This window comes from Tistrella mobilis (assembly GCF_039634785.1).
Lineage (GTDB): Bacteria > Pseudomonadota > Alphaproteobacteria > Tistrellales > Tistrellaceae > Tistrella > Tistrella mobilis.
This window is the reverse complement of record NZ_JBBIAB010000002.1, coordinates 172,577-230,247: the sequence shown is the minus strand read 5'-3', so window position 1 is coordinate 230,247 and position 57,671 is coordinate 172,577. Positions and strand designations below refer to the sequence as shown.

The following is a 57,671-nucleotide window of genomic DNA, read 5'->3' as shown; positions in this document are numbered from 1 at the left end:
CTGCACACCCCTTCTACCGTCATCCCGGCGAAGGCCGGGATCCAGGTAGGCTTCCACGGGAATGGACAGGCGACCGGGCGTGCGGACCACCATGTCGGCCATCACCGCCGGACCAGGGCGTTCAGCGTTCTTTGTGGGGGGACGAACCTGGATCCCGGCCTTCGCCGGGATGACGGCATTTTCTTTCAGGAACAATGAGTTGGGCTTGATTGTGCATCAGACGACGGGGCGAGAGAAGCGAAGGCACCCCCGTTGCCGGGGGTGCGGTTTCAATCCACGCACCCGCAAGGGTGCGACGAGACCGCCCCACTTCGGGATGGCGCGACATATGTTTCAATCCACGCACCCGCAAGGGTGCGACACTGCTCGCCCAGCGACCCATCAGCCGCGGCCAGTTTCAATCCACGCACCCGCAAGGGTGCGACAACTTAGCGGGGCAGATCGCCGCGAGTTGAACGCGTTTCAATCCACGCACCCGCAAGGGTGCGACGCGCCTCCCAGACCCAGAATGGCGAGGCACACGAGTTTCAATCCACGCGCCCGCAAGGGTGCGACGGCACCCATAAACCAAGGGGAGCAAGATGCTCAGTTTCAATCCACGCACCCGCAAGGGTGCGACTATCCCACTACCGGCGCCCGTGCCTACACGATCTGGTTTCAATCCACGCACCCGCAAGGGTGCGACCGCCCGGCTCATCACGCAGCATGACGGCGTGGAGTTTCAATCCACGCACCCGCAAGGGTGCGACCGCGATGGCGCACCGACCTTTTCAAGCTGATCCAGTTTCAATCCACGCACCCGCAAGGGTGCGACCGCGACAAACCGGCCCTTCTGGTCGCCGCCGCGTTTCAATCCACGCACCCGCAAGGGTGCGACAGGTCTGCTTCCACCACCGGCTCATGTCGTCGTGGTTTCAATCCACGCACCCGCAAGGGTGCGACAGCAAGCGCCTCAGCGGCAAGACCGACCTGCTGGTTTCAATCCACGCACCCGCAAGGGTGCGACGTTGGCCTGCGCGGCGGCGGCAACTGGAACACGAGTTTCAATCCACGCACCCGCAAGGGTGCGACTTATCTTATCGTCGTGGTCGCCGGGCAAAGCAATGTTTCAATCCACGCACCCGCAAGGGTGCGACCGAATCCTTCACGGACTTCAAGCTCCACATCGTCGTTTCAATCCACGCACCCGCAAGGGTGCGACCGTGGCTATCGCTTACATGGGGCCTCGCGGGCTTGTTTCAATCCACGCACCCGCAAGGGTGCGACGGATTACGACCGACTTGGTGGGGCCGACGCCCTTGTTTCAATCCACGCACCCGCAAGGGTGCGACTGGGCGCGCCTACGCGCTCCTTGCCGAAGAGATGCTTGTTTCAATCCACGCACCCGCAAGGGTGCGACATCGACGGGCTGACGGCCCGGGTCGACGGCGCCGTTTCAATCCACGCACCCGCAAGGGTGCGACCCAGTTTGTCACGGATGACAGACTGTTCGACGCGGTTTCAATCCACGCACCCGCAAGGGTGCGACCCACCCCCTCTTAATACCCTGAATCGGACGCCGGAAAAAGGCGGTCCGCGCGAACCCCCGTTGGAGGCCATGCATTGGCATGAACATGCATAAAATGTACAATTCAACTGCCTGGAAAATGGGGATAATTTTGTCCGCGAACCTCCCGGGATTTTTACGGGAGCTTGGGGTTCGCGGATGAGACGGCGCAGGTTCTCAGGCGGTACGGGCGGCGGGAAGATCCTATAGAGACGCCCCGGCGTTTCTGTTCGAGGTCAGGCAATCTTCACGCGGAAAGAAAGGTGGATCCCCGCCTTCGCGGGGATGACGGTATAGATGCGGGGATGACGATATAAATTTCGCGGGGATGACGGTATGAATATCGTACAGAGGTTTGTCAGTGCAGACACCTGACACGAGTGCCGGCCGCACGCCAGGGCACGAGTATCAGACCATAACCTGACACGTTCGATGATGTGCGCAGCCGCCAAAAGGAAAACACCGCCCCGGTCCCCCAGGGCGGCGTCTGCCATCTCATCTCGGTCCCGAATTCACCCCCGTCATCCCTTCCACACCCCCCAGGCCAGCGGGATCGCCGCCGCCCAGGGTTTGTAGTCGTGCAGGGCCGGGTTCACGCCCTCGATGGTGGGGGAATAATAGAGGCCGATGATCGGCACCTCTTCCTTCATCTTCGCGTGCAGGCGGCGGAAGATGGCGGCGCGGGCGGTCTGGTCGGTCAATGTGCCGCTCTCGGCCAGCAGCTTGCGGGCTTCCGGGTCGCCCCATTGCGCCCATTTTGCCGTCGCCTTGTCGGCGATCAGGGCGGCATACATCAGCCCCGGGTCGAAGCGGGCGGAATAGCTGAACGACGACAGCTGAAAGCGGCCGTTGACGTAATTGTCCAGCTGGGCCGCCCAGTCCAGAACCTCCAGCTGCACGTTGAAGCCGGCGGCGGACAGCATCGCCTGGATCATCACCGCATTGTCGTACATGCCGACATAGCGCCGGTTGGTCTGCAGCCTGATCGGCTCACCCTTGTAACCCGCCTCTTTCGCCAGCGTCGCGGCCGCCGCCGGGTCGTATTTCGGCCAGTCGAGGAAATCGGCCGAAAAGGCGCGCATGCTCTCGGCCACGCCCGAGGGGTTGGGCTTGGCCAGGCCGTTGGTCCGCACCTCGGTGATCTGGGCGATGTCGATGGCCTGGGCCAGCGCGCGGCGCAGTTTGGGGTTGGAGAGCAGCGGATCCTCGGTCTGGATCAGCAGGGCCGACCAGCTGAGGCCGGGCGCCGCCATCACCTTCATGCCCGCCGCCTTCAGCTCGTCGATCTTGATGGTGTCGAGCTGGGGGATGATGTCGATCGCCCCGGTCTTGAGGGCGGCGGCCGCCGCATCGGCATCGGGGATGATCTGATAGCGCAGCGCATCCACATACACCTGCCGCGCCCCGGCATAGCCGCTGCCCGGTTCGGATGACGGAACATAGCCGTCATAGCGCTCCAGAACCATCTGGTCGCCATGCTTCCAGCTGCCGAATTTGAACGGGCCGGTGCCGATCGGCGTCCAGCTGCCATCGGCGCCGACGCTCTTCGGGCTCGCCACCAGCATGCCGCACTGGATATTGGCCAGCTGGGTGAGGAACAGGCCAGACGGTTCCGCCAGGCGGAAAACCACGGTCTTCGGGTCCGGGGCCTCCACCGCCTCCACCTTCAGCCCGCCGGCCTGGCCGTTGAAGAAGCGGGCGCAGAGCCAGCCCTCCTGGCCGGATTTGCGGTCCCAGTTCCATTTCACCGCCGCGGAGGTCAGCGGGTCGCCATTGTGGAAGGTGACGCCGTCGCGCAGCGTGAAGGTATAGCTGCGGCCATCCTCGGAAATCGTCCAGCCCTGGGCCAGCGCCGGGCCGACGGTCAGATCGGTGCGATAGCCGACCAGCCCTTCGAACAGGTTGTTCACCACCGCGTCGGAATTGGAGTCGCGGTTGATGCCCGGCTCCAGGCTGCGGGCATCGGCGTTCATCGACACCACCAGCGTGCCGCCGCGCTTCGGGCCGTCCGCAGCCCCCGCCGGCGCCGCGGCCAGCAGGGCGGCGAGCGCGGCCGACCCGGCGAGCGCACCGCCGCGAAGCCCCTTCAGGGCGAATGATCTCATGACCTTAGTTCCCTATCAGATCGGCTTTTTTGTCTGACGAGCATCTTGGGCCTCGTCGAGCGGGCCTCTGCTCTCATGGCCGATGCGACTCTTTGCCGGTCGCCTGCGGCCGTCTTCTGCTCCCGTATTCCCTGTCAGGATCCGGGTTCGCGCTCTCCCTGCGCGAACCGCTCCGACAGGAACCGCTTCACCACCGGCAGCAGGGGCTCCTGCCTGTGGGCCGTCCCGGGCACCAGGTCGTGGGTGACCGGGATGCCGCAGCTCTCGAAACTCGCCTTCAGGGCCGCCAGCCGCTCGATGCGGGTGGCACCGTGGCTCTCGAAGGCAGGCTGCCACCAGGGGTTGTCGCGCGTGATCGCGATCTCCCATGTGGCTGTATCTTCCGCGCCCACCACCATCTGCACGGCAACGCGGCGCATGGCCGCCAGGTCGATCGGCCTGCCGAAGACTGTGTCGATATCGCGCACCCCGGCCGGCCAGTCGGCCTGATCGTCCAGCAGGGTCACGATGCCGGGCGCGCCGATCGACACCGCCGCCAGCCGCTCGGGATGGGCATAGAGGAAGCGATGGGCGAAATGCCCGCCGCCCGAAAAGCCGAACAGGGCGAAGCGTTCGGCATCGATCCGGTAGAGCGCCTGCATCTCGCGGATCATCTGCAACAGGATCAGGTCGTAGGCGGGACCGGTGTCTCCGGGGCCGCGCAGCCGCTTATAGCTCGAAAGCTCCCGCGGGGCGGTGATGCCGGCCGGAAACAGCGGCGCCAGCACGATCAGCTGCTGCGCCTCCGCCAGATCGACGAAGGCATCGCGGCAGGCGGCGTTGTCGCGCATGGTGCCGTGCACCACCACCAGCAGGCGATAGCGCCGGTCGCCCGCCTCGTCATAGCTTTCCGGCACATAGGCGCAATACGAAAACCGCGGATCGGCGGCGCAGACCTGCACGGTGGTGCGGCCGAAATCGTAATAGCTCAGGATCTCGCCATGGCCGGGGGTGCTGCGCATGGGGAATGCCTCCGTCAAAAGCCGGGCCGGGGGTCCACGACCCCCAGCCGGGGCATGGCCGCCTCGATGTCACGGCCGGCCGCGAAGCACAGATCCTCGCGTTCGGGCGCCGCCACCAGCTGCACGCCGGTGGGCATGGTGACGTCATGGCCCTCGACGTTGAAACCGGCAAGCCCGGTCGGCACCGACAGCCCGGGCAGGCCCAGCACCGAAATCACCATCAACGGCCCCTGCGCCCGCATGATCCGCCGCGCCTCTTCCGGCGAGCGGATATCGGCCAGGCGGTGAAAGGCCGGCTCCAGCGACACCGGCATCACCAGCACCGGCCAGGTCTCGAAAAACCGCTGCCACAGCCGCAGCATGCCATGGCGCCGGGCGACCGCGGCCAGCGCATCGCCCTGGGTCAGCTCCCGCGGCCAGGCCCGCTGCCAATAGTCGACCGCGACGCGGATATTCTCGTCGCCCGCAGCCGCGATCGCGGGCGCCAGCAGGGTCATGATGTCGGGAATGCAGATCTCGGCCCACATGTCGTGGATCTCGTCGAGCGCGGGCGGCACCACCTCCTCCACCGCCCAGCCGGCAGCGGCGAGGGCCGTGGCCGCCCGGTCCACCGCGTCCCGCACGGCCGGATGACAATCCGGCCAGCCCGCGGTGGAGACCACGGCCGCCCGCCGCGGCCCAGCCGGATGATCCCCCACCATGGGTCTGGTGCGGGGATCGTCGACATGCGGCACGGCCATCGCCCGGAAGGCGGTTTCCGTGTCGCGCACGGTGCGGGCCAGCGGCCCCTGCACGGCCATCAGCTGGGCCGCGACCGAACCTCCCCCCTTGGCCGTGGCATTGAACGACGGCACCCGGCCATAAGAGGGGCGCAGGCCCACCAGCCCGTTGCACATCGCCGGAAACCGCACCGATCCGCCGATGTCGTTGCCATGGGCGATCGCCACCATCCCGGTCGCGACCGAGGCCGCCGCACCACCGGAAGAACCGCCTACCGTCAAATCACGATGCCAAGGGTTGTAGGTGGGGCCATGCAGCGTGTTGTCGGTGAACCAGCGCATCGAATAGACCGGCGCATTGGTCCGCCCCACCACGATCGCGCCGGCCCGCTTCAGGTTCGCAACCACCGGGTTGTCGGCGGGCGCAATCAGGTCGCGGTAGACCGCGGTGCCGTTGTCGGTGGGGTGGCCCTGCTGGTCGATGTTGATCTTGATCGTGACCGGCACGCCATGCAGCGGCCCCAGCGGCCGGCCCTCGGCCACCGCCCGGTCGGCCGCGGCCGCGGCCGCCAGCGCCTCGTCGTCCATCCGCCGGACGATGGCGTTGACGGCGGGGTTCACCGCATCGATCCGGGCCAGCGACGCCTCGACCAGACGGGTCGCCGTGACCCCGCCCTCGCGCACCAGCCGGGCCTGGGCCCCGGCGTCGAGCATGTGGAGCGGCGTCGAGGATGCTTGATCCGGTGCCGATCCTTCGGCAAAGCTGGCGGCAGTCCCGTCGGACATGATGTCTCCGGCCTTCTTCGAGAGGGGTGGGGGGCGCGGTCTGCCCGGCCCCGCTTTGTGTCCTCGTTTGTATTTTGAGATGCTATGAGACAAGAAAACGGAACGCAAGAGCCAGTTGTCGATTCAGAGGGGCCAAGCCGTCTGCAACGCGATCTGCTGCCGCGGGTGCTGGATTATCTGCGCAGCAACGGCCTCGCCCCCGGCGACCGGGTGACCGAGCTTGCCCTTGCCCAGCATCTTCAGGTCTCGCGCACGCCGGTCCGGGCGGTGATGGAGGAACTGGCCCGCCAGGGCGTGCTGGACCACCAGCCCCGGCGCGGCTACAGCCTGCGGGCGGTGCCACGGGCGCCGGCGATGGAAGCCCCGCATCCGCCGGGAGAGGTGGACCAGATCTGCATCCGCCTGGCCGGCGACCGCCAGCGCAACCGCCTGCCGGCCGAGGTGTCGGAAGCCGATCTGATGCGCCGCTACGGGGTCAGCCGGCCGCTGCTGCTCAGGGTTCTGGCCCAGCTGTCGGAAATCGGCATGGCCGAGCGCAAGCCCGGCCATGGCTGGGCCTTTCTGCCGGTGCTGGACGATGCCGCCCGGCGGGAAAGCTATGAATTCCGCCTGCTGATCGAACCCGCCAGCGTGATGGCGCAGAACTTCCATCTCGATCCCGCCTGGGTGGAAGACATGCGCCGCCGCCACCAGGCCTTCATGGCGGCCCCCTGGGGCGAGACCTCGTCGATCACGCTCTTTGAAATGAACGCCGCCTTCCATGAAGGCCTGGCCATGGCCTCGGGCAACCGCTTCATCCTGAACGCGCTGCGCCAGCAGAGCCGCATCCGCCGCTTTTCCAACTACGACTGGGTCTACGGGCTGGAGCGGGTCAAGGTCTCGTGCCGCGAACATCTGGAGATCCTGGACCGCCTGGAACTGGACCAGCGCGAAATCGCCGCCGCCCTGATCCGCCGCCACCTGGAACAGGCCGCCGGCCTGACCCGACCGACCCCGCTGGACTGACCGCACGGGCCCGACACCGTTCATCGCCGAACGACGGCATACGGCGCCCCTGTCCGGCCTCCCCTCGGCCGACCTTTGCACACCCTCTCTACCGTCATCCCCGCCTCTACCGTCATCCCCGCCTCTACCGTCGTCCCCGTCTCTACACTTACACTGTCATCCCCGCGAAGGCGGGGATCCACCTTGCTCTCCGGCCAAAGAACATCGAACGCCCAGGCACCGCCGGACCCGCCCCCGACCACCGCGAAGGTGGATCCCCGCCTCCGCGGGGATGACGGTGGTGGGGGCGGGGCGACCCCGGCGGGGCCGGCGCCTGACATGGGCGGGTGACGGCGGCGGGGTGGGGCCAGACATGGCAGGGACAGCCCCCGACATGAGCAGCGCTCAGCGGCACCATGGGTCCACCTGAACGCCACTCCACCCCGCACGCCGCAGCACACCCGGCGCCCCTGTCCGGCCTCCCCCTCGGCCGACCTCCGCACACCCTCTCTACCGTCATCCCCGTCTCCACCGTCATCCCCGTCTCCACCGTCATCCCCGTCTCTACCGTCATCCCCGCCTCTACACTGTCATCCCCGCGAAGGCGGGGATCCACCTTGCCCTCCGGCCAAAGAACATCGAACGCCCAGGCACCGCCGGACCCGCCCCCGACCACCGCGAAGGTGGATCCCCGCCTCCGCGGGGATGACGGTGGTGGGGGCGGGGCGAACCCGGCGAGGGCCGGCGCCTCACATGGGTGGGCGAAGGTGGTGGGGGTGGGGCGACCCCGGCGAGGGCCGGCGCCTGACATGGACGGGTGACGGTGGTGGGGGCAGGACGAACCCGGCAGGGCCGGCGCCTGACATGGGTGGGCGATGGTGGTGGGGGCAGGGCGAACCCGGCAGGGCCGGCGCCTCACATGGGCGGGTGATGGCGGCGTGGGCGGGGCGAACCCGGCAGGGCCGGCCCCTGACATGGACGGGCGATGGTGGTGAGGGCGGGGCGAACCCGGCGAGGGCCGGCGCCTGACATAGGCGGGCGATGGCGGCGGGGGCACGACCAACCCGGCAGAGCCGGCGCCCGACATGAACGGACGACGGCATACGGCCCCCCGTCCGCCCCCAACACCACCTCTTGCATTTTGTTTTTTGTAGCATCATAGTTCCGTCATCCCCACCGATGCGGAGTGATGCGGCATGACCGTCCAGTCCCCTGCCCTCGATCTGGCCGGCGCGCCCGATGCCCGGTTTGCGCCCAAAGACCTTGCCCCCTATTGGATGCCGTTTTCGGCCAACCGGGCGTTCAAGGCCGATCCGCGCCTGTTCGTCGCGGCCGACGGCATGTACTACACCACCGCCGACGGCCGGCAGGTTCTGGATGCCATGGCGGGCCTCTGGTGCGTGAATGCCGGCCATAATCAGCCGCGGATCGTGCGGGCGATCCAGGACCAGGCGGCGCGGATGGATTATGTCTCGTCCTTTCAGATGAGCCATCCGGCCGCTTTCGTGCTGGCCGAGCGGATCGCGAACCTCGCCCCCGCCGGGCTCGACCGGGTGTTCTTCACCAATTCGGGATCGGAAGCGGTCGATACCGCGCTCAAGATCGCGCGGGCCTATCACAAGGTCCGGGGCGATGCGAACCGGGTGAAGCTGATCGGCCGGGCCAAGGCCTATCACGGCATGGGCTTCGGCGGGCTGTCGGTTGCCGGCATCCCGCGCCATCGCCGCGATTTCGGGCCGCTTCTGGGCGATGTCGACCACCTGCCCCATACCCATGATCTGGCGCACAACGCCTTTTCGCGCGGGCAGCCGGCCTGGGGCGCGCATCTGGCCGACGAGCTTGAAAACATCGTCCAGATCCACGACGCCTCGACCATCGCCGCCGTGATCGTGGAGCCGGTGACCGGATCGGGCGGGGTGCTGCCGCCGCCGGTCGGCTATCTGGAGCGGCTGCGCGAGATCTGCACCCGCCACGGCATTCTGCTGATCTTCGACGAGGTGATCACCGGCTTCGGCCGGCTGGGCGCGCCCTTCGCCTCCACTGCGCTGGGCGTTACCCCCGACATGATCACCTGCGCCAAGGGCATGACCAACGGCGCCGTGCCGATGGGCGGGGTGATCGCCTCCACCGCCGTCTACGACGCCTTCATGACCGGGCCCGAAGCGGCCGTGGAACTGATGCACGGCTACACCTATTCCGGCCATCCGCTGGCCTGCGCCGCCGGCATCGCCACCATCGAGACCTACGAGCAGGAAGGGCTGTTCGACCGGGGACCGGAGATCTGCGCCGCCTGGGAGGAAGCCGTCCACCAGCTGAAGGGTGCGCCCCATCTGCGCGACATCCGCAATATCGGCCTGCTGGCGGCGATCGAGCTGGAGAGCCGCGACGGCGCCCCGGGCGCGCGTGCGGCTGAGACCGTCAACCGCTGCTTCAACGACGGCGTTCTGGTCCGGGTGGCGGGCGACAATCTGGTGCTGTCGCCGCCGCTGATCATCACCCCCGATCAGATGGGCCAGGTGGTCGATACCATCCGCACGGCGCTGGGGAAGGTGGCGTAACGCCACCGCGCCCGCCCCTCCCCCCTCTCTTCGTTCTGCCAGACGAGACCAGCGCCCGATGACAACCGCCACCCCGCACGCCCCCATCCAACCCTTCCCCTTCGTGTCCGTCGAGGGCACACCCTATGACCGCGGCTGCGCCTATGGCGCGGCCGTGCCCGACCGGATCGCGCGGAGTGCCGAGATCTATGGCCGGGCGCTGGACGGGCTGGGGGCCGATGCCGATTTCCGCCGCCGGCTGATCGCCGATTTCGCCGGCCGCATCCAGGCCTTCGGCGCCCATTACCTGGAAGAGATCCGCGGCATCGCAGAAGGCTCGGGCACCGCGTTCGAAGACGTGGTGATGATCAATGCCCGCACCGAAGTGGTGGCGCAGGCCCGCCGGCTGGCGGCGGCGCCGCCCGCCGCCGTCGACGCGCCGTCCGAACCCGAAGACGGCTGCACCGGGGCGATCATCCTGCCCGGGCGCAGCCGGACCGGCCGGCTGATCCATGGCCAGAACTGGGACTGGCGGTCGGAATGCGCCGAAACCGGCGTGGTGCTGCGCGTGCGCCGCACCGACGGCCCGGATCTGCTGACCTTCGTCGAGGCCGGCGGGCTCGCCCGATCGGGGCTGAATGCGGCCGGCATCGCGATCACCGCCAATTATCTGGAATGCGAGCGCGATTTCCGCACCGCCGGCGTGCCGCTGTCGCTGATCCGCCGCAAGGTGCTGGAACAGAGCCATTTCGCCGAGGCGATCCGGGCGGTGGCGACCACGCCCAAATCCTGTTCCAACAACATCATGATCAGCACCGCCCAGGGCTTTGCGGTCGATTTCGAATGCGCGCCCGACGAGGCTTTCGCCGTGCTGCCCGAAAACGAGATCATCGTCCACGCCAATCACTGGATCAGCCCGATCGCCCGCACCAAGCTGCGCGACACCGGCATCGCCAACATGCCCGACAGCCTGTATCGCGACTGGCGGGTGAAGCGGCTGCTTGAAGAGGCCGGGCCGAAGATCGGCATCGACGACATGAAGCGCGCCTTCTTCGACAATTTCGGCACCCCTTACGCCGTCTGCCGCCCGCCCCGGCCCAACCAGGCCGGCAATCTGTCGGCCACCGTCGCCATGGTGGTGATGGACCCGGCGGCCGGCGTGATGGAAGTGGCCCCCCTGCCGGCGCTGCAGCAGGGTTTCACCCGCTACACCCTGACCGGCGACCCGGTGGCGGCGGCCGCCTGAGCCGCGCCCCCTTTTCAAGCGGGATCTTCAGGGCAGGAGGCTGGCCATGGGACGCTTCATCCTTTCACGCATCGCCATGGGCGTGCCCACGCTGCTGATCGTGGCGGCGGCGGTGTTTTTCCTGATCCGGCTGATCCCGGGCGATCCGGCCTCGCTGATGCTGGGCGACATGGCGACGCCTGAAACGGTCGCCGCCCTGCACCGCGAACTCGGCCTCGACAAGCCGCTGCCGGTGCAGTTCGTGCTCTGGCTGGGCCAGATCCTGACCGGCGATTTCGGCCGCTCCATCACCACCGATCTGCCAGTTCTGCCGCTGATCCTGGACCGGTTCGGGATCAGCGCCACCATCGTGGCGATCGCGGTGGCGCTGGCCACCCTCGCCGCCGTGCCGGCGGGCATGATCGCCGCCTGGCGCCAGGACAGTGCGCTCGACCTCGGTTTCATCGCGGTGGCGACCCTGCTGCTGTCGATCCCGACCTTCTGGCTGGGCCTGCTGCTGCTGCTGCTCTTCGGGCTGGAACTCGGCTGGCTGCCGGTGATCGGCTATGTGTCGCTGGCCGAGGATTTCCAGGCCGGGCTGCTCTACCTCACCTTGCCGGTGCTGACCCTGTTCCTGCACGAAACCGGGGTGATCATCCGCATGGCCCGCGCCAGCATGCTGGAGGTGCAGCGGCTGGACTACATCACCCATGCCCGCGCCAAGGGGCTGTCGGAACCGGTGGTGCTGTGGCGCCATGCCTTCCGCAACGCCTTCGCCCCCACCTGGACGCTGATCGGCCTGATCCTGGGCAATCTTCTCGGTGGCATTGCGGTGGTGGAGACGGTGTTCACCATCCCCGGTCTCGGCCGGCTGCTGGTCGACGGCATCTTCGCCCGCGACTACCCGGTCATTCAGGGCTGCCTGCTGTTCATCGCCGGCGCCTATGTGATCGTCAACCTGATCGTCGACCTCTGCTATCCGGTCTTCGATCCGCGCGTGACCCTGACGTGAGGGAGACCCGGATGATGATCTTCAGGTCCCTGCGCGGCCTTTCAGGCGCGGTGCTGGTCGGTGTCATGATCCTGGTGGCCATGCTCGCCACGGTCTGGACGCCCCAGGATCCGCTGGCGCTGAACCTGCGCGCCCGCCTTGCCGCCCCGGGCGGCGCCCATCTGCTCGGCACCGACGAATTCGGCCGCGACGTGCTCAGCCGGCTGATGGCCGGCGCCTCCTCCAGCATGACCATTGCGCTCACCACCGTGGTCTTCGCGGTGATCGCGGGCAGCATCATCGGCATTCTGGCCGGCTATTTCCGCGGCTGGACCGACCGGATCGTGATGACCTTCAACGATGCCCTGCTCGCCTTCCCCGGCATTCTGCTGGCGCTCGGCCTGCTGGTGGTGCTGGGGGCCAGCCCCGGCGGCATCGTGCTGGCGCTGGGCCTTGCCTACACGCCCTCGGTCGCCCGGGTGATGCGCGGCACGGTGCTGTCGCTGCGCGAAAACGCCTTCATCGAAGCCTCGCGCGTGATGGGCCATGGCCAGGCCTATACCATGGCCCGCCACATCCTGCCCAATTGCGTGGCGCCGCTGACGGTGCTCGCGACCTCGATGTTCGGCTGGGTGCTGCTTTCGGAAAGCGCGCTCTCGTTCCTGGGCCTCGGCGCGCCGCCGCCCGCGCCCAGCTGGGGCAACATGCTCTCAGGCGGGCGCGCCTTCATGGGCCAGGCCCCCTGGCTCGGCATCTTCCCGGGGCTTTGCATCTCGTTGACCCTGCTCGGCATCAACCTGCTCGGCGACGCCCTGCGCGACCGCCTGGACCCGCGGATGAGGAATATTGCATGACGGGGCGCATGACCGGGTGCGATACCGCCGCCACGCCGCTGCTCGACGTCTCGGAGCTGTCGCTCGGCATCGGCGAGACCGGCCGGCTGGTGGTCGACCGGGTGGGGTTTCAGGTCCGGGCGGGTGAAATCGTCGCCGTGGTCGGCGAAAGCGGCAGCGGCAAGACGCTCGCCGCCCGCGCCGTGCTGGGGCTGACGCCGCCCGCCATCCGCCGCCGCGGCGGCCGCATCCGCATCGACGGCCGGGCGCTGGACGACATGACGGCGCGCGAGCTGCGGGCGCTTCGCGGCGGGCGGATCGGCATGGTCTTTCAGGAGCCGATGACCTCGCTCAACCCCTCGCTCACCATCGGCCGCCAGCTGGAAGAGGCGCTGGCGCTGCACACCGGCCTCGATGCCCAAGGCCGCCGCGCCGCCATCCTCGCCATGCTGACCCGGGTGGGGTTGAGCGATCCCGAACGGGTGCTGAAGGCCTGGCCGCATGAATTCTCGGGCGGCATGCGCCAGCGGATCATGCTCGCCTCGGTGATGCTGCCCAAACCGGCCCTGCTGGTCGCCGACGAGCCGACCACCGCGCTGGATGCCGTGGTGCAGCGCGACGTGCTGGAGTTGATGGTGGCGCTGACCGCCGAAAACAACACCGCCGTGCTGATGATCAGCCACGACCTCGCCATGGTCGCGCGCTATTCCCACCGCGTCATCGTGATGTGCAGGGGCGAGATCGTCGAGCAGGGGCCGACCGACCAGATCCTGCGCGCCCCCGCCCATCCCTATACCCGCAAACTGCTCGGCGCCATGCCCCGCCGCCGCCCGGTGCCCGAAGTGGCGGCAGACGCCCCGCCGCTGGTGGAGGTGCAGGGGCTGACGGTCGATTTCGGCGGCCGCGGCGGGTTCTTCCGGCGCGGCGCGCAGAAGCGCGCGCTCCACGGCATCGATCTCGCCATCCGCCCGCGCGAGGTGGTGGCGGTGGTCGGCGGCTCGGGTTCGGGCAAGACCACGCTCGGCCGTGTGCTGGCCAGCCTGCAGAAGCCCGGCGGCGGCCGGCTGATCTTCGACGGCGAGCCGGTGACCGATCGCTCGGGCCCGGCCTGGACCGACTATCGCCGCAACTGCCAGATGGTGTTTCAGGACCCCTATTCCTCGCTCGACCCGCGGATGACCGTCGCCCAGGCGATCGGCGAGGCGCTCCGCGGATCGGGGCTGGACCGGGCCGCCATCCGCGCCCGGGTGCTGGAGGTTCTGGCCGAGGTGGGGCTCGACGACACCCATGCCGCCCGTTACCCCCATGAACTCTCGGGCGGCCAGCGCCAGCGCATCGCGATCGCCCGTGCCGTCGTCCGCCGGCCGCGGCTGGTGATCGCCGATGAACCGGTCTCGGCGCTGGATACCACCGTGCGCGCCCAGATCCTCGACCTCTTCGCCGATCTGCAACGCCGCCACGGCTTCGCCTGCCTGTTCATCAGCCATGATCTGGCGGTGGTCGAACAGCTGGCCAACCGGGTGGTGGTGATGAACCAGGGCCGGATCGTCGAAGAAGGCCCGCGCGACCGGATCTTCGACGCCCCGGCCGACTCCTATACCCGGCGCCTGCTCCAGGCGATCCCGACCCTCGACCCCACGCCCTCGGGCGGGGTGCGGCTGCGCTGGCGCCATGAAGAGACCGCACCTGACGGCAACCACCAGGCCAGCGCCTGATCTTTCGCAACCAAAGCCCCCGCTTTCATAGACCGAGGACGTCCCCCCATGTCCGCCGCCCTCTCCTACCCCGACACCCGTCTGTTCATCGACGGCAGCTGGACCGCCGGCAGCACCGGCCGCGACGAGGCGGTTCTGAACCCGGCCACCGGCACCGCCATCGGCCGGGTCGCCCATGCCTCGACCGCCGATCTCGACCGGGCGCTTGCGGCCGCCGACCGCGCCTTCCGCAGCTGGCGACGGGTCCCGGCCTTCGACCGGGCGAAGCTGATGCGCAGGGCCGCCGAACTGATGCGCGAGCGCGCGGCCGCCATCGCCCCCATCCTCACCCTGGAACAGGGCAAGCCGCTGGCCGAAGCCCGCGCCGAGGCGATGGGATCGGCCGACACCATCGACTGGTTCGCCGAAGAGGCGCGCCGCACCTATGGCCGGGTGATCCCGTCGCGCGCCCCCGGCCATGTCCAGATCGTCACCCGCGAACCGGTCGGCCCGGCCGCGGCCTTCACGCCCTGGAATTTCCCGATCAACCAGGTGGTGCGCAAGGTGGCGGCCGCCCTTGCCGCCGGCTGCACGATCATCGTCAAGGGGCCGGAAGAAACCCCGGCCAGCTGCGCCGCGCTGATCGCCGCCTTCGCCGATGCCGGGGTGCCGGCGGGGGTGGTCAACCTGGTCTTCGGCGTGCCGGCCGAGATTTCGGCTTATCTGATCCCCCATCCGGTGATCGCCAAGATCTCGTTCACCGGCTCCACCGCCGTGGGGCAGGAGCTGGCGGCGCTGGCCGGGCGTCACATGAAGCGCGCCACCATGGAGCTGGGCGGCCATGCCCCGGCGATCGTCTTCGCCGATGCCGATCCGGCGAAGGCCGCGGCGGCGCTGGCGGCGCAGAAATTCCGCAATGCCGGCCAGGTCTGCATCTCGCCCACCCGTTTCCTGGTCCATGAAGACATCGCAGAGCCCTTCACCGCCGCCTTCACCCGCGCCGCCGCCGCGATCCGGGTCGGCAACGGCCTGGATGACGGCGTGGGCATGGGTCCGCTGGCCAATATGCGCCGGGTGGAGGCCATGGAGGCGCTGGTGGCCGATGCTCAGGCCGCGGGCGCGGACCTCCGCACCGGCGGCGCCCGCATCGGCAATCAGGGCTGTTTCTTCCAGCCGACCGTGTTGACCGGCGTGCCCCTCACTGCCCGGATCATGAACGAGGAACCCTTCGGCCCGATCGCCCCCATCACCACCTTCCGCGATTACGACGCGGTCATCACCGAAGCCAACCGCCTGCCCTGGGGCCTCGCCGCCTATGCTTATACCGGCAGCGCCCGCACGGCCGCGGCGGTCTCGGCCGATCTTGAAAGCGGCATGGTCTCGATCAACCAGGCCCCGCTCGGCTTCCCGGAAGTCCCCTTCGGCGGCATCAAATCCTCCGGCCACGGCTCGGAAGGCGGCAGCGAGGCGATGGAGGGCTGGCTGGTGACCAAGTTCACGGCCGAGAACACGGTGTTCTGAGCGGGGTGGGCCGCATCGGGCGAAGGCGGGCGGGCGTCGGAGCGGCATAGCCGTGGGGAGAGTGTACAGGATAATGGCTCCACCGGGCCGTCCATTGCCGGCCGCGGCTCACACACCCCCGCGACCCGGGATGCCCCCGCAAAACCACCCCCAAAAGCCTGGCCTTTATGTCCGATCCGAACCTCGCCACCCACTGCACACCCCCTCTACCGTCATCCCGGCGAAGGCCGGGATCCAGGTAGGCTTCCACGGGAATGGACAGGCGACCGGGCGTGCGGACCACCATGTCGGCCATCACCACCGGACCAGGGCGTTCAGCGTTCTTTGTGGGGGGACGAACCTGGATCCCGGCCTTCGCCGGGATGACGGTGGGGAGGGTGTGCCGGGACTGGCGGCGACAGTGCCGGACATCAACGGCGCCGCGCGCGGATGGCCAGCGGGCTGAAATCGGCCGACAACCCGGGGGGACCGGGTTGCGCGGTTTCCATGACCGGAGCGATTGGTCATGCCTTCAAACCAAGAGGGTCTTAGCTAGGTTGATGCCAGATGTTTCCATGACCGGAGCGATTGGTCATGCCTTCAAACTGTCGGGTATTTTACAAACGACACCGTGGGCAAGTTTCCATGACCGGAGCGATTGGTCATGCCTTCAAACTCCCCTCCTTCCAACCCATTGTCAAGCGGCCTGTGAACGGGGCAATTTCCGTCGGCTCCCACTGATCTGCATAACAAGTTATGCAACGCGGCCTCCGGGAAGATTTTCCAGAATATTATCAGAGAGATAGCATTTCCACCAGGTCGCTCGCGCTCCGGCGGCTCAGCGGGTGGTGCCCGCCGCCACCCGCACCCGATAGCTGCACCGCCGCCCGCCGGCCGGGATGTGGTCTTCGCGCGTGACCGTGCAGCCGGGGCCCAGCACCGTTCGGAAGACGGCGAGTTCGGCGCGGCAGAAGCCCTGGCAGGCCGTGGCGGCGGCGCAGATCGGGCAGTGGTTTTCGATCAGCAGCCAGCCATCGCCGTCGGGGGCGGGCTGGATTTCGGCCATATAGCCTTCGGCGCTGCGCTGGCGGGCGAGCGCCTGGAGGCGGGCCTCCGGATCGGCCGCGCCGGCCAGCGCCGCGTCATAAGCCCTGCGGGTTTCGGCCTCGCGCGCGGTGATCAGCCGGTCGAGCGCCTCTTCGCCGAGCAGGTCGCGGACATGGCGGATCAGGGCGACGGTCAACTCGGCATGGGCGTCGGGAAACCGGGCCTGGCCGCGATCGGTGAGGTGCCAGATCTGGGCCGGGCGGCCGACGCCGCGGATCTCCGCCCGCGCCTCCACCAGCCCCTCGGCCGCCAGCTTGACCAGCTGCTGGCGGGCATTCTCCCCCGTGGTGCCCAGCGCACGGCCCAGCGCCGCAGCGGTTTCCGGTCCCCCGGTCTTGATCAGGGTCAGCAGCCGGTCGGCCGTGCCCGTTGCCTGTCTCAGGGAAGGGTCTCTCAAGGGGTCGGTCACCCGCGTCCTCGCCCTTTCGGGATCATGCCAAAGCGTTATTCCAAGCCGTTCTTTGGAAATTAAGGGAGAGGGCGGCGCGGGGCAAGGGCTGTGCGGCCGAATGGAACCCCGGCGCGTTTCCGGCGTTCCCTTCAGGCCGGCAGTTCGACGCGGAGGGAACCCCATGGCCGAGCCGACGCCTCAGACACGCACCCGATCCTGGCTGATCACGGCCACGGCTGTTCTGTTCCTGCTGATCGCGCTGGGGCTGATCGGCGCCGGCGGCTGGCTGGGGGCGATCGGCGGGTCGTGGTATTACCTCGCGGCCGGGCTGGGCTTCCTGGTCACCGCCTGGCTGCTGTACCGGCGGCGGACGGCCGCGCTGCATGTCTATGCGGCGATCGTGGCCGGCACGCTGATCTGGGCGCTGGTCGAAGTGGGTTTCGACTGGTGGCAGCTGGCGCCGCGCGGCGATGTGATCGTGCTGCTGGGCCTCTGGCTCTGGATGCCCTGGATCACCCGGCGGCTGGGCACGCACAGCCTTGCCCCCGGCGGCCTGCCGCTGGCGGCATCGCTGGTGCTGGCGGTGGTGGTGGCGGGGATCGCGATGGCCACCCCCTCTCACGGCATTTCGGGCAGGCTGTCCATGGAGCGGGTGGCGGAGCTGGCGCCCGACGAGGGCGGCGTTCCGGCGGGCGAGTGGCACGCCTATGGCCGCACCGCGGCGGGGCAGCGCTACAGCCCGCTCGGCGAGATCACCCCCCGCAATGTCGACCGGCTGGAGGTCGCCTGGACCTATCACACCGGCGACATGCGCCGGCCGGGCGATCCGGTCGAGACCACCTATCAGGTCACGCCGCTCAAGGTCGACGACACGCTCTATCTGTGCACGCCGCATAATTACGTCATCGCGCTGGATGCCGGCACCGGCCGGGAGCGCTGGCGCTTCGACCCCCGGGTGCCCGACAACATCAACCGTCAGCACCTCACCTGCCGGGGCGTGTCGTATCATGCCCGCGAGGGCGCGGATCCCGCGACGCCCTGCGCGCGGCGGATCTTCATGCCCACGGCCGATGCCCGGCTCATCGCGCTGGATGCCGCCACCGGCCGGGTCTGCACCGGGTTCGGCGACAATGGCGAGATCGACCTCTGGCGCGGCATGCCAAATGTCGAGCCGGGCTTCTATTATTCGACCTCGCCGCCGGTGGTGACCCGCAATCTGCTGATCGTCGGCGGCGCCGTGAACGACAATGTCTCGGTGACCGAGCCGTCGGGCGTGGTCAGGGCCTATGACATCGAAACCGGCGCGCTGGTGTGGAATTTCGACACCGGCAATCCCGAGGCGACCGAACCTCTGGCAGAGGGCGCCAGCTATACCGCCAATTCGCCCAATGTCTGGTCGGTAGCATCGGTCGATGAAGAGCTGGGGCTGGTCTATCTGCCGATCGGCAACCAGCCGCCCGACCAGTGGGGCGGCCGTCGGTCCGAGGCTGCGGAGCGGTTTTCGTCATCGGTGACGGCGCTGGATCTGGCGAGCGGCCGGGTGCGCTGGGTGTTCCAGACCGTGCATCACGATCTCTGGGACCGCGACGTGCCGGCCCAGCCGACACTGGTGGATCTCGATATGCCCAATGGCCCCGTTCCGGCGCTGGTTCAGCCCACCAAACAGGGCGATCTGTTCGTGCTCGACCGCCGCACCGGCGAACCGGTGCTGCCGGTGACCGAAGAACCCGCCGCTCAAGGGGCGGCAGAGGGCGATTATGCCGCCCCCACACAGCCCGCCTCCGCCCTGTCGTTCCGGCCGCCCCCGCTGGCCGAGGCCGATATGTGGGGCGCCACCATGTTCGATCAGCTGGCCTGCCGGATCCGCTATCGCAGCCTGGACTATCGGGGTGCCTATACCCCGCCTTCGGAACGGGGCACGCTGGTCTATCCGGGCAATTTCGGCGTGTTCAACTGGGGCGGCGTCGCGGTCGATCCGGAACGGCAGGTGGTGGTGGCCACCCCCTCTTATCTCGCCTTCGTCATCCGGCTGATCCGGCGCAGCGACGACGACCGGACCTATGTCTCGGATGGCGAGCCGGGGCTCAACGAGAATTTCGGCGCGCCCTTCGCGGTCGATATCGGCCCGATGCTCTCGCCCGTGCTTGGCCTGCCCTGCCAGGCGCCGCCCTGGGGCTATGTCGCCGCGGCGGATCTGCGCACCGGCGACATCGCCTGGATGCATCTGAACGGCACGGTCCGCGACCGCGCCCCGGTGCCGCTGCCCTTCGAAATGGGCGTGCCCGATCTGGGCGGGCCGCTGGTCACCGCCGGCGGGGTCGCCTTCATGAGCGGCAATATCGATTATTACGTTCGCGGCTTCGACCTGGAAACCGGCCAGAGGCTCTGGGAAGACCGGCTGCCGGCCGGCGGCCAGGCGACGCCGATGTCCTATCAGGGCCCCGACGGCCGGCAATATCTGCTGGTGGTGGCCGGCGGCCATGGCTCGCTGGGGACAAAGGCGGGGGATGCGATCATCGCCTATGCCCTGCCGCCCGCCGCCGGCGGCGGCGGCGGCGAGGGAGGCTGACCGCCGTGACGCTCGGAGCCGTGACGCCCGGAGCCGTGACGCCCGGACGGGGCGCCCCGGCCGCCCGCAGATCCGCGCGGGGCTGGGCCATCGCCGCCACGGGCGCCGCACTCGCCGGCTGCTCAGGCATGCAATCGACGCTCGACCCCGCCGGCGAAGCCGCCGACCGGGTCGCGGAGCTGTTCTGGATCATGCTGGCCGGTGCCGCCGTGATCTGGACCGGCGTGATGGCCACCGCCATCGCCACCGCCCGCCGCAAGGGCCCGCCGGTCAGCCAGAAGCGGGCGCAATGGTTCATCATCGGCGCCGGTGCCGTCTTTCCCACGCTCGTGCTGACCCTGCTGCTTGCCCATGGTCTCAGGCTGATGCCGGAATTGCGGGCCGGCGGCGGCGATCTGAAAATCCGGGTGCAGGGCGAACAGTTCTGGTGGCGGGTGACCTATCTGCCCGAAGGCGGCCCGCCGGTGGTTTCGGCCAACGAGCTGCGCCTGCCCGCCGGTGCCGTGGTGGAGCTGGAGCTGACCAGCCCCGACGTGATCCATTCCTTCTGGATCCCCGCGATCGCCGGCAAGACCGACATGATCCCCGGCCGCGTGACCCGCCAGCTGCTGAAGCCGGTGAAGCCCGGCCTCTATCGCGGCGCCTGCGCCGAATTCTGCGGCACCGGCCACACGCTGATGGCCTTCACCGCCGAGGTGATGCCGGCGGAAGATTTCGCCCGCTGGCTGGCCGCCGAAGGCCGGGATGCCGCCCCGCCCGCCCCGGGCAGTGCGGCGGCGCGCGGAGCCCGGGTGTTCGACGAGCAGGGCTGCGGCGCCTGCCACAGCATCCGCGGCACCGGGCACCGGGGCACGATCGGCCCCGATCTCACCCATCTGGGCAGCCGGCACAGCATCGGCGCCGGCATCCTGCCCAACACGGGCCCCCATATCGCCGATTTCATCCGGGCGACCGCCACGGTCAAGCCCGGCGTGCTGATGCCCGCCTATGGCGGCATCGGCGATGACGACCTCTCGGCCCTGGCCGCCTATCTGGAGGGATTGCAATGAGTGACGATCTCTCCCGCGATACGCTTGCCGAGGCACAGGCGGCGCGTCTGCGCAAGGTCTGGGCCACGCCCCGGGGCTGGCGCTACTGGTCGGCGGTGAACAATACCGAGGTCGGCATCTGGTACATCGTCACCTCGTTCGGCTTCTTCCTGTTCGCGGGCGTGCTGGCGCTGATCGTCCGCGCCCAGCTGGCGGTGCCGCAGAACGACCTGGTCAGCCCGGAATTCTACAACCAGGCCTTCACCCTGCACGGCACGATGATGATGTTCCTCTTCGCCGTGCCGATCTTTGAAGCGGTGGCCATTCTGCTGCTGCCGCAGATGCTGGCGGCGCGCGACCTGCCCTTTCCCCGGCTGTCGGCCTTCGGCTTCTGGTGCTTCCTGATCGGGGGAAGCTTCGTCGCCGGCTCGATCTTTTTCGACGCCGCACCGGCCAGCGGCTGGTTCATGTACCCGTCGCTCGCCACCAACAAGGATCTGGCCGGGATCGGCGCCGATATCTGGCTGCTCGGCCTGTCCTTCATCGAGGTCGCCTCGATCGCGGCGGCGGTGGAGCTGATCGTCGGCGTGCTGAAATGCCGGCCGCCGGGCATGCGCATCCATCTGATGCCGCTTTATTGCTGGTATGTGCTGATCGTGGCCGGGATGATCCTGTTCGCCTTCCCGCCGCTGATCGCCGGCGACATCCTGTTCGAACTGCAAAGGATGTTCGACTGGCCGTTCTTCGACCCCGACCGCGGCGGCGACCCGGTGCTGTGGCAGCATCTGTTCTGGATCTTCGGTCACCCGGAAGTCTACATCATCTTCCTGCCCTCGATCGCGCTGATGGCGATGATCGTGCCGACCTTCTCTCAGGTGCCGATCACCGGCTATGGCTGGATCGTGCTGGCCGCCGTCGGCACCGGCTTCCTCAGCTTCGGGCTCTGGGCCCATCACATGTACACCACCGGCCTGCCGGCGCTGTCGCTGGGCTTCTTCTCGGCGGCGTCGGAAGCGGTGGCGATCCCGACCGGCGTGCAGATCTTCGTGTTCATCGCCACCATGGCCACCGGCCGGGTGATCTTTTCGGTGCCGATGCTGTTCGCCGCCGGCGCGCTCGCGGTCTTCGTCTTCGGCGGGCTGACCGGGGTGATGGTGGCGCTGGCCCCCTTCGACTGGCAGGCCCACGACACCCATTTCGTCGTCGCCCATCTGCACTACACCCTGATCGGCGGCATGCTGCTGCCGCTGATCGCCGGGCTCTATTACTTCTTCCCCTTCGCCACGAAGCGCATGCTGTCGGCCCGGCTCGGCACATGGGCCTTCTGGCTGATCTTCACCGGCTTCAACATCACCTTCCTGCCGATGCATTTCACCGGGCTGCGCGGCATGCCGCGGCGGGTCTTCACCTATCCCGCCGGCCATGGCTGGGACTGGCTGAATCTGATTTCGACCTTTGGTGCCTATATTATGGCAATCGGGGTACTTGTAGTGGTGGTGGATGTGGTCCGCGCCCTGCGCCACGGCCCGCCCGCGCCGCGCAATCCCTGGAATGCCGGCACGCTGGAATGGACGGTCGAGACCACCGACGAGAATTGGGGCGTGCGTTCGGTGCCGCAGATCTCCAGCCGCTATCCCCTCTGGGATCAGCCGGGCGTGCTCGACGAGATGGACCGGGGCCAGGGCTATCTGCCCGATGCCGCCGCGGGCAAGCGCGAGACCCTGATCACCGGCGTGCTGGATGCGACGCCTGAACAGGTGCAGCGCCTGCCGGCCAATTCCTTCCGCCCGCTCGCCGCCGCCATCTTCATCGGCACCTGCTTCATCGCCGCCACCTTCGAATGGTGGTGGCTGGCGGCGGCCGGCGGGATCATCGGCATCGGCGTGATCCTGGGCTGGCTCTGGACCGGCACCGCCCGCCCGCCCGAGGCGGCCACCATGGATGCCGGCCGCGGGCTGACCCTGCCACTCTATGCCTCGGGGCCGCGCTCGGTGGGGTGGTGGGCGATGTGCATCACCATGGTCGGCGATGCCACCGCCTTCATCAGCCTGATCTTCGGCTATTTCTTCTACTGGACCATCCATGCCGAATTCCCGCCGCCCCAGGCGACCGGCCCGGGGCTCGTCTGGCCTGCGATCGCGGCGGCAACCGGGCTTGCCGCCTGGGCGGCGGTGCTGGCCGCCCGCCATGCTAACCGGACCGGCCGGGTGGCAATGGCCCGGCTGGCGCTGATGGCCGGCGCCGGGCTCACCATCGCATCCATCGCCGCCGGGGCCGCCGCCATCCTGACCACCGGCCTCGATCCCGTTGTCCATGTCTATGACGCGACCGTCTGGGTGCTGGTGATCTGGACCGCGCTGCATCTGGCGGCGGGCGTACTGATGCAGCTCTACTGCCTGGCCCGCAGCCTTGCCGGCCACATGACGCCGGTCCATGACATCGACATCCAGAACGTCACGCTCTACTGGCATTTCGCCGGGGTCACGCTGGCCGTCACCATGGCGGTGATCGGCCTGTTCCCGCTGGCGAGCGGCTGAGGGAGAGCCATCCATGCTGACCCGACCCGACCGCGCCACCATCGTCACCCTGCTCGCCCCGCCCACGGTCTGGGCGCTGCATTTCCTGACCGCCTATATCCTGGCCGCCATCGCCTGCGCCAAGGGCTGGGATCCGGGCAGCGTGCGGCTGGTGATCGCGGCCGCCACCGCGGCGGCGCTGGTCTTCATCGCGCTGGCGGCCCGCGCCGCCCACCGCCATACCGGCTTCACCGCCGACACGCCCCCCCATGACGACCCGACCCGGGGCGCCCGCATGCGCCAGATGGGGGCGGCCACCTTCCTGGTCGCGGCGTTGAGCTTCGTGGCGGTGATCTTCACCAGCCTGCCGGCCGTGTTCATCCCGGATTGCCGATGATGCGCCGGGTGCTGGTGGTCTTGGGCCTCATCCTGCTGGCGCTGCTCTGGGGCGGGCCGCTGATGCGGGCCTCGCAGCAGGATTTCGCCGCCCATATGGCGGTGCATATGGGCCTGGTCGCGGTGGTGGCGCCGCTGCTCGCCGCCGGCATCGCCGGCACGCGCTTCGACCTGTCGGAGCGCCACCCCCTGATCTTCGGGCCGCTGATCGCCTCGGCGGCGGAGCTGGTGACGGTCTGGGGCTGGCACCTGCCGGCCCTGCATGCCGCCGCCCGCACCGATCCCGTCGCCCATGCCGCCGAACAGCTGAGCTTCCTGATCGTCGGGCTCTGGGTCTGGACCGCCTGTCTCGGCCATGGTCTGGCGGGCGGTGAGACGGATGGCCGGTCCCGCCGTGCCGCCCTCGGCACCGTCGGCCTGTTGCTGACCTCGATGCACATGACCCTGCTGGGCGCGCTGATCGCCTTCGCCGGCCGGCCGCTCTACATCCACGGCCTTGCCGGGCTGCACGGCACCGGGGTCGATCCGGCGCAGCTGATCGCCGACCAGCAGGCCGGGGGCGTGATCATGCTGCTTGGCGGCGGGCTCGCCTATCTGATCGGCGGGGTGGCGCTGATGGCGCGGCTGTTCCGCGACAGCCAGGGTGAGGGGACCATGCCATGAACCGCAGGATCCGTCTGCGCCACCTGCTCTACGGCCTGGGCGGGCTGGCCGCCGCGGCGCTGGTGGCGCTCTGGGCCGGGCTGATGCCGGTCACCGCCAGTTCGGGCCATTGGCGGATCACCGCCTGGTTCCTGCATTGGGTGATGCAGAATTCCGTGCGCACCGATGCGCTGTTCGTCGAAACGCCCGCCGAGGTCGACGACCCGGTGCTGGTGCGCCGCGCCGCCGGCCATTTCGAAACCGCCTGCCGCTTCTGCCATGGCGCACCGGGCGCGACCGCAGGGCCGCTACCCTTCAACATGACCCCGCGCCCGCCCGGGCTTGGCCACGCCGCATCGGCCTGGAGGCCGGCCGAGCTGTTCCGCATCGTCGGCCATGGCATCAAATTCAGCGGCATGCCCGCCTGGCCGGCGCCGGCGCGCGACGACGAGGTCTGGGCGATGGTCGCCTTCCTGCGCGCCCTGCCGCAGATGGACGCGGCCGATTATGCGCAGCTTTCCGGCCGTGCCGCCACGGCGGAGGCCGGCGACAGCCTGCCCGCCCGGGCCGGCTGCGTCGCCTGCCATGGCATGGATGGCGGGTCCGATGGCGGCGCGGTGCCGGTGATCGGCGGCCAGCGGGCCGATTATCTGGCGGCGACACTGACCGATTTCCGCGACGGCCGCCGCGCCGGCGGCATCATGCAGGTCGCCACCGCCGGCCTCGACGACGACATGATCGCCCGCCTCGCCCGCCACTATGCCGGCCGGCGACCGGAACCGGACCCCGCCGCCCCTGCCGGTCCGGCAGAGCCGGCCCGGGGTGCCGCGATCATCGCCGACGGCATGCCTGAGGCCCGCGTGCCCGCCTGCAGCGCCTGCCACGGCCCGGGCGGCGCCGAGCCCAAACCCGGCATTCCCCGCCTCGCCGGCCAGGATGCCGGCTATCTCGCGGGCCAGCTCCACCTCTGGCGCGCCGGCACCCGCGGCGGCGGCCCCCGCGCCGAGGTGATGACCCGCGCCGCCAGCGGCCTGTCGGATGCGGACATAAGGGCCGTCGCGGCGGCGCTGGCGCGGGGGGAGAAGGGGCGCGGATATCGTGACACGCTCCCCGGCGGAACAGCCGCCCCCGCAGCGGATTGACGGGCGAGGAGCCCCCGTCTGCGGAGATATGACATCATGACCGACCCGCGCGACACCGAAGCCAGAAACCGCGCGCGCGACCCGCGCGACACCCGGCCCTCGGGCGAGCATCCGGCGCCGATTGCGCCGGCGCCGGGGGATCTGCCTCCGGTGCGGCCGGATGCGCCGCCGACCAGTGCGGAGCTGCGCGACCGGATCGATCGGGGGCAGACGGGCGACAAGGTGCCGGTGGTCGACCCCGCCGCAGCACCGCTCGGCACCGATGACGAGGCGGCGGGTACGCCGCCCAGGGCGGCGGATGTTGCGGCCGCGGCGGCGGCGGAGACGGTTCATCATCCGGTTTCGGCCCCCGGGCTGGACGGCGACCGGTTGGAACCCTCCCCCGGCGGCCAGCCGCGGCGGTTGCCGCGCGGGCTTTATCTGATTGGTGTCATTACGATTATATTTATGGGCATGATCGTGGCCGTGGAACTGTTGGTGCGGTGAACAGCACCTCGGGCAACCACATCGTGGCCGATTGCAATTGTCATTCTCATCTGGCCGAAGCCCCTGCCCCGAGGCGGGCACGAACCCTCAATCTGCGGGCGAACCGCACCCCGCCCGCCCGTCGCTCCGCTGCGCCCGATTTGGGGCCCCCGGGAGGGCGGCCTGGGAAAATCCCGTGATATCAACCACATCAACAATTCGTGAAACGCCACATGTGACCACGGGAACGGTTAAACTAGATTAAAGAATCCTTACCGCGGCCGCATTAAGGTTCCTGAGTGGGTCAATTCCTCCACGCCGCTGCGGTGAATATCCTCGCATTTTGCAGAAGGATGTACCGCAGACCGGGAGGGGCGGAGGAACCGGTGCAGATCGGCTCCTTTTGCCTGAAATGCCACGCAAATTCGGGTCATGACCACGCCACGATCCGCGACCACCCGTTGAAACAGGGAGGACATACGGATGCCACAGCACGGCGCGCAGACTGATCCACTCCAGGCCGGCGGCAGGGAGGCCGCATCCGGTCGCGCCGCCCATTCGGGTCGCGGCGCCGAAACCGGTCGCGTTACGCCTTCTGCGAGCCCCACCCTGGAGCGGAGGCACCAGCCGGTTTCGCCGACACCCAGACCCGCTACAGCCGATACCCGCCACGGACCCGATGACAATGGACAGGGGCCACGCATGATGGAACATCACCAACAGGTCGTTCAGGATGAAATCGTTGCCTTGATCCCGTCCCTGCGCGCCTTCGCCCGATCGCTGACCAGGAATCCGTGCGAAGCGGATGATCTGGTTCAGGAAACGCTGATGAAGGCGATCGCCAATGCCGGGCAGTTCACCGCCGGCACCAACCTTCGCGCCTGGCTGTTCACCATCCAGCGCAACACCTTCTATACCCTTTATCACAAGCAGCAGCGTGAACCCGTGCTGGTGGTGGAGGATCTGCCCGGCGTGCATGTCAAGCCGGCCCAGGAATGGTCGATGAAGCTGCGCATGGTCGAAGAGGCCGTCCGCAAGCTTCCCGCCGATCAGCGCGAGGCACTGATGCTCGTGGGTGGCGGCGGCATGAGTTACGAAGAGGCCGCAGAGATCTGCGGCTGCGCCCTCGGCACGATCAAGAGCCGGGTCAGCCGGGCCCGCACGGCCCTGCTCCGCCTGCTCGACAGCGAGGACGAACACGACTTCCTTGACGACATCACCGGTGGCAGCCGTCGCAGCCGTATCGCTGCGGACGACACCGACCGGCGGCCGGCGCGGCCCGACGCCTGAGGGCCCCACACCTGAGGGCTCGGCGCCTGAGGGCGCCCGCGGCATCTTCCTCTTCTTCTCCACCTGACGGCTTCGTCTTCAACGGCATCTTCCTCAGAGGCAACCTTTTCTTCCCCGGCCGGTTGATGGTCAGACACCGGGCCAGACGGTCCGGCCCTTCAGGGAAGACGACCTCCGGGAAGTTGCCGCATGAGTACAGTCCTCGTCACCGGTGGCGCCGGTTTCATCGGCCGCCACGTCTGCACCGAACTGCTCGGCGCCGGGCATCGTGTCCGCGTGCTGGACAGCCTGATCGACCAGGCGCATGGCCCCGATCCGTCCCCGGATGGCGGCCTGCCGCCTGCGGTCGCGTTCGTGCGGGGCGACATCCGTGATGCCGATCTGGTCGCCCGCACGCTGGAGGGCGTGGATGCGGTGATCAATCTGGCCGCCGATGTCGGTGTCGGTCAGAGCATGTACGAGATCGACCGCTATGTGTCGGTCAACAGCTTCGGCACCGCGGTGCTGATGCAGCATCTGGTCAAGGCGGACATCCGCCGCCTGATCGTCGCCTCGTCGATGAGCATTTACGGCGAGGGGCTGTACCGCACGGCCGGGGATGGCGCTGCGGTGGATGACGTCCGCCGGGTGGCGGACGAGGTGAAGGCCGGCCGCTGGGATCCTGTGGCACCCGACGGCCGGCCGCTCGTGCCGGCGCCGACGCCCGAGAGCAAGCGCCCCGACCTCAATTCGGTCTATGCCCTCACCAAATACGATCAGGAACGGCTGACCCTGATGCTGGGCGCCGCCTATGGCATCGATGCCGTGGCGCTCCGGCTGTTCAACACCTTCGGCCCCGGGCAGATGCTGTCCAACCCCTATACCGGGGTGCTGGCGATCTTCGCCGGCCGGCTGCTCAACGGCCAGCCGCCGCTGGTGTTCGAAGACGGCGCGCAGCAGCGCGATTTCGTCCATGTCCGCGACGTCGCCCGCGCCTTCCGCCTGGCGCTGGAAACCCCCGGCATCGGCGGCGAGGTGTTCAACATCGCAAGCGGCCGGGTCTATACCGTGTCAGGCGTGGCGCGCCTGCTGGCGCGCGCCATGGATCGCGACGATCTGGCCCCCGAAATCCTGCAGAAATCGCGGGTCGGCGACGTGCGCCACTGCATCGCCGACATCACCCATGCCCGCACCCGTCTCGGCTTCGAGCCGCAATTGCCGCTGGAAGACACGGTGTTCGAACTGGTGCGCTGGGTGTCCACCCAGCAGGCGGCCGACCGCGTCGCCGATGCCCGGCGCGAGCTGGAGACGCGGGGGCTGGTGGTATGACGGCCCTTCCCCACCTCGACCGCAAACCCCTGCCTGCCAGCCCCGCCTTCGGGCTGACCGAATGGTTTCGCCCGGGCGATCACGACCGCGTCCATGCCTGCCTGGACCATATGGCGGCGATGGGGGTGTCGTGGCTCAGAACCCATCTCTCCTGGGCCGATTATCACGCCGAGGGCGGCCAGGACTGGTACGACTGGCTGCTGCCGACGCTGGCCGCCCGGGTGGAGGTGCTGCCCTGCATCCACTATACCCCGCCCTCGCTCTCGGTCACCGGCACCGCCTCGGGCCCGCCGCGGCGGCCGCGGGATCTGGCCGATTTCGTCGACCATGTCCTGACCCGCCACGGCCGCCATTTCCCGCGGATCGAGCTTTGGAACGAACCCAACAACCTGCTCGACTGGGACTGGCGGGTGGATCGCGACTGGTCGATCTTCTGCGAGATGATCGGCGCCGCCGCCTGGTGGGCGGAAAAGCGCGGCTGGCCGGTGGTGCTGGGGGGGCCCTGCCCCTTCGACATGGCCTGGCTGGAGCTGATGGGCGAACGCGGCATCCTGGGCACCGTCTCGGCCGTGGGCCTGCACGGTTTCCCCGGCACCTGGGACAGCGAGGCGGGGGTCTGGGGCGGCTGGGAGGCGCATGTCGGCCAGCTGCGCACGCTGCTGGACCGCTACCGCCCCGACGCCCAGATCTGGATCACCGAGGCCGGCTATTCGACCTGGCGCCATGATCAGCGCGAACAGGCCCGCCGCTTCCTGGATGCGCTGGATGCCCCGGCCGACCGGCTTTACTGGTATGCGCTGCAGGACCTGCCGGCCGAAACCGCCATCCAGGAAGGCCGCGGCTTCGACATCCGCCACTATCACATGGGCGTGCTCGACACCCGCGGCCGCGACAAGCTGCTGGCCCGGCTGCTGCGCCGGGGCGGGGTGGAAGCGGTGCGCCGCAAGATCGCCACCACCCGCGAGGCGGGGGCGGTATCGCAGCGTGCCGCCGCCCCGGTGCTGATCACCGGCGGCGCCGGGTTCATCGGCGCCAATCTGGCCGATGCCCTGCTCGCGAAAGGCGAGGAAGTTCTGCTCTTCGACAATTTGTCGAGGCCGGGCGTCGCCTCCAATGTCGACTGGCTGCGCGCCCGCCATGGCGACCGGGTGACGCTGCATGCCGCCGATATCCGCGATCTGGATGCCCTGGGGGATGCCGCAGGCGATGCCGCCTCGGTGTTTCATCTGGCGGCCCAGGTGGCGGTGACCGAAAGCCTGGTGGCGCCGGTCGAGGATTTCGCCATCAATGCCGGCGGCACGCTGCATCTGCTGGAGGCGCTGCGCGCGCGCCCGGTGCCGCCGCCGCTGGTCTTCGCCAGCACCAACAAGGTCTATGGCCATCTGGGCGATGTGGCGACGGAGCTGACCCCGGCCGGCCATCTGCCGGCCGATCCGGGGCTGCGCCGCTTCGGCATCGGCGAGGACCGGCCGCTCGACCTCGCGACACCTTACGGCTGTTCCAAGGGCGCGGCCGATCAGTATGTGCTGGACTATGCCGCCTCGTTCGGCCTGAAGACCGCGGTGCTCAGGATGAGCTGCATCTACGGCCCGCGCCAGTTCGGCACCGAGGATCAGGGCTGGGTCGCCCATTTCCTGATCCGGGCACTGAAGGGCGAGGCGATCACCCTGTTCGGCGACGGTTTTCAGGTGCGCGACGTGCTGCATGTCCATGATGCCGTCGCCGCCTATCTGGCGGTGCGCGGCAACATCGACCGCCTGGCCGGCCGCGCCTTCAACCTGGGCGGCGGCCCCGCCAATGCCGTCAGCCTGACCACGGTGCTGGACGCGATCCGGCGCCTGACCGGCCGTCCCGTCACCCTCGAACACGACCGGCCGCGCACCGGCGACCAGCTGTGGTTCGTGGCCGATACCCGCCGGCTGGAGGCCGAAACCGGCTGGCAGCGCCGGATCGACTGGGCGGCAGGGCTGAAACACCTGCATGACTGGCTGGTCGCGGAAGGCATCGCCGGCACCGATGCCACCGCACCGGCGGATTGGAGTCTCACCGCATGAAGATCGCACTCGTCAACCCGCCCTGGAGCTTCGACGGCAGCATCTATTTCGGCTGCCGCGAGCCGCATCTGCCGCTGGAACTGGGCTATGCCCGCGCGCTGCTGACCGAGGCCGGCCACGAGGTGCTGCTGATCGACGCCCATCTCGAAGGGCTGGACGAGGCCGCGGCGGTGGCCCGCGTCGCCGCCTTCGCACCGGCCATGACCGTGGTCACCACCGCGCCCAGCTATCTGTTCTGGCGCTGTGCGCCGCCCGAATTGCGGGTGCCGGCCGCCTTCCTCAACCGCCTGGGCGGCTGCGGCGGTATCCGGATCGCGGTCGGGCCCCATGGCTCGTCCACCCCGGGGGCGACGCTGCGCAAGCTGACCGCCGATGCGGTGGTGATGGGCGAATGCGAAGAGGTGATCGTCAGCCTCGCCGCCGCGCCCGGGCTGGAGGCCATGCGTCGCGTGCCCGCCACCGCCTGGCGGACCGGCGGCGACACCCTGGTCAATGGCGGCCCGCATATCGGCGGCTTCAAGGATCTGCCGGCGCTGCACTGGCCGACCGAATGGCTGCAGCGCCACGACCATCACCACCACCGCTTCGACGCCGCCCCCGACGGCCCCGGGGCCGAGGTGGAGGCGTCGCGCGGCTGCCCCTATGCCTGCAGCTTCTGCGCCAAGCTGGATTTCCGCGACGGCTATCGCCGCCGCCGGCTGGATCTGGTGCTGGCGGAAATCGACCGGCTGATCGACCAGGGCGTCACTTACGTCTATTTCATCGACGAGATCTTCCTGCCGCAGAAGCCGCTGCTGGAGGCGCTGGTCGCGCGCGATCTGCGCTTCGGCATCCAGACCCGCATCGACCTCTGGAAGCCCGACATGCTGGACCTGCTGGGCCGGGCGGGCTGCGTGTCGATCGAGGCGGGCGTCGAAAGCCTGACCGTCGCCGGCCGCGACGCCCTGGCCAAGCGCTGCCGGATCGGCACCGACGAGCTGACCGCGCTGCTGATCGAGGCCCGCCGCCATGTGCCCTTCGTCCAGGCCAATCTGATCGGCACGCCGGAAGACGACCCCGACGACATCGCCGCCTGGCGCGCCCATGTTCAGGCCCATGGCGTCTGGGCCAATGATCCCGTGCCGCTTTATCCCTATCCCGCCTCGCCGCAATACCACGCGCTGTGGGGCCGCCCCGACGACCGGGCCTGGGAACGCGCGCATGAGCATTATCTGGCGGCCTTCGACCGGTTCAGCGACATTCAGGACGAACGCCCGGTGCCCCTCGACCGGCTGGAGGCGGCATGCGGACGCTGAGCCCGCCGCTCACCCTGGTGATCACGACCGATGCGGTGGGGGGTGTGTGGCGCTATGCGCTCGACCTGGCCGGCACGCTGAAGGGCCGGGCGCTGGCGGTGGCCGATGAGGCGCCGCAGGTGGTGGAGCCCCTGCTGATCGGCCTCGGCCCCCGCCCGTCCGAGGCGCAGCGCGACGAGGCCTGTGAGGCGGGTGTCGCCCTGGACTGGATCGACCGGCCGCTCGACTGGCAGGTCGAGGGGCCCGAGGCCCTGGCCGACAGCGGCCGGGCGCTCGCCGCCGCGGTCACCGCCGCGGGCGCCGATCTGGTGCAGGTCAACAACCCGCCGCTGCTGCCCTTCCTGCCCGCGCAGCTTCCCCGCATCGCCGCCGCCCATTCCTGCCTGTCGACCTGGTGGCAGGCGGTGCGGGGCGAGACCCCGCCGCTCAACCTCGCCTGGCATGGTGCGGCAACCGCCCGGGGCCTGGCGGCGGCCGATGCGGTGATCAGCCCCAGCCACGCCTTCGCCGCCGCCATGACCGCGATCTATGGCGCGCTGCCCGATCTGGCGGTGGTGCCCAATGCCGCCGTGCCGGTGATGGCGGGCCGGAAGCGGCAGGTGGCGCTTGCCGCCGCCCGCTGGTGGGATCCGGCCAAGAACCTGACCGTTCTGGATGCCGCCGCCGAGGGCGCGCTCTGGCCGGTGGAGATCGCCGGCCCGCTGGAGGGGCCAGGAAGTTCGGGGTCGGGAAGGGGGGCCCCATGCCCCGTCCATGTCACCCATCTGGGCAGCCTGCCCCATCGCGCCCTCCGCGCCCGCATGGCCGAGGCCGCGATCTTCGTCTCGCTGGCGCTGTATGAACCCTTCGGTCTGTCGGTGCTGGAAGCGGCCGGCGCCGGTGCGGCGCTGGTGCTGTCCGACATCCCCACCCATCGCGAGCTTTGGGACGACTGCGCCTGTTTCGTCGACCCGCACGACCCGCAAGCGGTGCGCGACGCGCTCGACGGGCTGGTCCGCGACCCGGCGGCCCTGGGCCGCATGGGCCTGCTGGCCACCACGCGGGCCGCCAGCTTTTCCCATGCCCGCCAGGCCGACGCGATGCTCGCCGTCTATGGCCGCGTGCTTGCCCGCCACACCGCCGACAGAGGAGACGCCGTGCCATGAAGGTCGTCATGTTCACCCATTCGGTGGTCTCGTGCTGGAACCACGGCAACGCCCATTTCCAGCGCGGCATCCTGAGAGCGCTGGCCGCGCGCGGCCACCAGGCGGTGGCGCTGGAACCGGTGGGCGGGTGGAGCCGGTCGAACCTGGCCGAGGCGATCGGCGAGGATCCGGCCCCGGGCTTCGCCCGCCGCTTCCCCGATATCGACCGCATCGATTATCGCGGTTTCGAAGAGATCGAGGCGGCACTCGACGGCGCCGGGCTGGTGCTGGTCCACGAATGGACCGACCCGGCGCTGGTCCGCAGGCTGGGCCGGATGCGGGCCCGGGGCGCGCCCTTCCTGCTGCTGTTCCACGACACCCATCACCGCGCGGTTTCCGCCCCCGAAGAGATGGCGGCGCTGGATCTGAACGGCTATGACGGCGTGCTGGCCTTCGGCGCCGTGCTGGCCGAAACCTGGCGCCGCCATGGCTGGGCCGATCAGGTCCATGTCTGGCACGAGGCGGCGGATCTGACCCTGTTCAAACCCCATCCGCAGATCCCGCGCAGCCGCGATCTGGTCTGGATCGGCAATTGGGGCGATGGCGAGCGCGGCGCGGAGCTGGACGAATTTCTGGTCGAGCCGGTGCGCGCGCTCGGCCTGTCGGCCACCGTCCACGGGGTGCGCTATCCCGAACCGGCGCGGGTGGCGCTGGCCCGCGCCGGCATCGACCAGCCGGGCTGGATCGCCAATGCCGACGTGCCCGAAGCCTTCGCCCGCCACCGGATGACCATCCATGTGCCCCGGCGCTTTTATGCGCGCGAGCTGCCCGGCATCCCGACCATCCGCATGTTCGAGGCGCTGGCCTCGGGCATCCCGCTGATCAGCGCCCCCTGGGAGGACAGCGAGGGGTTGTTCCGCACCGGCACCGACTACCTTCGGGTCGAGGACGACCCGGCCATGCGCCGCGCCATGCGGGCCGTGCTCGACGACCCGGCGATGGCGCGGGAGCTGGCGCGGAACGGCCGCGAGACCATCCTTGCCCGCCATGGCTGCGAACACCGGGTGGACGAGCTGTTCCGGATCGTCGACCGGATGACCGCCGGACACGCCCACCATTCCGGGCACGCCCCCCATTCCGGGCACGTCACGTCCGTCGAAGCGGAGGCCGTTTCCTCATGAAGATCGCCTTTTACGGCTCCAGCATCCTGTCCAGCTACTGGAACGGGGCGGCCACCTATTACCGCGGCATCGTCCGCGCGCTCTCGGGCCTTGGCCACGAGGTGACGTTTCTTGAGCCCGACGCCTTCGGCCGCCAGGAACGCCGCGACATCGACCCGCCGGCCTGGTGCCGGGTGGTGGTCTGGCAGCCCGATGCCCAAGGGCTGGAGATGGCGGTCGCCCATGCCGCCAAAGCCGATGTGGTGATCAAGGCGAGCGGGGTCGGCGTGCATGACGATGAGCTGCTCGACCGGGTGATGACCGCCGCCCGGCCCGATGCCCTGCGGCTGTTCTGGGACGTGGACGCCCCCGCCACGCTGCACGCCATGGCGACCGGCGGCGAACGGGTGCTGGCGGCGGCGCTGCCGGGGCTGGATGCCGTGCTCACCTATGGCGGCGGGCCGGGGGTCGTGGCCGACTATACCGGGGCCGGCGCCCGCGCCTGCCTGCCGGTCTACAATGCCGTCGATCTGGACACCCATCATCCGGTGGCGCCCGATCCGCGCTTCGCCGCCGATCTCGCCTTCCTCGGCAACCGCCTGCCCGACCGCGAAACGCGGGTGCGGCGCTTCTTCCTGGAACCTGCGGCCGCGGCACCTGGTTGCCGGATGATCCTGGGCGGTGCCGGCTGGGTGCAGGACGAGCTGCCGCAGAATGTGCGCGCGATCGGCCATGTCGGTACGGCAGACCACAACGCCTTCAACGTGACCCCGCGCATGGTGCTGAACGTCAACCGCGACAGCATGGCCGAACGCGGTTTCTCGCCCCCCACCCGGATCTTCGAGGCCGCCGCCGCCGGCGCCTGCCTGATCACCGACCACTGGCCGGGCATCGAAACCTTCTTCGAGCCGGGCCGCGAAATCCTGGTGGCCGGGGACGGCCGGGACGTGCTGGCCTGGCTGGGCCAGGTGATGCCGGAACGGGCGGCCGACATCGGCGCCCGGGCCCGCGCCCGCATCGTTCAGGACCACACCTATGACCGGCGCGGCCGCGAGGTGGACCAGATCCTCCGCCGGCTCAGCGACCGGAAAGCCAGGGAACGCGCCGCATGACCCGCCCGCTCGACATCACCATTCTCGGCCTCTCGCTCAGTTCGTCCTGGGGCAACGGCCATGCCACCACCTTCCGGGCGCTGATCCGCGGCCTCCATGCCCGCGGCCATCGCGTCACCTTTCTGGAGCGCGACGTGCCCTGGTACGCCACCCAGCGCGACCTGGCCGACCCGGATTTCTGCCGGCTGGTCTTCTACGACCGCCCGGCCGAGCTGGAGACCACGCATCGCGCGCTGATCGCGGGGGCCGATGCGGTGCTGATCGGGTCTTACGTACCCGACGGGATCGAGGTGATCCGCCGGGTGATGACCATCGCCGGCGGGCCGGTCGGCTTTTACGACATCGACACGCCGGTCACACTCGCCCGGCTGGACGAGGACCAGTGCAGCTGGCTGTCGCGGATGCTGATCCCGGCTTTCGACGTCTATTTCAGCTTCACCGGCGGCCCGCTGCTGGACAGGCTGGAACGCGATTACGGCGCACGCCGGGCGCTGCCGCTGTATTGCGCGGTGGATGCCGACCGTTACGCCCCGGCGGGCGGGCGGCCGCTCTATGATCTCAGCTATCTGGGGACCTATTCGCCCGACCGTCAGCCGGGGCTGGAGCGGCTGCTGATCGAGCCGGCCCGCCGCCTGCCCGACCGGCGCTTCATCGTGGCCGGGCCGCAATATCCGGACGACATCACCTGGCCGGCCAATGTCGAGCGGGTGGACCATGTCGCCCCGGCCGACCATCCCGCCTTCTATGCCGCATCGGCCTTCACGCTGTCGGTCACACGGGCCGAGATGATGGCGACCGGATGGTCGCCCAGCGTGCGGCTGTTCGAGGCCGGCGCCTGCGGCACGCCGGTGATCAGCGACCGTCAGCCCGGGCTGGAGGCGATCTTCCCTGAGAGCGACGCAATCCTGATCGCAGACACCACCGACGAGGTGGTGCGCCTGCTGACCACCATCGACGCCCGGGCCCGCGCGCGCATCGCCGCCGCGGCGCGTGCGGCGGTGCTCGGCGCCCATACCGGGCGGCACCGGGCAGACGAATTGATCGCAGGGCTGGTGCGGACCCACGAGGCCCACCCGCCCGTCATCCAGGCCATGGAGGGGCAGACCATGGCCGGGCAGCGCGAAAGGACCGGAGACGATGCGCATTCACCTGCCTGATCATCGCCCCATGAACGGCCCCACCCCGCAGACCAACCGCCGCGGGCCGCGGCCGAACCGGCCGGTGGCCCTGGTCGCCGGTGCCGCCGGCTTCCTCGGCTCGCATCTCTCCACCCGGCTGATCGACGACGGCTGGCGGGTCTATGGGATCGACGACTTCCACACCGGGCTTGCCCGCAACCTGGCCCACCTGGCCGATCATCCGGATTTCGTGTTCATGGAGCACGACATCCGCCGGCCGCTGCCCGGGATCGCGGGCCTGGCGCAGGTCTGGAATCTGGCCTGCCCGGCCTCGCCGCCGCATTACCAGGACCAGCCGATCCGCACCGCCACCACCAGCGTGGTCGGCACGCTGAACCTTCTGGAACTGGCGACCCAGGCCGATGCCCGCTTCGTCATGACCTCGACCTCGGAAATCTATGGCGACCCGGAGGTGCATCCCCAGCCCGAAAGCTATCGCGGCTGCGTCAACACCACCGGGCCCCGCGCCTGCTATGACGAAGGCAAGCGCATGGCCGAGGCGCTGTGCTACGACTTCGTCCGCCAGTACGGCACCGATGTCCGGGTGGCGCGGGTGTTCAACACCTATGGCCCGCGCATGCGGCTGGATGACGGGCGGATCGTGTCGAACTTCGTGGCCCAGGCGCTGACCGGGCAGAAGCTCACCATCTACGGCTCGGGCCGTCAGACCCGGTCGTTCTGCTATGTCGACGATCTGGTCGAGGGGCTGGTGCGGCTGATCGAGGTCGGGCAGCGCCCCGAGACCCCGGTCAATCTGGGCAATCCGGAAGAATATTCGATCCTGGAGATGGCCGAAATGATCGGCCGGCTGACCGGCCGGCAGATCCGCACCACCCATGATCCGCTGCCGGCCGACGATCCCCGCCGCCGGCGCCCCGATATCGCCCTGGCCCGCCGGCTGCTGGACTGGGAACCCCGGGTGCCCCTGCGCACCGGGCTTGCCGCCACCATCGATTGGTTCGCCGAGCTGCTGGCCGAAGAGGGCCGGCTGGTGGCGAAGCCCGCGGCAGAGCTGCGCGGTGCCGCGGCCCGGCGGCGCGAGCCGGCCGGCGGGGCCGCGATCTCTCTGGGCCTGGCGGCGCCGGAACATTGAGCCGCGAGGACGGCGCACCGCCCGCCCACGGGCGCAAGCGGCGGCGGGCGGCGCGGATGCGCGCTGCCGGGCTGCACCGCGCCGCGGCCGATGCCCTGCCGATCCGCCGCAGGCGCGCCGGGCGCGGCTTCGTCTATCTGGACGGCGATGGACGGCGGATCACCGACCCGGCCGAAATCGACCGGATCAAGGCGCTGGCGATCCCGCCCGATTATCGTGAGGTCCGGATCGCGGCCGACCCGCGCGCCCATCTTCAGGCCACGGGCCGCGATCGCGCCGGGCGGCTGCAATACCGCTATCATGCTGATTGGGAACAGGTCCGCGAGCGCGACAAGATCGACCGGCTGGCGACGCTGGCCCGCGCGATCGGCCGCATCCGCGCCCGGGTGGCGCGCGATCTGGAACAGGCAGGCCGGACCCGCGACGGCGCGCTGGCCGCGATCGTGCGGGTGATCGACCTCACCCATATCCGGATCGGCTGCGAGGACTATGTTCAGTCCGGCCGCAGCCGCGGCGCCGCCACCCTGCTGAAGCGCCAGGTGTCGATCTCGGAAAGCGCGGTGGCGCTGGATTTCCGCGGCAAGAGCGGCCGGGCGATCGCCTGCACCCTGGACGATGCCGATCTCGCCGCCGCCCTCACCCGCCTGACGGGGCTGAAGGGCACGCGGCTGTTCCAGTATCCGGATGGCAACGGCCGGCCGCACACGGTGACCGCGGCCGATGTGAACGCCTATCTGGCCGAGATCGCCCGCGGCCGAGGGCCGGCTGAAACCCCGGTCACCGCCAAGGATTTCCGCACCCTCTCCGCCACCGCCGCCGCCGGTGCGGCGCTTGCCGCCACCGATCCCGCCCGATCGGTCGCCCGCCGGCGCCGGCAGATCGCGCAGGTGATGCGTGCGGTGGCCGAGATGCTGGGCAATACCCCCGCCGTCGCCCGGCGCAGCTATGTCCATCGGCGGCTGATCGACAGTTTCGAATCCGGCCGCCTGGCCGGCATTTACGCCCGCGCCCGCGCCGGCGGCCGCCGGACCCGCGCCGAGGCGCTGGTGGCGCTGCTGTTCGCGGGCGGCTGACTCCCGACGACAGACGGACCCGACCCATGCCAGACCACAAGCCGAACCATGATCTCAGGCGCCGCATCGACGAACTCGGACCATGGTTTCACAATATGGAACTAGATGGCATCCGCACCGCGCCGGACCATTTCCTCGGCGACTATCCGGGCTTTCAGTGGGACCGGCTGCGGCCGGCCCTGCCGGCGGATCTCGGCGGTCTGAACGTGCTCGATATCGGCTGCAATGCCGGCTATTTCTCGATCCGGCTGAAGCAGGAGGGTGCCGCCCGGGTGCTGGCGGTGGATCACGACCCCCGCTATCTGGCCCAGGCGCGCCTGGCGGCAGAGGTCGCCGGGGTCGCGATCGAGTTCCGGGAGATGTCGGTCTACGACCTGCCCCGGCTGGGCGAGCGCTTCGATCTGGTGCTGTTCATGGGGGTGCTGTACCACCTGCGCCACCCGCTGCTGGCGCTGGACCTGATCCACGCCCATGCGGCGGCGGATCTGCTGGTGGTGCAGTCGCTGGAGCGGGGCGCCGGAACGGCCGGCGCACTCGCCGCGGATCATGACTTCTCGGAACACGCGATCTTTGATCGCGACGACTATCCGCGGCTGCATTTCGTGGAGCACGCCTATGCGGGCGACCCCAGCAACTGGTGGATCCCGAACCGGGCCTGCACGGAAGCGATGCTGCGCAGCGCCGGGTTCACGATCCTGTCCCGTCCGGCGGACGAGATCTATCTCTGCCGCCGCCGCTGACGCCCCGCATCATCGGGGGCCGGCGACGACATCCGGTGCACCCCGCTGCGGGTGCCGGATCGGATCAGGAGGTGTGCTCGTCCGATCGGCGCTTTCCGCCGCCCTGCACGGTATCGGCCGGCGGGGTGTCCGGGTGGGAAGATGCCTCGGATGATGCATCCTTCGGCGTGGCATCGTCATAGACGGGGTTGCCGACCAGAGCCGCAGCAGCCTCGCGCGCCAGAGCCATCAGCTCCTCGGGCGGCGATGTGTCGTCTCCATAAGCGGCGTAGAGATCCTGGAGGGCCCGGTCGAGCGAACGGTCGTCGTGCTCGGCCTGCCGTTTCGGGTCGGTCCCGTCGATGCGACGTCCGGGATGTGCGCTAGCCATGGGTAGGGGGTGTTCCTTCGTCATGGGATCATCCTGCCGAAGGCAGCCTCGGGCCATGATGCATGATGCATGGGCGCCGGCCGGTCGAAGCTTCGGTTTCGGCAGTCACCAGCCTGGCCGTCTCCGGAAGCCAGACGTCGGATTGGGGGCACCCGACCTTTCTTACGTCGTTCGTCATCGGGTGGATCAACCTCCGTTGCAGTTTAATTCATCGGGCGGCCGCACGTCACGCGGCACGCGGAGACGGAACTTGAACGGACGGCATACTGTTCCTCCTATGCCGGAACCAAATATATCTGGAAGCGTTCACGCGACATGTCTGCAACAGAGCCTGGAAAGGGACGGATATGTCGGATCATCTTCAACCACCCCAAAGGCAAAATCAGCAGCCGGGGCGCGAGCATGAAATGTCACCGGCCCCCGATTACATGCCACGATTTCCCGGCGCCGGCCGGCTGAAGGATAAGGTCGCACTGATCACCGGCGGCGACAGCGGCATCGGCCGGGCGGTGGCGATCGGCATGGCGCGCGAGGGCGCCGACATCGCCATTCTGTATCTGAACGAGCATCGCGACGCCGAGGAAACCGTGCGTCTGGTCGAAGCCGAAGGCCGCCAGGCCATGCACATCGCCGGCGATGTCGGCGACGAGGCGGTCTGCCGCCGCGCGGTGGGCGAGGTGGTCAAGACCTTCGGCCGGCTGGACGTGCTGGTGAACAATGCCGCCGAACAGCACGAGGTAAAGGATTTCACCGATCTGGCCGCCGAACAGCTGGAGCGGACCTTCCGCACCAATGTCTTCGGCTATTTCTTCATGACCAAGGCGGCGCTGGAGCATCTGCCCGAGGGCGGCGCGATCGTCAACACCACCTCGATCACCGCCTATCAGGGCTATCCCAGCATGGTGGACTATGCCTCCACCCGCGGCGCGATCGTGGCCTTCACCCGATCGATGTCCAAGCTGCTGGTCGACCGGAAGATCCGCGTCAACGCGGTCGCCCCGGGCCCCATCTGGACCCCGCTGATCCCCGCCAGCTTCCCGCCCGACAAGGTCGCCCGACACGGCGGCAGCGCCCCCATGGGCCGCGCCGGCCAGCCCAACGAGGTGGCGGCCTGCCATGTCTTCCTGGCGAGCGAGGAGGCGTCTTACATGAGCGGCCAGGTCCTGCACCCGAACGGCGGGACCATCGTGCAGTCCTGAGGGGCGCGCGGTGGGGCGGGTCATGCCGTCCCTTGCGCCCGCGCCGGTTTTCCGGAACAGTCGCGGCCTGTCGTCAGCGCTGCCGGGAGGTCCGCCATGTTCGATCAGCTCGTCACCCCCGATCGCCTGCGGGCCGCCTGGGATCTGGTATCGCGGGATGGCCTGGGGGCCGGGGGCGATGGCGAGGGGGTGGCGGCGTTTCAGGCCGGGCTGGATCTGCGGCTGGCGCGGCTGGCCGCCGATCTGCTGGGCGGGACCTATCGGCCGGGGCCGTGGCTGATCGCCGGGGGCGCCGTGGTGGCGCCGGTTGCGGACCGGGTGGTGATGACGGCGGTGGCGACGGGGCTGCCCGATCCTTCATCCGACGGCGATCCGGCGGCGGTGATGGCACGGCTGGCGGCACTTGGACAGCAGGGCGCCGTGCATCTGCTGGACGGCACCATCACCCATGTCACCGATCTGGTGCCGCATGATCTGCTCTGCGAGCGGCTGGCGGCGCTGGGCGGGGATGCGCGGCTGGTGGATCTGTTCGGGATGTGGCTGGCGGTGGCGGATCCGGAGGATGGGCTCGGCATTCCGCCCGGGCTGCCGGTCTCGGGCCTGCTCGCCCGGCTGCATCTGGGGGCGGTGGCGGCGCGGATCGCGGCTGCTGGGGTGCATCTGGTGCCGGCCGCCGGCGAGATCCTGGTTCTGGCGACCGGGGCCGCGGCGGCCGAGGACGCGCGCGGCCGCATGCTGGCGCTGCTGGCCGATCACGGGCTGTATGTCGATGTCGACCTGCCGCGCATGATCCGCCTGGACCAGGCCGGCCCGCGCCTGGGGCGGATCATGGCGCGGATGATGGCGCCACCCCGCCCGGCAGATCCGGCCCCCGGCGCCGAGGGTCCGGCGCGGCCGCTTTATCTTTTGACCCCCGGCCACCGGCTGGGGATCGATGATCGGGCCTTCACGGTCGAGGCGGCCGAAACCGGCGAACGGCTGGACAGCCGGCCGGCGGCCGCAGTCTCGCGGATCGAACTGGCGCCGGGGGTGCAGGCCGCCGCCGCCACCCTGCGGGCCGCCCTGGCGCGCGACATCCCGGTGGCGCTGCTGGACGGCATGGGCGGGGTTCAGGCCTGGCTGGCGCCCCCGCCGATGCATCAGGCGCCGCGCCATCTGGCCCAGGCCCGCCATCTGCTGGACCCGGCCCGCCGCCACGCCCTGGCGCGGCTGGTGGTGGATGCCCGGTTGCAGAACATGCAGGCCCTGCTGAAGCGGCTGGACCGCCGCAAGCGGCTGGTATCGGTCGAGGGGGCGGCCGAGCGGCTGAAGCGCATCCGGCGCAAGCTGCGGGTGGCGGATACGGTGCCCGACCTGCTGGCGGTGGCGGACGAGGCCGCCCTGGTCTACTGGCCGGCCCTGGGCCAGCTGATCGGCCATGGCTGGACCCTGCGCCGCCGGCTGCGACGCGGGGCGACCGATCCGGTCAATCTGGTGCTGGACTGGCTGACGGCGCTGCTGGCGCGCGAAATCCGCACCGCCGCCACCCGCCATGGCCTGCATCCCGGCTTCGGCGCCTGCCACGAGGTGGCGACGGCAGAGGACGGGCTGGTGGCGGATCTGGTGGAGGTCTTCGCCGCCCCGCTGGTCGAGACCTGCACCGTCTATCTGTTCAACAACCGCATCCTGCAGCCCGACGACATCATCCGCCGCCCCCTCCCTCGCATTGCCCCTACCGACGTCGGGCGGGGGCAGGATGGCGGCTGGCGCATCCTGCCCCAGCCCGGCCGGCGGGTGCTGGAGACCTGGGAAGCCCAGCTCGACCGCGTGGCGACCGGCCCCGACGGCGAAAAGGCCAGCTGGCGCGCGCTGATCGACGGCCGGCTCGCCAGCTGGGCGGCGCATGTCGAAGAGACGGGCGTGTTCAGCCCCTGCCTGATCGACTATTAGCGCCGGGGTGACGACCGACGACGGGGCGGCTACTGATCGCGGAACTTCGCCGGCTGGCCATCGGGCGGATACTGGTTTTCGGCCAGCAGCCGGGCCAGATGCAGCACGTTGCGCGCCGCCAGATCGATGGTGGTGCCGATCTTGTCGGGCATGGCGGGCAGATCCTTGTAGTCGGTCTTGCCCATCGCCTCTCCCACCCAATAGACCACGGCATTGGGCGGGATGGTGAAGCCGACATCGGCCAGGCCCTGATAGACCTCGGCCGCGACATGATGGGCGCCGTCTTCATTGCCCACCACCACCAGCGCCACCGCCCGGCCGTAAGAGCGCAGCCGCCCCGCCTCGTCGGTTTCGGTCAGGAAGGCGTTCAGCCGCTCCAGCACCCGCTTGCAGACGCTGGAGGGCTGGCCCAGCCAGATGGGTGTGCCGATCACCAGGATCTGTGCGTCCAGCACCTGGCGGCGGATCGCCGGCCAGGCATCGCCCGGCCCTTCATCGGCGGTGATGCCGGGTTTGATGTCGTGATCGACCGCGCGGATGCTCGCCGTCTCCACCCCGTCGCGGCCAAGCCGGTTCAGGAATTGCGACAGCAGCAGATCGGTCGAGCTTTCGGCATCGCCGCCCTTCAGCGTGCAGTTGATGCCGAACGCCCGGATCGTTTTCGGCCCCGCCATGGATCACCCCTCCTCGCGCCGCACGAATTTGAAGAAGCGGCTGGTCTTGCCGTCGGCGGTCTTGTCCTGGTGCAGGAAGGCGATGGCGGTTTCGTCGAACTTGCGGAAGAACGACATGGGTCGGATACCTCCTTCGGCTGGTCTTACCCTTGCAGCGCGAACCCGGCAGCCCGCCCCATGGTTCCGGAGTCTCGGGAGTCCGGGGTCTCGGGGGTCCGGGAACCGCTGCCGCAGCGGCCGGGTTGACGGAATCAGGCCCGGAGCAGACGAGAGGCGACCCATGGCGCGCAAGGCGGCGAAACCGAAACGACAGGATGACGGCGAGGCGGCGGCCAATCGCCCCTCGGCACGCCCGGTCTGGACCGGCAATATGCGGCTTGCCCTGGTATCGGTGCCGGTGAAGCTTTATGCCGCGGTGAAAAGCGGCGCGCGGATCCAGTTCCACCAGGTCCACGAGCCCTCGCGCCGGCGCATCCGCTATCAGAAGATCGTGCCCGGGGTCGGGCCGGTCGATACCGACGAGATCGTGAAGGGTTTCGAACTGGGCCAGGGCCGCTGGGTGCTGATCGATCAGGACGAGATCGATGCGCTGAAGGTGGAAACCCGCCACACCCTGGATCTGGTGCAGTTCGTGGGCCCCGACGAGATTGCGCCGATCTGGTTCGAACGGCCCTATTACGTGGTCCCCGACGGCGAGCTGGCGATCGAGGCCTATGCCGTGCTTCGCGATGCGCTGAAACGCGCCGGGCGGATCGGCCTCGGCCAGTTCGTGATGCGCGGGCGGGAATATGTCGCCGCCCTCAAGCCCTGCGGCCAGGGGCTGATGCTGGAGACGCTCCGCTTCGCCGACGAGGTCCAGCGCGCCGCCCCCTTCTTCACCTCGATCGACGAAGAGGCGAGCGATCCGGAACTGCTCGACCTGGCGGCCGAGCTGATCGAGCGGAAGACCTCGGCCTTCGAGCCCGCACGGTTCAAGGACAATTACACCCAGGCCCTGCGCCAGCTGATCGACGCCAAGGCGGCCGAAAAATCGGTCGAGCTGGGCGAAGAGGCCGCGGAAGAGACCGGCGGCGGCGGCAAGGTCGTCGATCTGGTCGAGGCGCTGCGTCGCTCGGTCCAGGACAATGGCAAGGACAGCGGCAAGACACGGCCGGCACGGAGCGGCCGGCGCAAGGCGGGGTGAGGCCGATGGCCGCCGACCCGCTCGACAGCTATCGCCGCAAGCGTCGCTTCGACCGCACGCCCGAGCCGGAGGCCGGGAGCGGGCGCAGCCCTGAAGGCGGCAGGCTGACCTATGCCATCCAGAAGCACGACGCCCGGCGGCTGCATTACGATCTCCGGCTGGAATGGGCGGGGGTGCTGAAAAGCTGGGCGATCACCCGCGGCCCCAGCCTGGACCCCAGGCAGAAGCGGCTGGCGGTGCGCACCGAAGACCACCCCCTCGCCTATGCCGGCTTCGAGGGGCAGATCCCCGCGGGCCAGTATGGCGCGGGCGAGGTGGTGCTGTGGGATCGCGGCCATTGGGAGCCGATCGGCGACCCGGCGGCGGGGCTCGCCGCGGGGCGGCTGGACTTCGTCATCCATGGCGAGCGGCTGCATGGCCGGTTCGTGCTGGTGCGCATGAAGCCGGCGGCCAGGGCCGGGCGGGCGCCGGAAAAGGCCGAGAACTGGCTGCTGATCAAGCGCGACGACGCCGATGCCGACCCGACGGGCGAGGTGACCCGCCGCCACCCCGGCAGCGTGGCGGTTCAGCCGGAAAGTGCTGTCGCCCCCCTGCCCGGCTTCGTCGCGCCGATGCTCGCCACCCTGACCGACCGGCCGCCGCGCGGGCCCGGCTGGGTGTTCGAAATCAAGCTCGACGGCTATCGCGCCCTCGCCGCGGTGTCGGGCGGCCGGGCCGTCATCCGCACCCGATCGGGCCTCGACTGGACCGACCGCTTCCCCGGCATCGCCCGGGCGCTGGCGGCACGGCCGGGCCTGGACGGCGTGCTGCTGGACGGCGAGGTGACGGCGATGACGGCAGACGGCCGCACCGATTTCTCCGCCCTGCAGGCGGCGCTTTCCGCCGGGGGCGAGGGGCTGCATTACGGCGTCTTCGACCTCTTGGCCGAGGGCGGGGAAAGCCTGCGCCACCTGCCCTTGACCGCCCGCAAGGCCCGGCTCAGGGCGCTGCTGGGGGCGCCCGCGGGCGACGGCATCCACCTTGTCGACCACAGCCCCGGCCCGGCGCGGGACCTGCTGGACCAGGTCTGTGCGGCGGGCCATGAGGGGCTGATCGCCAAGCGGGCCGACGCGCCCTATCGCCCGGGCCGCGGCCATGCCTGGCTCAAGGTCAAATGCGGTCAGGCGGGGGAGTATGTCGTGGTCGGCACCTCGCCCTCCGAAGCCGGGCGGCCCTTCGCCTCGCTGCTGCTGGCGGTTCAGGATCGCGGCACCTGCCGCTATGCCGGCCGGGTCGGCGCCGGTTTCAGCGACAGGGATTTCGCCTGGCTGGCGCCACGGCTGACGGCGCTGGCCCGCAAGACCCCGCCCGTCGACCGCGACAGCGTGCCGCCCGCCGTGGCCCGGGCGGCGCGCTGGGTGGAGCCGCGGATCGTGGTCCAGATCGCCCATGGCGGCCTGACCGGCGAGGGGCTGATCCGCCAGGGCCGCTATCTGGGCCCGCGCGAGGACAAGCCGGCGGCCGAAGTTGAGGCGGACCGGGTGATGGCCGTCGAGGAGGCAGAAGCGATGGACGAGACCGGAGACAGCCTGCGCGGCGTGCGCCTGACCCATCCCGACCGGGTTCTGTTCCCCGAACAGGGCATCACCAAGCGCGATCTCGCCCACTGGTTCGATGCCGTCGCGGCGCTGATGATGCCGCATCTGCAAGACCGGCTGGTCAGCCTGGTGCGCTGCCCCGAAGGCCGCCGCAAGGCCTGTTTCTTCCAGCGCCATGCCGGCCGCGGCCTGCCCCGCGGTTTCGCCAGCCGCAAGCTGACCGACGCACAGGGCAATACCGAAGAGTATGTTCTGGTCCGCGATCCGGAAGGCCTGGTGGGCGCGGCGCAGATCGGGGTTCTGGAACTGCATCTCTGGGGATCGCGCATCGACCGGCCCGAGCGCCCGGACCGGCTGGTTTTCGATCTGGACCCGGATCCGGCGGTGGATTTCGCGGCCGTCCGCCAGGCGGCCTTCGACATGCGTGACGCGCTGGCAGCGCTGGATCTCGCCTCGGTGCCGCTGCTGACCGGCGGCAAGGGCGTGCATGTGGTGGTGCCGATCGCCCGCCGGCACGACTGGCCGGTGGTGAAGGCGGCGGCGAAGGCCCTGGCGCAGCGCTTCGCCGACCACGACCCCGACCGCTTCGTCGCGACCATGAGCAAGGCGAAGCGCAAGGGCCGGATCTTCATCGACCATTTCCGCAACGACCGTGCCGCCACCGCCATCTGCCCCTGGTCGCCCCGCGCCCGGGCCGGCGCCCCGGTGGCCCGGCCGGTCGACTGGCAGATGCTGGCCGGGATCGACCGGGCCGATGCCTTCCGCCTGGGCGATCCATTGCCCGCAACCGACCCCTGGGCCGGGCTGGTGCCGCCCCGCCAGGGGCTGACGGCGGCAGCGTTGCGGGCGCTGGGTGTGGCCTGACAGGGGCCCCGCGGGAATGCGCGTGGCCGCAATGACCGCGGGCCGCGTTTTCCCCTCGCCGTCCACCGCCATGAGAGGATTATTTTGGGCCTGCCCCCCAAAAAAATGAAATACCGGCTTGCCAGAGGGACGAAAAGGCCCCACCTTCGGCAGCGTCGAGTACGAGCCTACCCGGTTCCCAGACCTCTAGCCGATGAACTTCGTATACCCATTCGAATTTGTCTTGTTTGAGATCTGATTTCGACCATCCGCACGCGATGCGGGTGCCCTTATGACGACGACGAAAGGTTATTCCCATGGCTACGGGAACCGTGAAGTGGTTCAACACCACCAAGGGCTTCGGCTTCATCCAGCCTGACGAGGGCGGAAACGACGCCTTCGTGCACATCAGCGCCGTGCAGCGTTCGGGCCTGACCGAGCTGGTCGAAGGCCAGAAGGTTGCCTACGAGCTGATCGCTGACCGCCGCAGCGGTAAGCTGGCAGCTGCCAATCTGGAGCTTCTCTGATCCGGTTCCGGTGCGCCCCTTCGGGTGGCGCGCCACGGTGACGATGTCTCCAAGAAAGACCCCGCCCTGGTTTCGACCGGGGCGGGGTTTTTCGCGTCTGCGGATCGTGCCGAAACGCCTGGGGACGAAAGGCCGCACTTGAAACCCGCCCCGAAAAGCCGCACCCTTTTTCTCGTCGACGGGCACCAGGGATGATGGGGGGCCCGCCGTCCGTCCGCGCCTGGGCTGCGGACGACACTGCACAACGACGATGACGAAAGGGTGTCCCCTCATGGCGACGGGAACCGTGAAGTGGTTCAACGCCACCAAAGGCTTCGGCTTCATTCAGCCCGACGAGGGCGGAGCCGATGCCTTCGTGCACATCAGCGCCGTTCAGCGCTCGGGCCTGACCGAGCTGCGTGAGGGCCAGAAGGTCTCTTACGAGCTGATCGCCGACCGCCGCAGCGGCAAGCTGGCGGCCGCCAACCTCTCCCTGATCGACTGAGCCGACGGCTCGACCTGACCCACAGGCGAGAGGCGCGTTCGCAGGCGTAGCTACCACCACGGAGTTTCGTGACGCCTGACGATACCCGAGGCACTTTCGGAAACCCCGCATCCTCTACCGAGGGTGCGGGGTTTTCTCGTTGTCGTCGGCCTCTCACCCCGGAATGTCGTCATCCCGGGGCGGCACCGGCCGGGGGGTGGTGCGCTCTTCGCCCTGGTCGGTCAGGGTCGGGAACTCGCCCTGGTTCTCCACCGCCTCCAGCGGTTCGGTGGGGTCGTTGCGGATGCGGTCGCGGGGGGATCCGGGGCGGAAGGTGGTCAGGTGCTGGTTGTCCTCGATCGCCACCAGCTCTTCGGCACGGCCGCGGTAGTCCGCCTCGCGCCCCGGGATGGCGCCCTCTTCCTTCCACAACCGATGCATGTGTTCCTTGATCCGGTCATCCCTGCTGGTTGTTCTCTGCTCCGGGCTCTGCCTGGTCATCGCGGCCTCCTTCCTGGGGATGGCGGTCAACCGGCCGGACGGAGGGAGAGTTCCCCTATGATCCGGGAACCTCCCGCGCGGTCGGGGGTTCAGCCCTGGTAACCGCCCGCCTGAGCAGGAGATACCGCCGCCATGGCGACAGCCGACCGGAACCGCCGGCAGCCGGACCCCAGCGATGCCGAGATCCTGGGCAGCGCCGAAGGGCGCGAGGCCGATGCCCGCGACACGCGCAGCCCCGATGGCGGGCGCTTCCGCAATGTCCCGCGCGACGAAGCGCCCGCCCGGCCGGATGACGTGATCACCGACCCCGTCACCGGCGAGGCCGAGGGCCTGGACCCGACCGAAGAGGCAACCCGCCGCGCCGCCGAGGATGTGTTCGACGACGACGAAGATGGGGAGACCGAGGATGAGGACCGCTTCCCCGAAGGCTGGCCCCCCGACCGCCGCGACACGGATGACGACGATGCCGGGTAACCGCCCACCTGGGGACCGCCTGCCTGGGGACCGCCCGCCTGGGGACCGCTGGGCCGAAGGCCTGATGGTCGGCCTGGAGGTCAACGGCCGCCCCTGCCGCGTGACCATCGACCCCCGGCTCAGCCTGCTGGATCTGCTGCGCGACCGGCTGGGGCTGACCGGCGCCAAGAAGGGCTGCGACCACGGCCAGTGCGGCGCCTGCACCCTGCTGGTCGACGGCCGGGCCGTGCTCGGCTGCCTGACCCTCGCCGCCCGGCTGGATGGCGCCCGCGTGACCAGCATCGAAGGGCTGACGCCCGAGAGCGCGAGCGAGGACGAGGGAGAGGGCGCGCTGCACCCCATGCAGCAGGCCTTCATCGATCACGATGCCTTCCAGTGCGGCTATTGCACCCCCGGCCAGATCCTGTCGGCCGTGGCGCTGATCGCGGCCGAACCGCAGCCCGACGATGCGCGGATCCGCGAGCACATGTCGGGCAATCTCTGCCGCTGCGCCGCCTATCCCAATATCGTGGCCGCGGTGCGTGCGGCGGCCGGCCGGATGGGGGGTGCGTGATGCAACCCTTCCGGCTTCATCCCCCGACACCCGTCCACGACCCGGCCCCCACCGGTGCCCGGCAGATCGCGGGCGGCACCAATCTGGTCGATCTGATGCGGCTGGGGGTGGAACGCCCCACGGCCCTGGTCGATCTGGACCGGGTGTCGCCGCCGGCGCTGCGCGGCATCACCCGCCTGCCCGACGGCACCTTCCGGATCGGCGCGCTGACCCGCATGGCCGAGGCCGCCGCCGACCCGGAGCTTGGCGCCGCCCTGCCGATGGTGGTGCAAAGCCTGGAGCTGGCGGCGAGCCCGCAGATCCGCAACATGGCGAGCCTGGGCGGCAACCTGCTGCAGCGCACCCGCTGCCCCTATTTCCGCGATGTCAGCTGGCCCTGCAACAAGCGCGAGCGCGGCAGCGGCTGCGGCGCGATGGAGGGCATCACCCGCCATCATGCGATTCTTGGTACCAGCGACAGCTGCATCGCCGCCTATCCCGGCGATTTCGCCCAGGCCGCACTGGCGCTGGATGCCCAGATCGAAATCACCGGCCAGGGCGGGGTCCGGCGCATGAAACTGGCCCGGCTGCACCGCCTGCCGGGGGCGACGCCCGATGTCGAAACCGCGCTGGATGCCGACGAGACCATCACCGCCATCCACCTGCCCGCCCCGGGCTGGGCGCGGCGCTCGCTGTTCCTGAAGCGCCGGGAACGGGCCTCCTATTCCTTCGCCCTGGTCTCGGTCGCCTGCGCGCTGGACCTGGACGGCGACCGGGTGCGCGAGGTGCGCCTGGCGCTGGGCGGCGTCGCCACCATCCCCTGGCGGGCCTTTCCGGCCGAACAGCTGCTGGCCGGCGAACGCCTGACCGAGGAATGCGCCCATGCCGCCGGGGTCGCCGCCTTCGCCGATGCCGTGGTCCGGCCCGACAACGCCTTCAAGCGCGATCTGGGGGCCGCATTGATCGCCCGCGCCCTGCTTGCCGCCCGCGCCCTGCCTGCCGCCGGGGATCTTTCGGTCACGGAGACCCGCCGATGAGCCTGCCCCCCACCTCCCTGCCCGCCACCTCCCTCCCTGCCACGACACCCCGCATCGACGGGCGCGCCAAGGTCACCGGCCGGGCCGTCTATCCCGCCGACACCGCCATTGCCGGCCTGGCCCATGCAGCCCTGGTCGTCTCGCCCGTGGCCCGCGGCCGGCTGGCGGCGATCGACACCGCAAAGGCCGCCGCCCTGCCCGGCGTGCTGGGGGTGCTGACCGTCGACGACGTCACCGGCCGCATCGGCCTGCCCCGCTTCGGCGTCGCCGCATCGTCGATCGCACCGCTTCAGGACCGGCTGATCCGCCATGACGGCGAGATCCTGGCGGTGGTGGCGGCAGAGACCGCCGAGATCGCGGCCGAGGCCGCCGCCCGGGTGAGCTTCCGGATCGAGGCCGAGGCCCCCGCCACCGGCTTCGACGATGCCGGCGCCGAAACCGTCGCCGCCGCCGAGGCCGCCGGCCGCAAGGATCCCGGCCAGGGTGATGTCGAGGCCGGTTTCGCCGCCGCCGAGGTGTGTATCGAGGCCGATTACGAAACGCCGGTGCAGCACCACAATGCGCTCGAACTCTATTCCACCACCGCGGTCTGGGACGGCGAGGGCGATCAGGCGCGGCTGACGGTCTATGAACCCTCGCAGAACGTGAACGGCTGGCGCCATGAACTGGCCCGCCAGCTGGGCATCGATGCCGCCCGGGTGCGGGTGGTGGCGGAATTCGTCGGCGGCGCCTTCGGCGGCAAGGGGCCGATCACCGCGCGCACGGCGCTGATCGCCTTCGCCGCCCGGCATTTCGGCCGGCCGCTCCGCTGCGTGGTCAGCCGCGCCCAGGGCTTCACCGCCGGCACCCACCGGGCGGAGACCCGCCAGCGGATCCGCATGGGCGCCACGCGCGACGGCCGGATCACCGCCTTCGTGCATGACGGCGCCGAGGTCACCTCGCGCGCCGACCCCTATCTGGTCGGCGGCAATTCGGTCACCGCCCGGCTCTACGGCTATGGGGCGGTCCAGACGAAGCTGTCGCTGGTCCATGCCGACCGCCCGACCCCCGGCTATATGCGCTCGCCGCCCGAAGTGCCCTATGTCTACGCGCTGGAACAGGCGATGGACGAGATGGCGGCGGCGCTCGACATGGAGCCGATCGACTTCCGGCGGCGGAACGATACCGCGACCGACCCGCTGTCGGGCAAGCGCTACAGCAGCCGGATGCTGATGCCCTGTTTCGATGCCGCCGCAAAGGCCTTCGGCTGGGACCGGCGCGACCCGGTGCCGGGGTCGATGCGCGATGGCGACTGGGTGATCGGCATGGGCTGCGCCGCCACCGTCTACCCCGCCAACATCGCCGCCGCCACCGCCCGGGTGCGGCTTGCCGCCGACGCCCGGGTGACGGTCGAAACCGCCAGCCACGAGCTCGGCACCGGCATCCGCACCGCCGCCGCCCGCATGGCCGCCGAGGTTCTGGGCGTGGCGCCCGAACGGGTGACGGTCAGAACCGGCGACAGCGACCTGCCGCCGGCCCCCGTCTCGGGCGGATCCAACTCCACCGCCAGCGTCTGTTCGGCGGTGGCGCGGGCCGCAGAGGCGGTGAAGACGACGCTCTTCACCCGGCTGACCGCCCCGGATGCCGGGCCGCTGGCCGGGCTGGATGCGGCGACGCTCCGCCTCCGCGACGGCCGGATCGAGGCCGACGGCCCCTATATGGCGCTCGACGCCGCGCTGGAAGCGGCCGGGCTGGAGGCGATCAGCCAGACGGCCGACTTCATCCCCGACGGGCTGAAGCCCGATGCGGTGGAGAAGCTGCGCGCCGGCCGCACGCCGATGCGCGGCGGCGGATCGGGCGATCTGCTGCGCTATGCCATGGGCGCTGAATTCGCCGAAATCCGCATCAACCGCCGCACGCTCGAAATCGAGGTGCCGCGCATGACCGGCGCCTTCGCCGCCGGCCGGATCATGAACCCGCTGACCGCGCGCAGCCAGCTGATCGGCGGCATGATCTGGGGGCTTTCCACCGCGCTGATGGAAGAGACCGAGCTGGACCGCCGGGCGGCGCGCGTGCTGAACCACGATCTTGAAAACTATCTGATGCCGGTGAATGCCGATATCGGGCAGGTGGATGTCATCCTGCTCGACGAGGACGATCGCGCCGGCAACCCCTCGGGCATCAAGGGGCTGGGAGAGCTTGGCAATGTCGGCATGTCCGCCGCCATCGCCAATGCCGTCCACCACGCGACCGGCCGCCGCTTCCGGCGCCTGCCGATCCGCATCGACCGGCTGTTCCTGCCGGCCTCTCCGGATGTGATCCCCGGCTCTCCCGCGCCCACCTGACCCGCCCCTGCCCCTCCTGACGCGGCGGCCCCCGGCCGCTGCCCGACCGGAAGGACCGTGACATGAAAGCCGTCGTTTTCCACGACGTGGGCGATATCCGTCTCGACACCGTCGCCGATCCGGGGCTTCAGGCCCCGACCGACGCCATCATCCGCATCACCGCCAGCGCCATCTGCGGCACCGATCTGCACATGGTCCGCGGCACCATGCCGGGCATGAAGCCGGGCACGATCCTGGGCCATGAAGCGATCGGCATCATCGAGGAACCGGGGTCGCAGATGCGCAATCTGAAACCCGGCGACCGGGTTGTGGTGCCGTCGACGATCAGCTGCGGCTGGTGCGCCTATTGCCGGTCCGGCTATACCGCGCAATGCGACACCGCCAACCCCAACGGCCCCCAGGCCGGCACCGCCTTCTTCGGCGGCCCGGCCCAGACCGGCCCCTTCGACGGGCTGCAGGCAGACTATGCCCGCATCCCCCATGCCAATGTCGGCCTGGTCAAGCTGCCCGACGGCATCACCGACGATCAGGCGATCATGCTCTCCGACATCTTCCCCACCGGCTATTTCGGCGCCGATATCGCCGAGATCACCGAGGGCGACACGGTGGCGGTGTTCGGCTGCGGCCCGGTGGGCCAGTTCGCGATCATCTCGGCCCGGCTGATGGGGGCCGAGCGGGTGATCGCCGTCGACCGCCTGCCCGACCGGCTGGAAGCCGCCCGCGCCAAGGGCGCCGAGATCGTGAATTTCGAGGAAGAGGACCCGGTGGAAGCCATCCGCGCGCTGACCGGCGGCATCGGCGTCGACCGGGTGATCGATGCGGTGGGCGTGGATGCCGCCGCCCCGGGCGAAAAGCCGGGCGAGAGCGCGACCCAGGTGCTCGACCAGGCCATTGCGGCCATGGCCAAGGCCGGCACGCTCGCCATCATCGGCGTCTATCCGCCGAATGTGCACAGCTTCCCGATCGGCCAGGCGATGATGCGCAACGTCACGATCAACATGGGCAATTGCAACCATCGCCGCTATCTGCCGCGGCTGGTGGATCTGGTGGCGGCCGGCACCATCGACCCCGCCACCGTGCTCACCCGCAACGCCCCGCTGATGTCGGCGATCGACGCCTATCGGCAGTTCGACCGCCAGGCCGATGGCTGGCTGAAGGTCTCGCTGACCCCGGGCAGCCGGGCCTAGGGCAAGTGAAGGCCTGAGCGCCCACGGAGTCGGAACATCATGGACCTGCTCAGAACCCCGCGCTGGCTGGCGGAGCTTGCCGCCGCCATGCCGGCCGGGACCGGTTATCTGCTACTGCTGATCGTGGCGGTGGGCGTGGCGCTGATCGCCCACCGCCTGTTCTTCCGCCTGCTCACCATCGTGGTGCCGCGCACCGGCAAGGGCTTCCGCACCGAAGTCTTCCGCCGGGTGCGGGGCCCCGTGCGTCTGGCGTTCATCCTGATCGCGCTGCGGGCGATCGCCCCCGAACTCGCCGTCGACGACGACGCAGGCGCCATCATCGGCCGGGTGCTGCAGCTGGGGGTGATCGCGCTGATCGGCTGGATCGCCGTCTCGGTGCTGCGCGCGCTGGCCGATGTCAGCCGCCGCCGCTATCGCATCGATGTCGACGACAATCTGGTGGCGCGCAAGCACCGCACCCAGCTGATGCTGCTGCAACGGGTCGGCATCGGCCTGGTGGTGGTGGTGACGGTGGCGGCCATGCTGATGACCTTCCCGTCGGTGCGCCAGTACGGCGTCAGCCTGTTCGCCTCGGCCGGTGTCGCCGGCATCGTGATCGGCTTCGCCGCCCAGTCGATCCTGGCCAATCTGATCGCCGGCATCCAGATCGCCCTTACCCAGCCGATCCGCATCGAGGATGCGGTGGTGGTGGAAAACGAATGGGGCTGGGTGGAGGAAATCGCCGCCACCTATGTCGTGATCCGGCTGTGGGACTGGCGCCGGCTGGTGCTGCCGATTTCGTATTTCATCGAAAAACCCTTCCAGAACTGGACCCGCGAGACCGCCGGCATCATCGGCACGGTGATCTGGCAGGTGGACTACGCCATGTCCTTCGCCCGCATGCGCGAAAAGCTCGACGAGTTTCTGAAGCAGAGCAAACTCTGGGACGGCAAGGTCGGCGTGCTGCAGGTGATCGACACCACCGAACGCACGGTCACCATCCGCGCGCTGATGAGCGCCCACAACTCCCCCACCGCCTGGGATCTGCGCTGCGAAATCCGCGAGAAGATGCTGGTCTGGATGCAGGAGGACTGCCCGGAGGGGCTGCCGCGGCTGCGCAACGACGTGACCGCAGCCCTCCATGCCCCCGACCGGGCGGCAACCGGCAGCGACGGACAGGAACCGCTGACCCCGGAGGCGCTGGACCGCATGGGCGTGCGGCAGTAACGGCCGCCCCCGCTGCATGCTAGTCTTGTCGCTCATGGCCGGGAGAGCATCGGCGGGGAGCCCATGGATGCGCTGATCACCGCCGCCGCCCGCGCCCTGGCGGCGGGCGACCTTTTGGGCGCCCTCAATCGCGTGTCGCTCCGCGACGACCCGCCGGCGCTGGCGCTGCGCGGCATCGTCATGGCAAGGCTCGGCGAATTCGGCCGGGCGCGGGATCTGCTCGCCCGGGCCGGACGGGGCTTCGGCCGCGGCAACCCCGCGGCGCGGGCGCGCTGCACCCTGGCCGAGGCCGAAATCGCCCTGGTGCTGCGCGACATCGCCTGGCCCCAAGGGCTGCTGGACCGCACCCGCGCGGTGCTGGAGACGGCCGGCGACCACGCCAATGCCGCCCATGCCCGGATCATCGAGGCCCGCCGCCTGCTGCTGATCGGCCAGCCGGGCGCCGCCGGCGACGCGATCGCCGGGCTCGACCCCGGCCGGATCCCGCCGGCGCTTGCGGCCGGGCTGCACCTGACCCGCGCCGGCATCGCCGCCCGCCGGATCGCGGCTGCCGAAGCCGCCCGTGACCTCGATGCCGCCGCCGCGGCGGCCGCGGCCAGCGGCATCGCCGAACTCGCCGCCGAAGTGGCGACCGCCCGCCACCAGCTCGACGCCCCGGCGGCCCGGCTGGTCCGGGCCGGCACCGACCGCATGGTCACGCTGGCCGAAATAGAGGCCCTGCCGGCAGAGGCGGCGCTGGTCGTCGATGCCTGCCGGTTGATCGTCCGCGATGCCACCGACATCCGCCCGCTGGCCACCCGCCCGGTGCTCTTCGCCCTGGCCCGCCAGCTGGCGCTGGCCCATCCGGCCGATGTGCCGCGCGCGGTGCTGATCCGCGAAGGTTTCGGCGGCCGCACCGCCGACGACAGCCACCGCGCCCGGCTCCGGGTCGAGATCGGCCGCCTGCGCCGCCTGCTCCACCCGCTCGCCCGGATCCACGCCACCCCGGCCGGCTTCGTTCTGCACCCCGCCCGCCCGGGCCCGGTCGCCCTGCTCGACCCGCCGATCGAGGCCGGCTGCGGCCGCATCCTCGCCCTGCTCGCCGATGGCGAAGCCTGGTCGACCACGGCCCTCGCCATCGCCCTCGGCACCAGCGCGCGCACCATACAGCGCCTCATGGAACGGCTTGCCGCCACGGGCCGCGTCCGCCCCACCGGCCGCGGCCGCACCCGCCGCTGGACGGTCCCGGCCCTCGGCGGTTTTCCGACGATCATGCTGCTGCCGGGGGTATAGGCTGTTGCGGCGAGCCGGCCGCGCCTTCCCGACAGCATTGTTACTCTCACCCCCACCCCTCCCCGATCCAGGCTGAGGCTCGGACATGATCCCACCGCAGATCCCAAGGGAGGTTCCCATGACCAAGACCCTCACATCCCCCACCGCCGCCGCCACGCCCGCCACGGCCGATGCCGAGATCCTGCGCGACTACGGCCCCTGGCCCGGGGTCGATGCCGTGCACGGGGTCAGTTTCGACGGCAGCCATGTCTGGTTCGCCGTCGGCCCGGCGGTGAATGTGCTCGACCCCTCGGATGGCCGGGTGGTGCGCAGGCTGCCGGTGCCGGGAGAGGCCGGCACCGCTTTCGACGGCCGGTTTCTCTATCAGATCGCAGGGCCGGTGATCCGCCGGCTCGACCCCGAAACCGGCGCGGAGCAGGGCACCATCCCCTGCCCGGGCAATGGCTGCGCCTCGGGCCTCGCCTGGGGCGAGGGCACGCTCTGGGTTGGCCAGTTCGACGACCGCCGGATCCTGCAGATCGACCCCGAAACCGGCGCCGTGCTCCGCCAGATCACCTCGGACCGCATGGTCACGGGCGTCACCTGGGCGGGCGACGAACTCTGGCACGGCAGCTGGGACGGCGCGCAGCAGACGGCCGATCTGCGCCGCATCGATCCCGACACCGGCCGCGTGATCGCCGTCATCGCCATGCCCCCGGGGATTTCGGTCTCGGGGCTGGAAAGCGACGGCAACGGCACCTTCTATTGCGGCGGCGGCCGCAGCGGCAAG

Annotated in this window: 46 protein-coding genes and 1 CRISPR repeat array (1 of these 47 cut by a window edge); of the genes, 39 read left to right on the top strand and 7 right to left on the bottom strand. The window is 69.8% G+C overall.

Features of this window, described 5'->3' with window-relative positions; translation table 11 throughout:
• Positions 1 to 266: 266 nt before the first annotated feature.
• A CRISPR array of direct repeats spans positions 267 to 1,528; the repeat unit is 31 nt; unit sequence GTTTCAATCCACGCACCCGCAAGGGTGCGAC.
• A gap of 539 nt (positions 1,529 to 2,067) precedes the next feature.
• The 3 genes from WI697_RS03920 to WI697_RS03910 form a co-directional block, all read right to left on the bottom strand.
• Positions 2,068 to 3,651, bottom strand: coding sequence for an ABC transporter substrate-binding protein (locus tag WI697_RS03920; protein ID WP_345957453.1), 1,584 nt, complete (start codon positions 3,649 to 3,651; stop codon positions 2,068 to 2,070).
• A 134-nt stretch (positions 3,652 to 3,785) separates the two neighbouring features.
• Positions 3,786 to 4,652, bottom strand: a complete 867-nt coding sequence (locus WI697_RS03915) for an alpha/beta hydrolase (protein WP_345957452.1) — start codon at positions 4,650 to 4,652, stop codon at positions 3,786 to 3,788.
• Between the two features lie 14 nt (positions 4,653 to 4,666).
• Positions 4,667 to 6,157, bottom strand: coding sequence for an amidase (locus WI697_RS03910; protein WP_345957451.1), 1,491 nt, complete (start codon positions 6,155 to 6,157; stop codon positions 4,667 to 4,669).
• A 165-nt stretch (positions 6,158 to 6,322) separates the two neighbouring features.
• Here WI697_RS03910 and WI697_RS03905 point away from each other — a divergent pair, with 165 nt between their 5' ends.
• The 7 genes from WI697_RS03905 to WI697_RS03875 all read left to right on the top strand — a co-directional run bounded on the left by WI697_RS03905 (position 6,323) and on the right by WI697_RS03875 (position 15,942).
• Positions 6,323 to 7,162, top strand: a complete 840-nt coding sequence (locus WI697_RS03905) for a GntR family transcriptional regulator (protein ID WP_345957450.1) — start codon at positions 6,323 to 6,325, stop codon at positions 7,160 to 7,162.
• Positions 7,163 to 8,337: 1,175 nt separating this feature from the next.
• A complete protein-coding gene (locus tag WI697_RS03900; protein ID WP_345957449.1) occupies positions 8,338 to 9,699 on the top strand; it encodes an aspartate aminotransferase family protein in 1,362 nt (453 codons plus the stop codon).
• A 58-nt stretch (positions 9,700 to 9,757) separates the two neighbouring features.
• A complete protein-coding gene (locus tag WI697_RS03895) occupies positions 9,758 to 10,924 on the top strand; it encodes a C45 family peptidase (RefSeq protein WP_345957448.1) in 1,167 nt (388 codons plus the stop codon).
• Positions 10,925 to 10,970: 46 nt separating this feature from the next.
• Entirely contained in the window at positions 10,971 to 11,915 is a 945-nt protein-coding gene (locus WI697_RS03890; RefSeq protein ID WP_345957447.1) for an ABC transporter permease, read from the top strand.
• An 11-nt stretch (positions 11,916 to 11,926) separates the two neighbouring features.
• Complete coding sequence (locus tag WI697_RS03885; RefSeq protein WP_372094705.1) at positions 11,927 to 12,748, top strand: ABC transporter permease; 822 nt, start codon at positions 11,927 to 11,929, stop codon at positions 12,746 to 12,748.
• A gap of 8 nt (positions 12,749 to 12,756) precedes the next feature.
• Complete coding sequence (locus tag WI697_RS03880) at positions 12,757 to 14,442, top strand: ABC transporter ATP-binding protein (protein WP_345957446.1); 1,686 nt, start codon at positions 12,757 to 12,759, stop codon at positions 14,440 to 14,442.
• Between the two features lie 48 nt (positions 14,443 to 14,490).
• Positions 14,491 to 15,942 carry an NAD-dependent succinate-semialdehyde dehydrogenase gene (locus tag WI697_RS03875; RefSeq protein ID WP_345957445.1) on the top strand — a complete coding sequence of 484 codons (1,452 nt, stop codon included), beginning with the start codon at positions 14,491 to 14,493 and terminating at the stop codon, positions 15,940 to 15,942.
• Between the two features lie 817 nt (positions 15,943 to 16,759).
• Here the strand turns inward: WI697_RS03875 and WI697_RS03870 are convergent.
• On the bottom strand, positions 16,760 to 17,425 hold the full coding sequence (locus WI697_RS03870) for a helix-turn-helix transcriptional regulator (RefSeq protein ID WP_345957444.1): 666 nt from the start codon (positions 17,423 to 17,425) through the stop codon (positions 16,760 to 16,762).
• Positions 17,426 to 17,600: 175 nt separating this feature from the next.
• On the opposite strand from WI697_RS03870, the gene WI697_RS03865 reads away from it, so the two are divergent.
• From WI697_RS03865 to WI697_RS03780, 18 genes are all read left to right on the top strand, one after another.
• Positions 17,601 to 19,988: a glucose/quinate/shikimate family membrane-bound PQQ-dependent dehydrogenase gene (locus WI697_RS03865; protein WP_345957443.1), complete on the top strand. Its 2,388-nt coding sequence runs from the start codon at positions 17,601 to 17,603 to the stop codon at positions 19,986 to 19,988.
• 5 nt (positions 19,989 to 19,993) lie between these two features.
• Complete coding sequence (coxB, locus tag WI697_RS03860; protein WP_345957442.1) at positions 19,994 to 21,037, top strand: cytochrome c oxidase subunit II; 1,044 nt, start codon at positions 19,994 to 19,996, stop codon at positions 21,035 to 21,037.
• Entirely contained in the window at positions 21,034 to 23,553 is a 2,520-nt protein-coding gene (ctaD, locus tag WI697_RS03855) for a cytochrome c oxidase subunit I (protein ID WP_345957441.1), read from the top strand. The genes coxB and ctaD overlap by 4 nt, the downstream gene beginning before the upstream one ends.
• Before the next feature lie 13 nt (positions 23,554 to 23,566).
• Complete coding sequence (locus tag WI697_RS03850) at positions 23,567 to 23,929, top strand: transmembrane prediction (RefSeq protein WP_345957440.1); 363 nt, start codon at positions 23,567 to 23,569, stop codon at positions 23,927 to 23,929.
• Positions 23,926 to 24,591 carry a cytochrome c oxidase assembly protein gene (locus WI697_RS03845; protein WP_345957439.1) on the top strand — a complete coding sequence of 222 codons (666 nt, stop codon included), beginning with the start codon at positions 23,926 to 23,928 and terminating at the stop codon, positions 24,589 to 24,591. Before WI697_RS03850 ends, WI697_RS03845 begins: the two co-directional genes overlap by 4 nt.
• Entirely contained in the window at positions 24,588 to 25,712 is a 1,125-nt protein-coding gene (locus tag WI697_RS03840) for a c-type cytochrome (protein WP_345957438.1), read from the top strand. Before WI697_RS03845 ends, WI697_RS03840 begins: the two co-directional genes overlap by 4 nt.
• Before the next feature lie 36 nt (positions 25,713 to 25,748).
• The gene (locus WI697_RS03835) at positions 25,749 to 26,198 is read left to right on the top strand and encodes a hypothetical protein (protein ID WP_345957437.1); all 450 of its coding nucleotides are present in this window, start codon (positions 25,749 to 25,751) and stop codon (positions 26,196 to 26,198) included.
• 681 nt (positions 26,199 to 26,879) lie between these two features.
• Entirely contained in the window at positions 26,880 to 27,467 is a 588-nt protein-coding gene (locus tag WI697_RS03830; RefSeq protein WP_062762315.1) for a sigma-70 family RNA polymerase sigma factor, read from the top strand.
• Between the two features lie 189 nt (positions 27,468 to 27,656).
• Positions 27,657 to 28,775, top strand: a complete 1,119-nt coding sequence (locus tag WI697_RS03825) for an NAD-dependent epimerase/dehydratase family protein (RefSeq protein ID WP_345957436.1) — start codon at positions 27,657 to 27,659, stop codon at positions 28,773 to 28,775.
• Positions 28,772 to 30,829 carry an NAD-dependent epimerase/dehydratase family protein gene (locus WI697_RS03820; RefSeq protein ID WP_345957435.1) on the top strand — a complete coding sequence of 686 codons (2,058 nt, stop codon included), beginning with the start codon at positions 28,772 to 28,774 and terminating at the stop codon, positions 30,827 to 30,829. Before WI697_RS03825 ends, WI697_RS03820 begins: the two co-directional genes overlap by 4 nt.
• On the top strand, positions 30,826 to 32,124 hold the full coding sequence (locus WI697_RS03815; protein ID WP_345957434.1) for a TIGR04295 family B12-binding domain-containing radical SAM protein: 1,299 nt from the start codon (positions 30,826 to 30,828) through the stop codon (positions 32,122 to 32,124). Before WI697_RS03820 ends, WI697_RS03815 begins: the two co-directional genes overlap by 4 nt.
• Positions 32,112 to 33,269 carry a glycosyltransferase family 4 protein gene (locus WI697_RS03810; RefSeq protein WP_345957433.1) on the top strand — a complete coding sequence of 386 codons (1,158 nt, stop codon included), beginning with the start codon at positions 32,112 to 32,114 and terminating at the stop codon, positions 33,267 to 33,269. The genes WI697_RS03815 and WI697_RS03810 overlap by 13 nt, the downstream gene beginning before the upstream one ends.
• On the top strand, positions 33,266 to 34,429 hold the full coding sequence (locus WI697_RS03805) for a CgeB family protein (RefSeq protein WP_345957432.1): 1,164 nt from the start codon (positions 33,266 to 33,268) through the stop codon (positions 34,427 to 34,429). The genes WI697_RS03810 and WI697_RS03805 overlap by 4 nt, the downstream gene beginning before the upstream one ends.
• Positions 34,426 to 35,520 (top strand): CgeB family protein, encoded by a 1,095-nt coding sequence (locus WI697_RS03800; RefSeq protein WP_345957431.1) that lies wholly within the window; start codon positions 34,426 to 34,428, stop codon positions 35,518 to 35,520. The genes WI697_RS03805 and WI697_RS03800 overlap by 4 nt, the downstream gene beginning before the upstream one ends.
• Entirely contained in the window at positions 35,517 to 36,677 is a 1,161-nt protein-coding gene (locus WI697_RS03795) for a CgeB family protein (RefSeq protein WP_345957430.1), read from the top strand. The genes WI697_RS03800 and WI697_RS03795 overlap by 4 nt, the downstream gene beginning before the upstream one ends.
• A 10-nt stretch (positions 36,678 to 36,687) precedes the next feature.
• A complete protein-coding gene (locus tag WI697_RS03790; protein WP_345957429.1) occupies positions 36,688 to 37,791 on the top strand; it encodes a UDP-glucuronic acid decarboxylase family protein in 1,104 nt (367 codons plus the stop codon).
• The gene (locus WI697_RS03785) at positions 37,788 to 38,864 is read left to right on the top strand and encodes a DNA topoisomerase IB (protein ID WP_345957428.1); all 1,077 of its coding nucleotides are present in this window, start codon (positions 37,788 to 37,790) and stop codon (positions 38,862 to 38,864) included. The genes WI697_RS03790 and WI697_RS03785 overlap by 4 nt, the downstream gene beginning before the upstream one ends.
• Before the next feature lie 26 nt (positions 38,865 to 38,890).
• On the top strand, positions 38,891 to 39,604 hold the full coding sequence (locus WI697_RS03780) for a TIGR04290 family methyltransferase (RefSeq protein WP_345957426.1): 714 nt from the start codon (positions 38,891 to 38,893) through the stop codon (positions 39,602 to 39,604).
• Between the two features lie 64 nt (positions 39,605 to 39,668).
• On the opposite strand, the gene WI697_RS03775 is transcribed toward WI697_RS03780, so the two are convergent.
• Entirely contained in the window at positions 39,669 to 39,998 is a 330-nt protein-coding gene (locus WI697_RS03775) for a hypothetical protein (RefSeq protein ID WP_345957425.1), read from the bottom strand.
• A 323-nt stretch (positions 39,999 to 40,321) separates the two neighbouring features.
• Here WI697_RS03775 and WI697_RS03770 point away from each other — a divergent pair, with 323 nt between their 5' ends.
• A complete protein-coding gene (locus WI697_RS03770) occupies positions 40,322 to 41,173 on the top strand; it encodes an SDR family oxidoreductase (RefSeq protein ID WP_345957424.1) in 852 nt (283 codons plus the stop codon).
• A gap of 96 nt (positions 41,174 to 41,269) precedes the next feature.
• Positions 41,270 to 43,102, top strand: coding sequence for a CRISPR-associated endonuclease Cas1 (cas1, locus tag WI697_RS03765; protein ID WP_345957422.1), 1,833 nt, complete (start codon positions 41,270 to 41,272; stop codon positions 43,100 to 43,102).
• Positions 43,103 to 43,131: 29 nt separating this feature from the next.
• On the opposite strand, the gene WI697_RS03760 is transcribed toward cas1, so the two are convergent.
• Positions 43,132 to 43,776 carry a flavodoxin family protein gene (locus tag WI697_RS03760; RefSeq protein WP_062763148.1) on the bottom strand — a complete coding sequence of 215 codons (645 nt, stop codon included), beginning with the start codon at positions 43,774 to 43,776 and terminating at the stop codon, positions 43,132 to 43,134.
• A 280-nt stretch (positions 43,777 to 44,056) separates the two neighbouring features.
• Between WI697_RS03760 and ku the strand changes: the two genes are divergently transcribed.
• The 4 genes from ku to WI697_RS03740 all read left to right on the top strand — a co-directional run bounded on the left by ku (position 44,057) and on the right by WI697_RS03740 (position 48,390).
• A complete protein-coding gene (gene ku, locus WI697_RS03755; protein ID WP_345957421.1) occupies positions 44,057 to 44,959 on the top strand; it encodes a non-homologous end joining protein Ku in 903 nt (300 codons plus the stop codon).
• A 5-nt stretch (positions 44,960 to 44,964) separates the two neighbouring features.
• Positions 44,965 to 47,400, top strand: a complete 2,436-nt coding sequence (ligD, locus tag WI697_RS03750; RefSeq protein WP_345957420.1) for a DNA ligase D — start codon at positions 44,965 to 44,967, stop codon at positions 47,398 to 47,400.
• 296 nt (positions 47,401 to 47,696) lie between these two features.
• Entirely contained in the window at positions 47,697 to 47,906 is a 210-nt protein-coding gene (locus WI697_RS03745; protein WP_041606896.1) for a cold-shock protein, read from the top strand.
• 271 nt (positions 47,907 to 48,177) lie between these two features.
• Positions 48,178 to 48,390 carry a cold-shock protein gene (locus WI697_RS03740; protein ID WP_014747389.1) on the top strand — a complete coding sequence of 71 codons (213 nt, stop codon included), beginning with the start codon at positions 48,178 to 48,180 and terminating at the stop codon, positions 48,388 to 48,390.
• Between the two features lie 153 nt (positions 48,391 to 48,543).
• Here WI697_RS03740 and WI697_RS03735 read toward each other — a convergent pair whose 3' ends face one another.
• Entirely contained in the window at positions 48,544 to 48,870 is a 327-nt protein-coding gene (locus WI697_RS03735) for a DUF2934 domain-containing protein (protein ID WP_296711199.1), read from the bottom strand.
• Positions 48,871 to 49,002: 132 nt separating this feature from the next.
• On the opposite strand from WI697_RS03735, the gene WI697_RS03730 reads away from it, so the two are divergent.
• The 8 genes from WI697_RS03730 to WI697_RS03695 all read left to right on the top strand — a co-directional run.
• A complete protein-coding gene (locus tag WI697_RS03730) occupies positions 49,003 to 49,344 on the top strand; it encodes a hypothetical protein (protein WP_345957419.1) in 342 nt (113 codons plus the stop codon).
• Positions 49,345 to 49,408: 64 nt separating this feature from the next.
• Positions 49,409 to 49,897: a (2Fe-2S)-binding protein gene (locus WI697_RS03725; protein WP_385997686.1), complete on the top strand. Its 489-nt coding sequence runs from the start codon at positions 49,409 to 49,411 to the stop codon at positions 49,895 to 49,897.
• The gene (locus WI697_RS03720) at positions 49,897 to 50,913 is read left to right on the top strand and encodes an FAD binding domain-containing protein (protein ID WP_345957650.1); all 1,017 of its coding nucleotides are present in this window, start codon (positions 49,897 to 49,899) and stop codon (positions 50,911 to 50,913) included. Before WI697_RS03725 ends, WI697_RS03720 begins: the two co-directional genes overlap by 1 nt.
• On the top strand, positions 50,910 to 53,237 hold the full coding sequence (locus WI697_RS03715; RefSeq protein ID WP_345957418.1) for a xanthine dehydrogenase family protein molybdopterin-binding subunit: 2,328 nt from the start codon (positions 50,910 to 50,912) through the stop codon (positions 53,235 to 53,237). Before WI697_RS03720 ends, WI697_RS03715 begins: the two co-directional genes overlap by 4 nt.
• 62 nt (positions 53,238 to 53,299) lie before the next feature.
• The gene (locus tag WI697_RS03710; RefSeq protein WP_345957417.1) at positions 53,300 to 54,424 is read left to right on the top strand and encodes a zinc-dependent alcohol dehydrogenase; all 1,125 of its coding nucleotides are present in this window, start codon (positions 53,300 to 53,302) and stop codon (positions 54,422 to 54,424) included.
• A 39-nt stretch (positions 54,425 to 54,463) separates the two neighbouring features.
• Positions 54,464 to 55,630, top strand: coding sequence for a mechanosensitive ion channel family protein (locus tag WI697_RS03705; RefSeq protein ID WP_345957416.1), 1,167 nt, complete (start codon positions 54,464 to 54,466; stop codon positions 55,628 to 55,630).
• A 63-nt stretch (positions 55,631 to 55,693) separates the two neighbouring features.
• Entirely contained in the window at positions 55,694 to 56,902 is a 1,209-nt protein-coding gene (locus tag WI697_RS03700) for a helix-turn-helix domain-containing protein (RefSeq protein WP_345957415.1), read from the top strand.
• Positions 56,903 to 57,020: 118 nt separating this feature from the next.
• Positions 57,021 to 57,671, top strand: the 5' portion of a protein-coding gene (locus WI697_RS03695; protein WP_345957414.1) for a Vgb family protein. It continues 27 nt past the right edge of the window; 651 of the gene's 678 nt are visible here — the first part of the coding sequence; it begins with the start codon at positions 57,021 to 57,023; its stop codon lies beyond the right edge, outside the window.

Coding starts and splice junctions, on each gene's coding strand:
- WI697_RS03795 (WP_345957430.1), top strand. CDS start 35,517: ATGACCCGCCCGCTCGACATCACCATTCTCGGCCTCTCGCTCAGTTCG.
- WI697_RS03800 (WP_345957431.1), top strand. CDS start 34,426: ATGAAGATCGCCTTTTACGGCTCCAGCATCCTGTCCAGCTACTGGAAC.
- WI697_RS03865 (WP_345957443.1), top strand. CDS start 17,601: ATGGCCGAGCCGACGCCTCAGACACGCACCCGATCCTGGCTGATCACG.
- WI697_RS03835 (WP_345957437.1), top strand. CDS start 25,749: ATGACCGACCCGCGCGACACCGAAGCCAGAAACCGCGCGCGCGACCCG.
- WI697_RS03780 (WP_345957426.1), top strand. CDS start 38,891: ATGCCAGACCACAAGCCGAACCATGATCTCAGGCGCCGCATCGACGAA.
- WI697_RS03845 (WP_345957439.1), top strand. CDS start 23,926: ATGATGCGCCGGGTGCTGGTGGTCTTGGGCCTCATCCTGCTGGCGCTG.
- WI697_RS03850 (WP_345957440.1), top strand. CDS start 23,567: ATGCTGACCCGACCCGACCGCGCCACCATCGTCACCCTGCTCGCCCCG.
- WI697_RS03740 (WP_014747389.1), top strand. CDS start 48,178: ATGGCGACGGGAACCGTGAAGTGGTTCAACGCCACCAAAGGCTTCGGC.
- WI697_RS03895 (WP_345957448.1), top strand. CDS start 9,758: ATGACAACCGCCACCCCGCACGCCCCCATCCAACCCTTCCCCTTCGTG.
- WI697_RS03715 (WP_345957418.1), top strand. CDS start 50,910: ATGAGCCTGCCCCCCACCTCCCTGCCCGCCACCTCCCTCCCTGCCACG.
- WI697_RS03760 (WP_062763148.1), bottom strand. CDS start 43,776: ATGGCGGGGCCGAAAACGATCCGGGCGTTCGGCATCAACTGCACGCTG.
- WI697_RS03790 (WP_345957429.1), top strand. CDS start 36,688: ATGAACGGCCCCACCCCGCAGACCAACCGCCGCGGGCCGCGGCCGAAC.
- WI697_RS03730 (WP_345957419.1), top strand. CDS start 49,003: ATGGCGACAGCCGACCGGAACCGCCGGCAGCCGGACCCCAGCGATGCC.
- ctaD (WP_345957441.1), top strand. CDS start 21,034: ATGAGTGACGATCTCTCCCGCGATACGCTTGCCGAGGCACAGGCGGCG.
- WI697_RS03770 (WP_345957424.1), top strand. CDS start 40,322: ATGTCGGATCATCTTCAACCACCCCAAAGGCAAAATCAGCAGCCGGGG.
- WI697_RS03815 (WP_345957434.1), top strand. CDS start 30,826: ATGAAGATCGCACTCGTCAACCCGCCCTGGAGCTTCGACGGCAGCATC.
- WI697_RS03885 (WP_372094705.1), top strand. CDS start 11,927: ATGATGATCTTCAGGTCCCTGCGCGGCCTTTCAGGCGCGGTGCTGGTC.
- WI697_RS03810 (WP_345957433.1), top strand. CDS start 32,112: ATGCGGACGCTGAGCCCGCCGCTCACCCTGGTGATCACGACCGATGCG.
- WI697_RS03920 (WP_345957453.1), bottom strand. CDS start 3,651: ATGAGATCATTCGCCCTGAAGGGGCTTCGCGGCGGTGCGCTCGCCGGG.
- WI697_RS03745 (WP_041606896.1), top strand. CDS start 47,697: ATGGCTACGGGAACCGTGAAGTGGTTCAACACCACCAAGGGCTTCGGC.
- WI697_RS03735 (WP_296711199.1), bottom strand. CDS start 48,870: ATGACCAGGCAGAGCCCGGAGCAGAGAACAACCAGCAGGGATGACCGG.
- ligD (WP_345957420.1), top strand. CDS start 44,965: ATGGCCGCCGACCCGCTCGACAGCTATCGCCGCAAGCGTCGCTTCGAC.
- WI697_RS03900 (WP_345957449.1), top strand. CDS start 8,338: ATGACCGTCCAGTCCCCTGCCCTCGATCTGGCCGGCGCGCCCGATGCC.
- WI697_RS03710 (WP_345957417.1), top strand. CDS start 53,300: ATGAAAGCCGTCGTTTTCCACGACGTGGGCGATATCCGTCTCGACACC.
- WI697_RS03875 (WP_345957445.1), top strand. CDS start 14,491: ATGTCCGCCGCCCTCTCCTACCCCGACACCCGTCTGTTCATCGACGGC.
- WI697_RS03775 (WP_345957425.1), bottom strand. CDS start 39,998: ATGACGAAGGAACACCCCCTACCCATGGCTAGCGCACATCCCGGACGT.
- WI697_RS03915 (WP_345957452.1), bottom strand. CDS start 4,652: ATGCGCAGCACCCCCGGCCATGGCGAGATCCTGAGCTATTACGATTTC.
- WI697_RS03830 (WP_062762315.1), top strand. CDS start 26,880: ATGATGGAACATCACCAACAGGTCGTTCAGGATGAAATCGTTGCCTTG.
- WI697_RS03880 (WP_345957446.1), top strand. CDS start 12,757: ATGACCGGGTGCGATACCGCCGCCACGCCGCTGCTCGACGTCTCGGAG.
- WI697_RS03910 (WP_345957451.1), bottom strand. CDS start 6,157: ATGTCCGACGGGACTGCCGCCAGCTTTGCCGAAGGATCGGCACCGGAT.
- WI697_RS03840 (WP_345957438.1), top strand. CDS start 24,588: ATGAACCGCAGGATCCGTCTGCGCCACCTGCTCTACGGCCTGGGCGGG.
- WI697_RS03890 (WP_345957447.1), top strand. CDS start 10,971: ATGGGACGCTTCATCCTTTCACGCATCGCCATGGGCGTGCCCACGCTG.
- WI697_RS03820 (WP_345957435.1), top strand. CDS start 28,772: ATGACGGCCCTTCCCCACCTCGACCGCAAACCCCTGCCTGCCAGCCCC.
- ku (WP_345957421.1), top strand. CDS start 44,057: ATGGCGCGCAAGGCGGCGAAACCGAAACGACAGGATGACGGCGAGGCG.
- WI697_RS03725 (WP_385997686.1), top strand. CDS start 49,409: ATGGTCGGCCTGGAGGTCAACGGCCGCCCCTGCCGCGTGACCATCGAC.
- cas1 (WP_345957422.1), top strand. CDS start 41,270: ATGTTCGATCAGCTCGTCACCCCCGATCGCCTGCGGGCCGCCTGGGAT.
- WI697_RS03720 (WP_345957650.1), top strand. CDS start 49,897: ATGCAACCCTTCCGGCTTCATCCCCCGACACCCGTCCACGACCCGGCC.
- WI697_RS03825 (WP_345957436.1), top strand. CDS start 27,657: ATGAGTACAGTCCTCGTCACCGGTGGCGCCGGTTTCATCGGCCGCCAC.
- WI697_RS03805 (WP_345957432.1), top strand. CDS start 33,266: ATGAAGGTCGTCATGTTCACCCATTCGGTGGTCTCGTGCTGGAACCAC.
- WI697_RS03705 (WP_345957416.1), top strand. CDS start 54,464: ATGGACCTGCTCAGAACCCCGCGCTGGCTGGCGGAGCTTGCCGCCGCC.
- WI697_RS03700 (WP_345957415.1), top strand. CDS start 55,694: ATGGATGCGCTGATCACCGCCGCCGCCCGCGCCCTGGCGGCGGGCGAC.